Annotated in this window: 40 protein-coding genes (2 of these 40 cut by a window edge); 15 read left to right on the top strand and 25 right to left on the bottom strand. The window is 45.4% G+C overall.

The genetic code is table 11. From position 1 onward, the window contains the following. The 3 genes from MHB71_RS25940 to MHB71_RS25930 form a co-directional block, all read left to right on the top strand. On the top strand, positions 1-319 hold the final stretch of the coding sequence (locus MHB71_RS25940; RefSeq protein WP_340028047.1) for a leucine-rich repeat domain-containing protein. 1,199 nt of this gene lie to the left of the window's left edge; only the last 319 of its 1,518 coding nucleotides appear in the window; the start codon falls outside the window, past its left edge; the stop codon is at positions 317-319. A 310-nt stretch (positions 320-629) separates the two neighbouring features. Beyond that, on the top strand, positions 630-1,970 hold the full coding sequence (locus tag MHB71_RS25935) for a glycoside hydrolase family 30 protein (RefSeq protein WP_340028046.1): 1,341 nt from the start codon (positions 630-632) through the stop codon (positions 1,968-1,970). A 310-nt stretch (positions 1,971-2,280) separates the two neighbouring features. Next, the gene (locus MHB71_RS25930) at positions 2,281-3,441 is read left to right on the top strand and encodes an MFS transporter (protein ID WP_282319850.1); all 1,161 of its coding nucleotides are present in this window, start codon (positions 2,281-2,283) and stop codon (positions 3,439-3,441) included. Positions 3,442-3,578: 137 nt separating this feature from the next. Here MHB71_RS25930 and MHB71_RS25925 read toward each other — a convergent pair whose 3' ends face one another. Continuing rightward, the gene (locus tag MHB71_RS25925) at positions 3,579-4,541 is read right to left on the bottom strand and encodes an endo-1,4-beta-xylanase (RefSeq protein ID WP_100526707.1); all 963 of its coding nucleotides are present in this window, start codon (positions 4,539-4,541) and stop codon (positions 3,579-3,581) included. A gap of 260 nt (positions 4,542-4,801) precedes the next feature. Here MHB71_RS25925 and MHB71_RS25920 point away from each other — a divergent pair, with 260 nt between their 5' ends. Beyond that, positions 4,802-7,096: a 5'-nucleotidase C-terminal domain-containing protein gene (locus MHB71_RS25920; RefSeq protein WP_340028045.1), complete on the top strand. Its 2,295-nt coding sequence runs from the start codon at positions 4,802-4,804 to the stop codon at positions 7,094-7,096. Between the two features lie 144 nt (positions 7,097-7,240). Here MHB71_RS25920 and MHB71_RS25915 read toward each other — a convergent pair whose 3' ends face one another. After that, entirely contained in the window at positions 7,241-7,930 is a 690-nt protein-coding gene (locus tag MHB71_RS25915) for a hypothetical protein (RefSeq protein ID WP_340028044.1), read from the bottom strand. 342 nt (positions 7,931-8,272) lie between these two features. Here MHB71_RS25915 and MHB71_RS25910 point away from each other — a divergent pair, with 342 nt between their 5' ends. The 5 genes from MHB71_RS25910 to MHB71_RS25890 all read left to right on the top strand — a co-directional run bounded on the left by MHB71_RS25910 (position 8,273) and on the right by MHB71_RS25890 (position 16,180). Then, positions 8,273-8,629, top strand: coding sequence for a hypothetical protein (locus tag MHB71_RS25910; RefSeq protein WP_340028043.1), 357 nt, complete (start codon positions 8,273-8,275; stop codon positions 8,627-8,629). A 224-nt stretch (positions 8,630-8,853) separates the two neighbouring features. Then, a complete protein-coding gene (locus MHB71_RS25905) occupies positions 8,854-10,299 on the top strand; it encodes a DEAD/DEAH box helicase (RefSeq protein ID WP_036671776.1) in 1,446 nt (481 codons plus the stop codon). Positions 10,300-10,545: 246 nt separating this feature from the next. After that, positions 10,546-11,325 (top strand): SUMF1/EgtB/PvdO family nonheme iron enzyme, encoded by a 780-nt coding sequence (locus MHB71_RS25900; protein ID WP_340028042.1) that lies wholly within the window; start codon positions 10,546-10,548, stop codon positions 11,323-11,325. A 289-nt stretch (positions 11,326-11,614) separates the two neighbouring features. Continuing rightward, complete coding sequence (locus MHB71_RS25895; RefSeq protein WP_340028041.1) at positions 11,615-14,716, top strand: AAA domain-containing protein; 3,102 nt, start codon at positions 11,615-11,617, stop codon at positions 14,714-14,716. 216 nt (positions 14,717-14,932) lie between these two features. Continuing rightward, positions 14,933-16,180: a TerD family protein gene (locus MHB71_RS25890; RefSeq protein ID WP_340028040.1), complete on the top strand. Its 1,248-nt coding sequence runs from the start codon at positions 14,933-14,935 to the stop codon at positions 16,178-16,180. Between the two features lie 145 nt (positions 16,181-16,325). Here the strand turns inward: MHB71_RS25890 and MHB71_RS25885 are convergent, their stop codons facing one another. Next, the gene (locus MHB71_RS25885; protein WP_340028039.1) at positions 16,326-17,738 is read right to left on the bottom strand and encodes a DKNYY domain-containing protein; all 1,413 of its coding nucleotides are present in this window, start codon (positions 17,736-17,738) and stop codon (positions 16,326-16,328) included. 245 nt (positions 17,739-17,983) lie between these two features. Here MHB71_RS25885 and MHB71_RS25880 point away from each other — a divergent pair, with 245 nt between their 5' ends. After that, the gene (locus MHB71_RS25880) at positions 17,984-19,852 is read left to right on the top strand and encodes an AbfB domain-containing protein (protein ID WP_340028038.1); all 1,869 of its coding nucleotides are present in this window, start codon (positions 17,984-17,986) and stop codon (positions 19,850-19,852) included. Positions 19,853-19,988: 136 nt separating this feature from the next. Here MHB71_RS25880 and MHB71_RS25875 read toward each other — a convergent pair whose 3' ends face one another. Continuing rightward, the gene (locus tag MHB71_RS25875) at positions 19,989-20,597 is read right to left on the bottom strand and encodes a flavin reductase family protein (RefSeq protein ID WP_340028037.1); all 609 of its coding nucleotides are present in this window, start codon (positions 20,595-20,597) and stop codon (positions 19,989-19,991) included. A 153-nt stretch (positions 20,598-20,750) separates the two neighbouring features. Here MHB71_RS25875 and MHB71_RS25870 point away from each other — a divergent pair, with 153 nt between their 5' ends. Further along, positions 20,751-21,104 carry a helix-turn-helix domain-containing protein gene (locus MHB71_RS25870; RefSeq protein WP_340028036.1) on the top strand — a complete coding sequence of 118 codons (354 nt, stop codon included), beginning with the start codon at positions 20,751-20,753 and terminating at the stop codon, positions 21,102-21,104. 315 nt (positions 21,105-21,419) lie between these two features. Here the strand turns inward: MHB71_RS25870 and MHB71_RS25865 are convergent, their stop codons facing one another. From MHB71_RS25865 to MHB71_RS25845, 5 genes are all read right to left on the bottom strand, one after another. After that, positions 21,420-28,028, bottom strand: coding sequence for an InlB B-repeat-containing protein (locus tag MHB71_RS25865; protein ID WP_340028035.1), 6,609 nt, complete (start codon positions 28,026-28,028; stop codon positions 21,420-21,422). Between the two features lie 458 nt (positions 28,029-28,486). After that, entirely contained in the window at positions 28,487-29,296 is an 810-nt protein-coding gene (minD, locus tag MHB71_RS25860) for a septum site-determining protein MinD (RefSeq protein ID WP_340028034.1), read from the bottom strand. 409 nt (positions 29,297-29,705) lie between these two features. After that, on the bottom strand, positions 29,706-30,404 hold the full coding sequence (locus MHB71_RS25855) for a response regulator transcription factor (protein ID WP_036671783.1): 699 nt from the start codon (positions 30,402-30,404) through the stop codon (positions 29,706-29,708). A 4-nt stretch (positions 30,405-30,408) separates the two neighbouring features. Further along, the gene (locus MHB71_RS25850; RefSeq protein WP_338707374.1) at positions 30,409-32,550 is read right to left on the bottom strand and encodes an ATP-binding protein; all 2,142 of its coding nucleotides are present in this window, start codon (positions 32,548-32,550) and stop codon (positions 30,409-30,411) included. Positions 32,551-32,819: 269 nt separating this feature from the next. After that, a complete protein-coding gene (locus MHB71_RS25845; RefSeq protein WP_340028033.1) occupies positions 32,820-33,449 on the bottom strand; it encodes a hypothetical protein in 630 nt (209 codons plus the stop codon). A 231-nt stretch (positions 33,450-33,680) separates the two neighbouring features. On the opposite strand from MHB71_RS25845, the gene MHB71_RS25840 reads away from it, so the two are divergent. Beyond that, positions 33,681-34,541, top strand: coding sequence for a GNAT family N-acetyltransferase (locus MHB71_RS25840; RefSeq protein WP_340028032.1), 861 nt, complete (start codon positions 33,681-33,683; stop codon positions 34,539-34,541). 49 nt (positions 34,542-34,590) lie between these two features. On the opposite strand, the gene MHB71_RS25835 is transcribed toward MHB71_RS25840, so the two are convergent. From MHB71_RS25835 to MHB71_RS25820, 4 genes are all read right to left on the bottom strand, one after another. Continuing rightward, the gene (locus MHB71_RS25835) at positions 34,591-35,145 is read right to left on the bottom strand and encodes a hypothetical protein (RefSeq protein ID WP_340028031.1); all 555 of its coding nucleotides are present in this window, start codon (positions 35,143-35,145) and stop codon (positions 34,591-34,593) included. A gap of 185 nt (positions 35,146-35,330) precedes the next feature. After that, positions 35,331-35,600, bottom strand: coding sequence for a CD3324 family protein (locus MHB71_RS25830; protein WP_036611734.1), 270 nt, complete (start codon positions 35,598-35,600; stop codon positions 35,331-35,333). 270 nt (positions 35,601-35,870) lie between these two features. Beyond that, positions 35,871-36,797 (bottom strand): oxidoreductase, encoded by a 927-nt coding sequence (locus MHB71_RS25825; RefSeq protein WP_100526694.1) that lies wholly within the window; start codon positions 36,795-36,797, stop codon positions 35,871-35,873. A gap of 47 nt (positions 36,798-36,844) precedes the next feature. Further along, complete coding sequence (locus MHB71_RS25820) at positions 36,845-37,753, bottom strand: YafY family protein (RefSeq protein ID WP_340028030.1); 909 nt, start codon at positions 37,751-37,753, stop codon at positions 36,845-36,847. A gap of 69 nt (positions 37,754-37,822) precedes the next feature. On the opposite strand from MHB71_RS25820, the gene MHB71_RS25815 reads away from it, so the two are divergent. After that, on the top strand, positions 37,823-38,389 hold the full coding sequence (locus MHB71_RS25815; protein ID WP_036611741.1) for a dihydrofolate reductase family protein: 567 nt from the start codon (positions 37,823-37,825) through the stop codon (positions 38,387-38,389). Between the two features lie 140 nt (positions 38,390-38,529). Here the strand turns inward: MHB71_RS25815 and MHB71_RS25810 are convergent, their stop codons facing one another. The 6 genes from MHB71_RS25810 to MHB71_RS25785 form a co-directional block, all read right to left on the bottom strand. Continuing rightward, a complete protein-coding gene (locus tag MHB71_RS25810) occupies positions 38,530-39,654 on the bottom strand; it encodes an SGNH/GDSL hydrolase family protein (RefSeq protein ID WP_036611744.1) in 1,125 nt (374 codons plus the stop codon). A 64-nt stretch (positions 39,655-39,718) separates the two neighbouring features. Further along, positions 39,719-40,087 (bottom strand): DUF4180 domain-containing protein, encoded by a 369-nt coding sequence (locus MHB71_RS25805; RefSeq protein ID WP_036611747.1) that lies wholly within the window; start codon positions 40,085-40,087, stop codon positions 39,719-39,721. 67 nt (positions 40,088-40,154) lie between these two features. Next, positions 40,155-41,048 (bottom strand): response regulator, encoded by an 894-nt coding sequence (locus tag MHB71_RS25800; RefSeq protein WP_036611750.1) that lies wholly within the window; start codon positions 41,046-41,048, stop codon positions 40,155-40,157. Beyond that, complete coding sequence (locus MHB71_RS25795) at positions 41,020-42,339, bottom strand: ATP-binding protein (protein ID WP_340028029.1); 1,320 nt, start codon at positions 42,337-42,339, stop codon at positions 41,020-41,022. The genes MHB71_RS25800 and MHB71_RS25795 overlap by 29 nt, the downstream gene beginning before the upstream one ends. Positions 42,340-42,507: 168 nt before the next feature. After that, positions 42,508-45,645, bottom strand: a complete 3,138-nt coding sequence (locus MHB71_RS25790) for an ATP-binding protein (RefSeq protein ID WP_340028028.1) — start codon at positions 45,643-45,645, stop codon at positions 42,508-42,510. 3 nt (positions 45,646-45,648) lie between these two features. Beyond that, the gene (locus MHB71_RS25785) at positions 45,649-46,806 is read right to left on the bottom strand and encodes a response regulator (protein WP_340028027.1); all 1,158 of its coding nucleotides are present in this window, start codon (positions 46,804-46,806) and stop codon (positions 45,649-45,651) included. Between the two features lie 175 nt (positions 46,807-46,981). Here MHB71_RS25785 and MHB71_RS25780 point away from each other — a divergent pair, with 175 nt between their 5' ends. Beyond that, positions 46,982-47,479 carry a DinB family protein gene (locus tag MHB71_RS25780; RefSeq protein ID WP_340028026.1) on the top strand — a complete coding sequence of 166 codons (498 nt, stop codon included), beginning with the start codon at positions 46,982-46,984 and terminating at the stop codon, positions 47,477-47,479. Positions 47,480-47,727: 248 nt separating this feature from the next. Further along, complete coding sequence (locus MHB71_RS25775; RefSeq protein ID WP_340028025.1) at positions 47,728-48,798, top strand: SDR family oxidoreductase; 1,071 nt, start codon at positions 47,728-47,730, stop codon at positions 48,796-48,798. Positions 48,799-48,858: 60 nt separating this feature from the next. Here the strand turns inward: MHB71_RS25775 and MHB71_RS25770 are convergent, their stop codons facing one another. The 6 genes from MHB71_RS25770 to MHB71_RS25745 form a co-directional block, all read right to left on the bottom strand. Next, positions 48,859-49,233, bottom strand: a complete 375-nt coding sequence (locus MHB71_RS25770; RefSeq protein ID WP_036671801.1) for a helix-turn-helix domain-containing protein — start codon at positions 49,231-49,233, stop codon at positions 48,859-48,861. A 53-nt stretch (positions 49,234-49,286) separates the two neighbouring features. Beyond that, positions 49,287-50,237 (bottom strand): SMI1/KNR4 family protein, encoded by a 951-nt coding sequence (locus MHB71_RS25765; protein ID WP_340028024.1) that lies wholly within the window; start codon positions 50,235-50,237, stop codon positions 49,287-49,289. Positions 50,238-50,451: 214 nt separating this feature from the next. Next, positions 50,452-52,077 carry a rhamnogalacturonan lyase B N-terminal domain-containing protein gene (locus MHB71_RS25760; RefSeq protein ID WP_340028023.1) on the bottom strand — a complete coding sequence of 542 codons (1,626 nt, stop codon included), beginning with the start codon at positions 52,075-52,077 and terminating at the stop codon, positions 50,452-50,454. A gap of 352 nt (positions 52,078-52,429) precedes the next feature. Beyond that, positions 52,430-53,302, bottom strand: a complete 873-nt coding sequence (locus tag MHB71_RS25755; RefSeq protein ID WP_340028022.1) for an AraC family transcriptional regulator — start codon at positions 53,300-53,302, stop codon at positions 52,430-52,432. A 169-nt stretch (positions 53,303-53,471) separates the two neighbouring features. Next, on the bottom strand, positions 53,472-55,580 hold the full coding sequence (locus MHB71_RS25750; RefSeq protein WP_340028021.1) for a TerD family protein: 2,109 nt from the start codon (positions 55,578-55,580) through the stop codon (positions 53,472-53,474). Positions 55,581-55,919: 339 nt separating this feature from the next. Then, positions 55,920-57,671 carry the 3' end of an S-layer homology domain-containing protein gene (locus tag MHB71_RS25745; RefSeq protein ID WP_340028020.1) on the bottom strand. The gene runs 2,055 nt beyond the window's last position, so the window shows 1,752 of its 3,807 coding nt (coding positions 2,056-3,807); its start codon lies off the right edge, out of view — the gene reads right to left on this strand; the stop codon is at positions 55,920-55,922.

Below are 57,671 nucleotides of genomic sequence, written 5' to 3'. Positions count from 1 at the left end.
CGATGAAGGCCGGACCTATGTGCCTCTGCGTTTTGTCTCGGAGCAGTTAAACGCCCGTGTGAACTGGAACAGCGGTACGCGCGAAGCTGTGATCACACAGAATGATAAGACCATCCGCTGGAGCGTGGGTAACAAACAAGTTGTCGTGAATGATACACTTGCGATCAATGATGCTCCTCTTCTGATGAAAGATGGTAAAGCTTTTGTACCGGTTCGCTTCATCTCGGAGCAATTCAATACCTCTGTTGGTTACATCGGAAGCAGCAAAACGATTCTGATTTTTGAAAATAAACAGCTTGGTGAGAGTGTACAGCCTTAAGTTGTGTCTCACGTTCATTTGCAGCCATAAGAGAATATGAGAAACATAGCGCAAGTCCCCGTCTGAATAATCAGCGGGGATTTTGTTGTGTTATGACAGTTGTGTTAAGACATTGGATAATGGTATATGGACATCGCCGATCACAAGCAAATACAGCATACGATCTGTCTATGCGAATACGAACTCGTGATACTCCATCTTCGATTAGGGTAAATTTCACACGGTTTAGCATATCTTCTTTTGCCGTGGGAGTTGTTATACTGAACGTAATATATATGACAACTGAGGTTCAAGCGAGGAGGAAATTCACATGACATTCACGCTCACTGGTTATTCCACAACCCAAGACAGCCCGTGGAGAGAGCTATCTTTTGTGCCAACTAATGAAAGCGCTAACCTAAAACTCACGGGTGAACAGCACCAACTTGTGGAAGGGTTTGGCGGATGTTTCAACGAGCTTGGTTATATGGCTCTGTCCCATTTGAATGAGGAGCAGCGCCATGAGGTATTTCACTCTCTTTTCCATCCGGAGGGCGAGCACAAGTTTAACATCTGTCGCCTGCCGATCGGCGCAAGTGATTATGCAGAGCAGTGGTACAGCCACAACGAGGTAGACGGCGACGTGGCCATGGAACATTTTTCGATCAAACGTGATTTCAAATATCTGATTCCTTACATCAAGGAAGCTCTGACTTATAACCCGAACCTGCAATTCTTCGCCTCGCCATGGAGTCCGCCAACGTGGATGAAGTCGCCCAAAGCCTATAACTATGGGACACTGCGCTGGGAGAAAGATATTCTGGAGGCCTACGCCCTGTATTTCGTAAAGTTTGTACAGGCTTACCGTGACGCAGGCATTACGATCCATCAGGTGCATGTGCAGAACGAAGTGATTGCAGATCAGAAATTTCCTTCTTGCATGTGGACAGGCGAGCAGCTTCGTGAGTTTATCGGCGATTATCTGGGCCCGGCTTTTGACCAACACGGTCTGGATACGGAGATCTGGCTGGGAACGATCAACGCCCCTGATCCATGGGAGGAATTAATCAAGAAAAAAACAAATGACTTCGACGAGTACGCCGGGCTTGTCCTGAGTGACCCGAAGGCCTATTCCTATATCAAAGGTGTTGGATATCAATGGGCAGGCAAAAATGCGATTCAACGTACCTCGGCGAGTTATCCGGAGCTGCGTTATATGCAGACCGAGAACGAATGCGGTGATGGCAACAACTCATGGAACTATGCCAAGTATGTATATAATCTCTATCAGCACTACTTCAGCAACGGAGTGAACGCGTACATCTACTGGAACATGGTTCTGGAACCCAATGGCCGCAGCACATGGGGCTGGGAGCAGAACTCCATGATTACGATAGATCCAGACACGACGGAGGTTACTCGGAACCCGGAGTATTATGTGATGAAACACTTCGCGCATCATATTGTTCCTGGTGCTCGAAGAGTCGGCTTGTCTGGCGCGTGGAGCGGGAAATCCGTTGCTTTTCGCAACCCGGATAACAGTCTCGTGATTGTCATCAACAATCCATTCCAGGACCGTCGTGACCTGTATCTAACCCTTGAAGAAGGACAGACCCTTCACATTGATCTGGAAGCCGATTCATTCAACAGCATGGTTATTCAACCGAAATAACTAATCCAGCACATCGTTAAAAACGCGAACATCAATAGCGTCAGGCCCCAAGGATTCCCCGGCCGGCGCTATTTTTCATGGGCCATTCAATGCCTACTGTCACCATTATTGCTACTGTAGAACACAAACCGAAGACAACTTAAAGAAATGACGTTTCACCTTTTATATTTACAAATCTATAAATCTAGATATAATGTAATCCAGAGAACTTACTCTCATGTCCATCATATTAAAGGAGGCAAGGCAGGCTCATTTCAGCATAATATATCTACTTTTCTGTATATTTAAATTTAATGGAGGTACGCTTTACATGAAATCACAACAGGTCAATCCACTCCTTATCCTGATGCTGGCACTCGGGGTATTCGGAATTATTACAACAGAAATGGGAATCGTGGGGGTACTGCCTCAGGTTGCGCATAAATTCGGTATCTCGGCTGCACAGGCAGGTTGGCTGGTCAGTATATTTGCGCTGGTTGTAGCCATAGCAGGCCCTTTTCTCACCTTACTGGCATCCGGGATGAATCGCAAAATTATCCTTTTAGCCGCTGTGCTGATGTTTGCCATTTCAAACGTCGTCTATGCCTACGCCACAACATTTGATACCATGCTTATCTTCCGTATCATTCCCGCGTTATTCCATCCCGTCTTCTTTTCCGTAGCCCTGGTCACCAGTGCCCAACTTGTTCCGGCAGAGAAAAGCAGTCAGGCCGTCGCCAAAGTATTCACCGGAGTTACCGCGGGCTTTGCCTTTGGCGTGCCACTGACATCGTATCTTGCTGAACGCCTATCCCTCGAAATCGCCTTCCTGTTTGGAGCGATGGTCAGTGTGGTCGCTTTGATCGGCATATGGATCTGGCTACCCTCGATGCCCGTGAAGGAAAAGATGTCCTATGGCAAGCAGCTCGGTATTCTGCGCAAACCTGGATTATGGCTGAATGTTGCCGCAGTCATTTTTATATTCGCCGCCATGTTCTCCGTATACAGCTATTTCGCCGAGTATCTTGGACAGGTCACCCACATGAGCGGATCATGGATCAGTGTCATGCTGACCGTCTTTGGTGTCGTCATGATCATCGGAAATTTGGGGTTTGGACAGTTTCTGCGTAAGAGCGTGGTCCGCACTGTCCTCATGTTCCCCCTGCTGTATGTAGCAGCTTACGCACTCGTCTATTGGGCCGGTCCCCACTTCATGTGGATGGTTATTGTAGTCATCCTCTGGGCATCCGTGCATTCAGGAGGATTAATTGTAAGCCAAACCTGGTTAACCGCTGAAGCGCAGGACGCGCCTGAATTCGGCAACAGCTTGTATGTATCCTTTTCCAACCTCGGTATTACCCTGGGTACTGCTATCGGCGGATGGTTCATCGCGAACCTTGGAATACATCAACTGATCTGGAGCGGAATGATCTTTGCACTGATCGCTTTTGTATTGGTTTGGATTAAAATTAAATGTTTCCCTGCACCATAAATTGCCGAACACTGTTGAGAGAAAGCACTAACACAAATAGCGCCATGTTCCCATGCTTAACATGTGGAACAGGCGCTATTTGGTGTTATATGATTACCGGATTTACAAAGGATGCTCCGACTCGTCAATACGCACGCTTAAGGATTGTTCGCCAGGTAATTTCTCAGCCATTGCATAGCTGGACGTTCTGTACCGTTGCTATTAACCAGATGTGAACCATTTACCCACGTTTGCCCCTGATTGTAGCCCCACAGCGTCACACCTTTAACGGCAGAATGCTTCCAAAGTACAGGGAATTTTTGTTGATAACGCTGCAATTGTGTATTATCATCGCCCGTCATATCCAGCTCGGATACATAGATTGGTAGCCCCGTAGCCGCGAGCTTGTTCAGTACCGTGTTCATCGTGTTCACAGAGACGTTGTCCATATTGAAGTGATGCGCTTGAATACCAATACCATCAACTAGACCTCTGTTTTTCAAAAGGTTGATGATCTGAATATATTGATCTGCTTTAGCCGGATCTCCGATAATACCATATTCATTGATCAGCAATTTCGCGTTCGGGAAAGCTTGTCTCGCCTGCTGGAATGACCAGATTACCCAATCCCAGCCAGTGGCTCCATCTCCACCTATCGCGTTGCGATAAGAAGGCTTGGCATGCAACGGCTCATTGACGACATCCACATATGCTGCCTTGGAATAGCGCTGTCCTGCGGCTTTAATCCATTGTGTCACTTCAGCCTTCTGATCTGCGGCTGAGAGACTGTTAATCCAATTTGGCTGCTGACTTCCCCATACGAGAGTATGGAACTTGAAAGGGAATCCGTTGTTGTTAGCATAGTTGTATGCCATATCCGCCTGGCCCCAATTCATTACGTTGCGTGTGCCTTCAACAGCATCCCACTTGGTAGAGTTCTCCGGAGTTACCTGATTCCAATACGGGCTAAAATTCGAAGGAACCTGGTTGGCAATAATATTGCCCAGAAATTTGCTACCTTTCGCCAGACCAGCGCTCACACTACCAACCGCAACAGAAGCAGCGAGAATCCCTACCAATGCCAGTGAGCCGACTGTTTTGAACCACTTAGACTTAATCAATGATTTTCCTCCTTAGTATTCTTTTTTGTAAAGCGCTTACAAACATCATTTTACTGGATAATTTTGGTTTTTAACACCTGTCAAATTATAGTATTTTATTGTAAAAAAATAGATTTAAATGCTTTTTCTGAAGTTATTTATAGCTTCACTCACTTAAATCCAACATAACTCTTACATTGGAGTTTACATTCACCACATGTTTATCTAGTATGAAATGATACATATCTTTACACACACTAGATAACAAGGGAGATTACAACATGCGCAAAATTTCAACGAAACGTTTCGCCGGATGGCCTTTATCTTTCCTCTTATGTGCCTCCATTTTGTTCGCCCCGTTTGCTTCCACTCCGGTTCAGGCTGCTGAGGCAGACAAGGAGACCAAGATTACGTTGCTGGGTACATCGGATATACATGGTCGATTTATGCCGTGGGACTATGCTCTGGACGGTCCAAACCCAACCGGGAGCATGACACAGCTCTACACCATTGTGAAAAAAGTCCGTGCGGAGAATCCCAACACGATCCTGCTGGATGCAGGAGACATGATTCAGGATAACTCGGCTGAGTTGTTTAATGATCAACCTCAATCTCCCATGATGGTTGCAATGAACGAAATGAAATATGACGCATGGGTTATGGGTAACCATGAGTTTAACTTTGGACTGGACGTACTGGAGAAGATCTCTTCCCAATTCAATGGACAGCCTCTCGTGGGTAACATTTTCAAAGAAAACGGCGACCGCTACATGCCTGCCTATACGATTATCGAGAAAGACGGAATCAAAGTGGGTGTTATCGGAATGAACACACCTATGATTACCGAATTTGAAAAAGGCACGGATCACCTGGACGGCATCATCGTCAAAGATCCTGTGGAAGAGACCAAAAAGGCCATTGCTGAGCTGAAAGGCAAAGTCGATGTCATGGTTGGACTCATGCATATGGGATTGGATAACGAGAACGGAAATCCGGGCACCGGAGTGACGGATATCGCTAACGCCAACCCGGAGCTGGCTGCCATTTTTGCCGGACACATGCATACCTTGATTGAATCCCAAACGGTTAACGGCGTATTGATCTCCGAACCGAATAAATATGGCTCACATATTTCACGAATCGATCTGACATTTGAAAAAGACGGCGACAAAGTTGTGCTGAAAAGCAAAGAAGCTCAAGCACTCGCTGTAAAAGCAGCAGACGGAACATATGAAGTCTCCGATCCTGCGCTGGAAGAGACTTTGCACCCATTCCACGAGTTCGCTCGTGCCGATGCCAACATTGAAGTGGCTGAACTGAAAGGAACAAACCTGGTGCCTGCCGATGAAATTAAGGGTATCCCTGCGGTGCAGATCCAGGAAACACCTTTGTCTGATTTTTTCACCGAAGTGATGTTGCATTACAGTGATGCCGACGTGGTCGCGCACCAGATTGATAACGACAAAGCCAAGCTGGATGTAGGCCCGATTAAGAAAAAGGATATTGCATTCAACTACCAATACACCTTTGGTGAAGTGACCGTATATGAAGTAACCGGACGCGATCTAATGGATTATATGGAGTGGTCTGCGGGGTATTTCAACTCTACACGCCCGGGTGATGTGACCGTCAGCTTTGATCCGAAACGACGTGCTTCCAAATACAGCACCGATGATTTCTTCGGCGGCGTAACATATGAGATTGACCTGACCAAGCCATACGGTAGTCGGATTACAAATCTCAAGTACAGCAATGGATCAGTTGTCAAAGAAGATGATACGCTGAAGCTCGGTATGAATGCCTACCGGATGGAAGCGCTGATTGCCAAAGGTGGCGCCATGGAAGGGCGTAAGTTCAAGCAAGTCTGGTCCTCCAAGGATGCCTCGGCATTTGGTGAGATTCAAGGCACGATTCGCAACCTGTCCATCGCCTATCTGAAAGATGTCATGGAAGGTGTCTACGAACCGAAGATTCAACGCAACTGGAAAATCACCGGCGTAGACCTGACTGCACCGGAGCGTGCAGATGTGGTGGAGTTAATTAACGATGGCATTATGTCTGTGCCAACAACGGAAGATGGCAAGTACACCAACATTGCCTCCATTAACATTTTGGATGCGGTGACTCAAGAAGAGATTGATACACTATCTGCCAAAGCAGGTGTGAGTGCAGCACAATTCGCAGGCGTGAAAACCAAGGGAGCATTCTATCAACAGCTGAACAAGGCTCGCAAAGCAGTAGGTAGTGGTGAGGGAGCAACTACTCCTACACCTGAGAAGCCGACAACGCCAACAGTACCAAAACCAACACCAACTCCAGGCACGTCGAAACCTGGTAAACCATCCACACCAAGCACTGGTAAACCGGGAACTGTCATCAAAGGCAAACAAGCCAAGGTTACTGCGGCTTACCTGAACGTACGCGCTGGCGCTTCATCCAAAGCGAAGGTCGTTGCTGCGGTACCAAAGGGCACCCTGCTTGAGGTGATCAGTACAGACAAGTACGGCTGGGTAAAAGTGAAGCTGGATGGACGTGTAGCATTTGTATACGGAAAATACGTGAGTATTTTGAAATAAGTAAAATCGTTACGCACTACGCTTAACGAAAAAGAAAAAGGGCGATTCTCCCATGAATATCATGGTCAGGATCGCCCTTTGTTATGTTAAACGAATGGTTATGCGTATGGCCCTTCCTCTACTGCTCTAGGGGAATGAAGTCATCTAGCCTTGTGGTTGGTTCTTGATTTTATCCATAAAAGCGTCCAGCTGGATGCCATTCGTTTGTTCCATAAAATCACGCAATTCCTCCGATTCCCCCTCGTAGGCGGCAAGTACGTAGTCATCATCGACAATATAGTACGTGCCGTAGCGAGTGAATGAATATCCCCCCTGCTGTTCTCCGGTCGTCCCCTTTTTGACTACAGCGATAATCTTCATACCTGGTTTAAGTTCAGACTCCACACCTGCGAAGTCAGCGTTGTAAAATAAAAAAGTATCCTCGGGTACATCATCTCCTGTTACTACTTCATTTACCTTCACCTGATAAGAGATGAATTCAGGTTGGTAGGATGTGATTCCATTAGCCCTATCCTTATCAGCCACCTTTCGTTCAGGCGTACCGGGTTTAGTCGATAGCTCCACACGAAAACTCGGCAACACCTTCACGACCTCCGCCACAACGACCCCATCCCCAAACGCCATGACCTCATTGAAGCTAACTTCTCTCATGTTAATCGTCGCGGGCACGCCAGTGGATAGCGGATATTCCTTGCGGAGTTCAGTCATTCGATCAGAGGATAACCTGCTCCCTGCGGCATTAAACGATTCGTAAAAAGGGGACGAGCACCCGGATAGGCTGACCAGAGCCAGTACGATACTTAACAACCAACATGTCATCTTGACTCGCAGCATATCTTATCCCCCTTTTCCTGATAAAAAAATAAAACACAGGCATCCATGTCTGTGCAGTCCATTAAAATTTCGGTTGTACTCGCTCCGGCCGGGTAATACGTAGTGTATAAAAGTACCACTATTATAAAAATTCTTTCATGACTAGCGACATACGTGTAATATACGATTGATTATCCTATAGCTTTTTTACGGGTACCCATATGCTACCATATCCCATTTTTCAGTTCCAGCCTCAATGGAGTGATTTTTGTTCTTTATTCCATTGATATACAGGAACTTCGTCGCCTCAGGTAACGTCCATAGTTATAGATGTATTAAAAAGGATGAGAGGTGAGTAACCCAATGTCCATTTTACGAAGATTATCCTTATTACCAGTCATCTTGCTTCTGCTAACGCTCGGATGCGCAGAGAAATCCGAGGAACAAGGGAAAGAGAAGCCACATGTGCGAGGAATTATTACGGATTTTGAGGAAGAAAGAGGTCAGGTACTCATCGAGAATAAAGAAGATGGCGGTGTTGATTCTGGACCGATTTGGGTCTCGCTCAGCAAGGACGCCGAACTCATCATCGAAGAAGAGATTGTCACCGTCTCTTTGGATGAGACCCTCGTTGGTCGAAGTGCAGAAGTGTGGATCAATGGAGTTATTGCTCAATCTTACCCTCCCCAAACCAAGGCTGTGAAGATGGTCATTCATTAACACCAAGCAAAATACGCCGATACATTTCGTTTCACGTGGAACGTTATGATACACATACGAACAGCAACGGGTGGTTGCTCCCTCAAATCAGGAATTATGAAAACAATTTACACACTTGAAGCATTTACTCCGTTAGCCTGCCTGCATATAGAGTATAATGAAGAGGTATACGATAAATGTACGGTGCAATAATTGTACAAAAACTAACGCAAAAGAGGTAAACGATGAGCGAGCAACAATTTAAAGATTATGGACTTGGTGAAGAGATCGTAAAAGCACTGGACAGTCTGGGCTATGAGACACCAACCGAGGTACAGACCAAAGTTATTCCAGTAGCACTGGAGAATCAGGATCTTGTGGTCAAATCACAGACAGGCAGTGGTAAAACAGCCGCCTACGGCATTCCGCTCTGCGAGCTGGTGGATTGGAATGAGAATAAGCCACAGGCTTTGATTCTTACACCAACCCGGGAACTGGCTTTGCAGGTTAACGAAGATATTACGAATATCGGGCGCTTTAAGCGCATTAAAGCAACCGCACTATATGGACAGTCCCCTTTTCATATCCAAAAAGCAGAGTTAAAACAAAGAACACACGTGGCTGTTGGTACACCAGGTCGGGTACTGGATCATATCGAACGCGGCACGCTGCCACTCGAACGGATTGCCTATCTCGTCATTGACGAGGCGGATGAGATGTTGAATATGGGCTTTATTGAGACAGTACAGTCCATCATTCAGAAACTGCCGCAGGAGCGCGTAACGATGTTGTTCTCCGCTACGTTCCCTGAAGATGTAGCCAAGCTGTCACGCAAATACATGAACAAACCGGTGGAGATTGAGATCAAGGCAAGTGGACTGACAACAGCCACGATTGAACATGCTGTGATTAACATACCAGAGGTGAACAAAACCGCACTGCTTCAAGACTTGTTCATTGTGGAAAATCCGGATAGCTGCATTGTGTTCTGCCGTACGCAGGAGAATGTGGACAAACTGTTCCGTGTCATGGCTGACCTTGACTACCCAGCAGATCGTATCCATGGTGGTATGGAGCAGGATGAGCGGATCGAAGTGATGAACGCATTCAGACGTGGACAATTCCGTTATCTGATCGCGACGGATGTAGCCGCACGTGGTATCGATATCACGAATATTACCCATGTCATCAACTACGATATTCCTTTGGAAAAAGAGGGATATGTTCACCGTACAGGCCGTACGGGGCGCGCAGGCAAAACAGGTAAAGCCATTACGTTGATTACACCGAAAGATGGCAGACGTCTGGCGGAGATTGAATCCTATATTGGATTCGAAATCCCTGTTGTGAAAGCACCTTCTGAAGAAGCTGTAGATCGCCGCAGAGAAGATTTTGAAAAACGATTGAAGATCGTTCCTGAACGTAAAAAGGACAAGCGTGAACAGCTGAACCAACAGATCATGAAGCTGAACTTCAACGGAGGCAAGAAGAAGAAACTTCGTGCCGTTGACTTTGTAGGTACCATCGCCAAGCTTGAAGGGGTTACAGCAGACGATATCGGGATCATTACGATTCAGGATAATGTGACGGATGTAGAGATCCTGAACGGCAAAGGCCCTCTCGTACTGGAGCTCATGCAAAACATAACGATCAAAAAGATGCAGCTTAAGGTTCGCAAAGGTCATAAATAGTTTGAGAAATAGGATCGAATAGATAGGGTACAATTTAGTATATTTTTTAAAATTGCTCCTCTTTTTATGTCAATCAAACTTATGTCTCCATGCCTTCCTAAACGCTCTAAACAAGACAAGCAGACCTGCTAACATGATGTTATGACAGGTCTGCTTGTGAATCGTTGTTATTGGATTGTGTATTTATTTCCATAAAGAATCATTCGAGTTCACATATCAACCGATACAGTGAACAGGGGGCTTCATATGACAATCGAAAAGTACGGAAATAACAGAGAACGATTTATAAATGATTTAATGAATTTGATGGTACCAATAGAAGGTGGGACCGTTGAATTACGCGATTATATTAATACGAATAAATGGCTGAGTTCTAATTATACATTATCAAACCCTGGAAGAGAAAGTGATAGAAAGGTTATTACTTGGACTGAAACGATTGAACCTTTCTATGTAATGAAGTATCCGGTAACACACCAGTTGTATCATTTTGTCATGCATCATGAAGAAGTAGTAGAAGTAGAACCGAATACGAATAGTCTGCCAATTACGGAAGTTTCTTGGGTAGATTCGCTTATCTTTTGTAACGAATTGTCCAGAATACATGGCAGGACTGAATGCTACTTAATCACAGGTGAAAGTCAGAACACTATATATAACCAAAAAGCGAATGGCTTTCGATTATTATCAGACGCAGAATGGCAGTATGCGTGTAAAGCGGGAACCAAGGGATATCGGTATGAAAGTATCGATAAGATTGCATGGCATCAAGAAAACGCTAATGGATCAGTTCAACAAGTCGGAAAACTGCTTCCTAATCCATGGGGGCTTTACGATATGATCGGAAACGTTTGGGAGTGGTGCTGGGATTTGTATGATGCTAAACGATATGGGGACTATAGAGTCTTCCGGGGAGGCAGTTGGGCTGAAGTTGAGAACAACTGTGGTTCTACGAGTAGAAGGAAAAGCATGCCCGATTTCAAGATAGATGACCTTGGCTTTAGAATAGCACTTACAAAACCATGAGAACACGCGTTGAGCATGAAGTGAATTGAAATGGACTCGATTCGACCTTCATTTGACTGACATCGTATGCCTTTACGTTTTCTTCGATTTTAACTTCTATTCCCGTTGCTTTACCACAGAATTGCTCTGAACCGTATTACAAGTAGGGCAAAATGACTGACGGCGGAAAGTCCATGGTATTATTAGAAGAAGCCAAATCGTATATGAATGATTGGTACATTAGTGTAATGAAGCTCTCTAAGGTTGAAGAGCTTTTCTTTTTGTCTTCAGATGATAATGGGGGGAGAACATGAATAAAAAGAAAGATATTTTAAATGCTTGGATTACGATAGAGCAGCTATCCGAAGGATCTATTAAGAAAGAAAAACCGCTAAAGCTCTTACATACCATGGAAGAAGACTGGAATACGTTTTTTTCAGACTTTTTAATTAAACAAAAAAAACAACAAAATGTAGAAGATAAGATCTATAAAAATTCGGGTTTAGTATTATATTTTGATATTTTCGAATTTGAAGAGGTTGTTGAAATATTGAGGGAGAAGCACAAGATCGAAAAAACCCACGAAGAAGTTAGTAAATCTGACAAATTCACCTTCGCTATATATTTTGATAACCAATTAGAATTTATAGCAGACAAATTATTCTTTACCATGAGCGGTTATATCCGCCAATATGGTGATTTACCAGAAGATTTTTCGAAATTTGAAAACTCATTTAGAGAAGATTTGAACAGTAAATTTGAAGATGGATTTAACAGTGCCATTTCTGAACTTTTGCAAAAGTATAATGTTTCCACTAATAATTTTCGCTATGCATTTGTGAAAAACTTAGATAATGGAGAAGTAAATTTACATTCGTTTTTTATTGAAGATCTGAATAAAGCCAAGGTAATCACTACTAAAAATTTAGATCGTTATTTTAATGGTTTTTCGGGATTCAGGCAGAATTTAGATGGAAATAAAAAGTCAATTCATTTTAACTCACAAATTTTTGAGACAAACAGTTTACAACCTAAATATTACCCGTTAGGACGTTTTCCAAGTAACCCTGCTTTTGCACTCTCATTCATGCAACAGGTTGCGGTGAATCTAGCATTACACGATAAAAATGAGATTCGTAGTGTCAATGGTCCTCCAGGAACAGGGAAAACAACTCTGTTAAAAGATATTTTCGCTGATTTGGTGGTTCAACAGGCAGTGGAAATGGTGCAACTTTCTGATAAAACGATAAAAAGAAGTTTGGTTTATTGGCAAAGTGCTAAAATTGGTATTTTACCATCCTCCATTTCAGATAAAAATATTGTTGTTGCAAGTTCAAACAATGGGGCAGTCCAAAACATTGTTAAGGAGTTACCAAAGAAAGAAACGATTGCTGACGATTTTCAAAAGCAATTGGATGAAGCAGATTATTTCAAAGATATATCTAATTCTAAACTAACCGGTGAAGGTTTCGGAAAAAATCGTGAGATTAAAAGGGAAACTTTAGACGAGGAGAATTGGGGTGTATTCTCGTTAGAGGGTGGCGCGTCAACAAATGTGAACAAGTTACTTTTAAGCATAGAAGCAATTGAGAAAGATCTAGAAGATAATTATCAATCCAGTACAGGTGAAGGTGTATATCAAGAATTCTCCCGTCTCTATAAGGAATTGAAAATTGAAAGAGAAAAAATGCAGGATTATAGCGAGAAAATACATTCACTTCAAAAATTAAAAACTAAGCATACCAAGCAAAATATTGCTTTTGAACAAGAAGAAAAAAAGAAACGAACAAGTTTAATCACACAAGAAGCAGAAGCGACGCGTGAATTTGAAAGACTGAGACAAGAAAGTTTAAATCTTCAAGATGATTTATCGAATGCTTCTATTGAGATAGAAAACCTAATCGATCCACAAGCTCAAGCTAAAAGAAATTATGATGTAGTCACTTCACAAAAACCAAGTCCTTTGTGGTTTCATAAAATATTTAATCGACCCAAAGTTGAGCGGTACTTCAAAAATCTGAATGATGCGAATGATCATTTAAATGATCTAGCTAAACAAAAAACGAAATGGTTGAATGAGCGCATCCGACTCGAAAATAGGTTAAAAGAAACTGCTACAAAAAGTAAGCATATTCAAAAACAAACCCGGGACACAAAAGCAGACTTCGAACGTTGGATGACTACTCAATATAACGCTTTAGGAAAATTGGCACAAGAAATTGCAGTACTGGAAAACCTCAAATCTCAAAGTGGCATTAAGGAACTAGATTTTTCACTATCCTATGATGAACTTCAAAAGTCTAACCCATGGTTTACAATACAATTTCGTAAATTACAATCAGAGTTGTTTATTTCAGCTTTAAAAGTTAGAAAGCAATTTCTGTATGAAAACAGAAAGAGTTTGAAGGCCGCGAGGATTATCTGGAGCAAACCGTCTGAATACATTGGAAAAGAGAACGGACTTCAGTTAATTTCGGAATCATGGCAATGGTTGAATTTGGCTATCCCTGTTATCAGCACGACTTTTGCTAGTTTTGGGAGAATGTTTAAAAATCTTAATGAAAACTCAATAGGCAATCTATTCATAGACGAGGCTGGTCAAGCACTACCTCAAGCTAGTGTTGGCGCAATCTATAGAAGCAAAAAGGTTATGGTGGTCGGCGATCCATCACAAATACAACCAGTAATGACGTTAGATTCAAATGTGCTGACCTTGATCGGAAGAATTTACAAAGTTGATGAAAAATTTGTCTCTGCTGATGCTTCTACTCAAACCATTGTAGATGCCACAAGTCAGTATGGTTTTCAAAAAAATGAGGATGAATGGATTGGTATACCTCTTTGGGTGCACAGACGTTCGGACTATCCGATGTTTACGATCTCAAATAAAATATCGTATGACGATTTGATGGTACAAGGTAAATCAGAAGATGAGTCACAAGGTAAATCACGGTGGTATGACTCAACGGGGAAAGCAAATGATAAATTTGTTAAAGAACAAGCTGATTTACTGAAAAGTCTAATTGATAAACGTTTGCAAGAAGACCCGAATTTAGCGGATGAAATTTATGTTATCACCCCATTTAGCAATGTGGCTAATAAACTTGTACAAGTATTAGATGGAATTAACTTCACAAAACGAGAAAATGGAAAAACAACGAACATTGGAACTGTTCATACTTTTCAAGGGAAAGAGGCCAAGATTGTCTACTTTGTTCTTGGGGCTGACTCTGATAGCAGTGGGGCGGCAAGATGGGCTGTCTCTGTTCCAAATATGATGAATGTTGCAGCTACACGAGCAAAAAAAGAATTTTATATTATTGGCGATAAGAAATTGTATGCCTCCCTCGGTAGTGAAGTAGCAAATAAAACGATTTCAATTATTGACGACTATAACAATGTTGTGGTCTGAAATGATCCTACGCTGTACCAAAAGTGACAGTATTTTTGTGGAACAGGGGTTTCCTTGAGTTACTTTCTATGAAAATGCCTGTTACCGTAGATAATATAACTTCAAAGCGGGCAGAGTACCTCACTCTGCCTAATAATTATTGAGTATGTATTGATTTAATGGCACTATTAAAGAGTCTATTTATATTAAGAACTGTTATAGAATGGAGTGGTTTAAATGAATCAGTTTCTTCAAATGGGAGCAAACACAACCCTGAGTGCTGCAAAAGGTAGCGTTATAATTAGCCATGAAATTTCTAATTTGATAGATATTTCTTTAACAGCATTCCTTTTAACGGATTCGGATAGAGTACAAGGTGATAGTGGAATCATATTTTATAATCAACCTACAACTTCATCAGGTGTAGCTACCCTCATGCCATCTGAGCTAGTAGGCAATACAAAAGTACATAAAATCAATTTTGATATGAGTAAAGTTCCTGAAGGTATTACCAAAATAGCTATAACCCTTACAGAGGATAACAGCACTGGATTTTCAAATGTAAAGAATTTAACAGCAGAGATCGATAGCGGAAAGACGATTATTCAGTTAACCCCATCCAGTTTCACCAATGAAAATGGAATTGTCGTATTGGAATTATATTTAAGGAATGGTCAGACAAAAGCAAAAGCAATCTGGCGTGGATTTGATTCCGGGCTTGAAGGGTTATGTAAACTTTACGGTGTTGAGGTTGAAGCGGATGAGCAGAACAAACTTTCCGAACCCCAGACTACTCAAAATTCAATAACAACAGAACCTGATCCAACTGTAACAGTTCCTGAAAATAAGAATAGTAAACAAACCGTATCGTCGATAAACCTCGAAAAGGTAAAGGGAAATATCAATCTGGTTAAAGGGCAGAAATCCGTTATCATTGATAAAACACCGGAAATTACAGCGACTGTATCTTGGCAGACTGGGACAGATTATGATATATACGCTTTAGTCTACACAAAGAATGGTGAGCAGATCGATGTAGCAATGTTTGGAGCGGCAGGAACCCCACCCCTCAAAAGTTATGGTAAAGGGATAGTTGAACATATGGGTGATGTTGGAAGAAGCAGCCAATCAACGAAGACAGAAGTTATTAAATTAAGGTTAAACGATGATATTCTTGCAGTTGTTCCTGTGGTTTATTCAGCTCAGTCCAATGGATCAGGCTCATTCTACAGATACAAGGTGTCCATGAGTATAGATAATCTGAATGGAACCTCCGTTACGATATCCGCTAAGAATGCAAATAATAACGATCGGATTTATACCTGTGTGCCCGGAATTCTTCATAATACACCAGATGGAGTAATTATTAGCCCACTGGAGCTTTACAGTAAACCGGATTCAGAGTTTAGACCTAAGCTCAAGATGGGATCTTCAAAGATGGTAGAAGTTGAAATGGATAAAGGCCCCCTAAATAATTATAAATAGTTTATCTGGAGATACAGATTAGTAACAGTAGACTCACCCTAAAATGAAGACAGCCGCAGTTTATGACTTGAAGTAAAGTCTTAGACCGCGGCTGTTTTAGGTACTGAAAACCAGTCTTTTTGAACACGCAATCTTACCGTTCGATTCACCTCTTCTTTTTCCGCACTGTACCGCCTTCCACCGTATACCGAAATAGCGCATCTTCGGCGCCCCCGATATCATCCGTAACCATAAACGTCGCTGCATCTCCCGACTTATAAACCCCACCCGTCACAAAGCTGAACACCACACGGTCGTCTTTGCCCCAATATTGATTCAGCATGACAAATGTACTTCCGTTGATACCTTTTACCGTACGGTTGCCATTGGCATTATACAGACCCTTCTGGTCCATTGCCCAACTCTGGGGATCAGCATCGAATAGATGTGTAAAGCTGGCTCGATCGATATGTTTATTCGGTTTACCCCATAGATACACACGATTGGCATCCACCGCCCAACTGCCGGAAGGCGTTATTAACTCAAACATCGCTGCATCTGCCCCCTTGATGATCTGAAGCACATCGTCAGGATGACCGAAGGGCTGACTTGTCCGAATAACCTCGGCACGATACACATGTTGCTGATCCTTGGAAAGTCCAAGATGCTCCGTCCCGGCAAACGCTACAAATTGCCGAGCATCTGCCTCGTCGACACGGTAACCGTTGTAATACACGTGTTTGCCATCACGACCAAAAGGCCCACCTAGCGGCTGGAACGTATCCGGGTCTGCTCCTTTTACAGTACGCCACTGAAAATAAACACGTTCCCGGTCCCGTGCAAACTGCTCGTCCAGCGGTTCAAAGGTAGACCTGTCCGCTCCACGAACAAGGTTAAGCACGCCCTTCGCTTCTCGACGATACGTACCGCCCCATTCTGTTCTATAAAAAATGGACGCCGCCGTCTCATACCAGTTCCCTGTAATCTGCGTATGGCCCTCTGCACTGTGGGCATAATGCACATGCCACCAGCCATGTACGTCGGGATGATGTGCCTGTAGCCATGTCCTCACCTCATCCTTTTCCCCATTCGCATAACGAAGAGAGCTGGACAGATGGAACAGATGGTCCTTGTCGGTGCAATAGTCGTGATGAGCAATCACAGAGTTCGTATCAATATCCTCAAATAGATGAAAATGCTGGCTGCTCTTCACATATAGATAACGTTGATCCTGAGCAAAGTAGGGCGTATCCGGCAACAGCCGGAAGCTGTTCGGATCGGAGTCAGGCACGGCCTGATCTTCCAGATAGACGTACTGAGAGTCGCAACAGTAATCTTCATCGATCACACGAAAAGCTTCCGCATCCTTGCTGAACAAACTAGCCTTGTTCTTGCAGGCATTGAACCACCATATTCCCTGACGATCACGCAGATAAGCGAAGGTCAACCATCCCTTTTGATATGTAGAGATGACTTCAAAATCCTGAGCGGTAATGCCTCCCTTAATCGGAGTGCTGGTTCCATCTTCTTCATTTTGCAATATCACTTGAAGGTCTTCATCTACAATAAACTTGTTCATGACGGTCCACCCTCCAACTATGATGTGAATTCAGTCTAGCTTTATTTTAACGTGTGTACCTGGTTCTCTCTACATCATCGTACTTGATATTTAGGAACATTTCCTCCGCTCTCACCGCTCAGCCACGATGAAATGAAGGTTTGTTCAGCAATGGATGGATTGTTCACTTGAAAAAGAGTCTAGCCGAACTACAATATAAATGAAAGCGCTACATTTAATCTGATATCTTTCGGGAGGTGTATGTAATGGGTAACAGGAAAGCCGTCTGGTTTCTGGTCTTTGCACTCACGTTCACCCTGTTTGGACTTCATCCTCAACGAACAAGCGCAGCAAGTGTCACGATAACCAACGGTACCGACTGGCTCGATACCGCAGGCAACCCCATCCATGCGAACAGCGGCAACATTCTGCAGGTAGGCTCGACGTATTATCTGTACGGTGAACATGCAGTGGGTGGCAGGTTCGACAGCGTGAACGTCTACACCTCCACCGATCTGAAGAACTGGACTTTCAGCAACGCCATCCTGACGAAAGATTCCGCAACCGAGCTGGCCTCCAGTAAGATCGAACGCCCCAAAGTCATCTATAACGCCTCCACCAATCAGTATGTGCTCTGGGCACACTATGAGAACGGTACAGACTACAACCTCGGGCGTGTAGCGGTCGCAACAAGCAATACCCCGAATGGCAAATTCACCTATGAGGGCAGCTTCCGCCCGCTGAATTATGAATCCCGTGACATGACCGTCTTTGTTGATACAGATGGCACAGGTTATCTGGTTACTGCTTCACGCAAAAATGGCGGTGCCAATGATACGATGGCTATTTTTAAAATGAATGCAAGTTACACCGGAATACAGTCCTTCGAGGGCTGGCTGTTCGAGAACGCCTACCGTGAAGCACCTGCTGTTGTGAAAAAAGGAAACCGTTACTACCTCTTCACCTCTCAAGCCGCTGGCTGGTATCCGAATCAGGGCGCTTATGCTACAGCAACTTCCATGACGGGTCCATGGGCTGCGCTTACGCCATATGGCAATCCATCTGCCTTCGGTTCGCAGATTCACGATATTGCCACGATTACAGGCAGCAACACCACATCCTTCATCTACATGGCGGATCGCTGGAATCCGATGAACCTCGGAGAGCACAAACATATCTGGCTGCCACTAACCTTGAATGATTCGAACGGAACAGCATCACTGGAATGGTATACCACATGGAATATTGATGCAGTAACAGGTGTAGTAACACTGCCTGCTCTCGTCAATCATGCACAAGGCAAAACAGCTACCGCCAGCTCCACAGCCTCCGGTTCGTCTGCATCCAACGTCAATGATGGCAACTACCAGACTTCATGGGTGGCTTCCTCCAATAGCTGGCCTGCCTGGTGGCAGGTGGACTTCGGCGCACCAAAGACGATCACCGAGATCGACACGTCCTGGTTTATGTATAAAGGTTCCGAAGGGTACTACAAATACAAAATTGAAATTAGCAACGATGGAGTCAATTACTCCACCTTGGATCGCACCAACAATCTGACCTATGGCTTTACAACAGATGCTGTGCATTTCACAGCCCGTTATGTACGGATTAATATGGTGAACGCGGTCTTGTGGAATAATCCGGGTAACTGGTACACCCCAACCCTGCACGAGGTCAAAATGTTGGGTCCTGCAACACCGGAAGCCACAGGTTACAGTCGGTTCAGTTCACACAACGTTCCGGATCGATACATCCGTCATGCCAATTACACGGCTCGCGTGGATGCCAACGTCTCCCCTGTTCTGGATTCCCAGTTCCGCGTCGTACCGGGTCTTGCCAGCTCCACGGGAATATCACTGGAGTCCATCAACTTCCCGGGTTACTTTTTGAAGCGCAATACCAGCAACAAAATTGTACTTGAAGCATATGCGGACACTGCAGCCTATAAGGGAGATGCTACGTTCCTAAGCAGCCCTGGTTGGGCTGACAGCACCAAAGTATCCCTTCAATCGTACAGTCAGCCCGGATATTACATCCGGCATTATGATTATGTTTTGCAGTTGGATGCTGTAAATGCAGCCAGCAGCGCAACTGTGAAGAGTGATGCCACGTTTGGGCGAACCAATTTCTAAACACATAAATTGGAGATAAGATTAGCATCTACATCTCGGGTAGATTTTGGAGAAGGCCGTTTTTTCAGGAGTATTAACTGAAAAAACGGCTCTTTCTGTTTTACACCTTTTCAGATATACATTTCGTACCTCCCTCTCATACTGAAAATGCAGGTTTCATTAGGGCGTAATCTCCAGCCAGACTGGCTAGTGGCTGCCAGCTCTCAATTACTATTTTATAACGGCCAGCATACGCCTCTGCATCCACTCGTACATGCTCTACTTTTCCAAGGACCAGATGATCTGTACCCACTTGAATGACCTGATCCAGCGTAAGTTCAAAAGCAATCGGAGATTCCAGCACGGAAGGTACATTTACACGTATGCCCGCTCTGGGTGTAACGCCTGTCAGTTCAAACTCATCTTCTTCCGACGCTACATCTGCTGACGAACGCTGCATGGACGCTGCAAGTACAGCGGGAACTACATTGATCACAAACTCTCCCGTCTCTCGTATATTGACGAGTGTATCCTTCACTGTTCCTTCTCTCTCACCTACACCAGGCCCAATGGATAGGAGCAGCGTCGCCGGATTGCGTGAAGCAACGGTAAAAAAACTAAATGGAGCGAGGTTAAGCACACCCTCCATACTTCGCGTAGAAACCCAGGCAATAGGCCGTGGTACCACGGAACCGATCATCAATTTATACATTTCATCGATGGTGATATCACCTGTTGCAAACTCAAATACATTGTTTTTTTCCAATGACACTCGCTCCTTTTCCCCATTCCAACAGAAGCTCCTTCGGTTTACAAAGCCCCATGGTAAACATATAGTTGGTATAAGAATATACACTTGTTCACCACAAAAAAAGTACGCACTTTGAAGTGCGTACCTGCATAAAGGAGCTTATTCGTGATGGATAACCCGAGTAAAAACCCAGCGGAAACACTCACCCCATTCGACTACACCCTATCCATTATCGGCGGGAAGTGGAAGATGAAGATCATGTACCAACTCGCCTTTCATGGGGTCACACGCTACGGAGAACTCAAGAGGCGTGTACCCGGAATCACGTACAAGGTATTAACCTCTCAACTGAACGATTTGGAACGTCAAGGCGTGATAAAACGAGTTGAGTACGATCAAACCCCGCCGAAGGTGGAGTATTCGTTAACCCCACGAGGGAGAAGTCTTATGCCCATTCTGGAAGAAATCTGCAAGTGGGGTGTGCATCATGTGCCGGAGACACAAACGCTGCATGAAATATAGTGAATTGGGTTGATAAGTGCGAAGGGCTTCATCCAGAACAATGCTTCCCAAGCAGGATTTCCACCTGCTAAACTTCGCAACCTAAGCTTGGTCGCACCAAAGGTTGAGTTATTAATAAAAAAAGCAGGTATAGAAAAACAATTTGTTTTTCTTCACCTGCTTTTTTAGTGCCATATAAGACAGTCTTGTTTCACATTCTGTGTTACCAAAATTTTCTACAAAATTGGAACATACGATCTAATGACGAATGATTTGATTTGTCTATCGGGATATATCATGTATGATCCCAAAACTCGCATATCGTGGGCTTTGACATCACTGGTATTTCATAAAGTTCATGGGAATCGTTCTCTTTTGGTCTGCATACCAACCATCATATATATAGGAATCCATTACTGATTTAAAAGCTAGTGAAACAACACTGTCTTCCGCCACCGTCTTATCATCTGTTAAAAAATTCATGTCATTATTGATGGTCTCATTATTGTCGAGAGGCAGCCACTTTGCATACAACGGCAAAGTAGTAGAACTGATTCCCAAATCTGAAATCTTCAATTCAAAATCATATGCTGTAGTAAATATTTTATTTCTATACCAACCTTCGAACACAAATCCTGGTTTCACTGGAGGTTCAGGTACTTTGACTTTATCTATACCTCCAAGGATCTGGGAAGCCACCGCTGAACCACCATTAGACTCGAAGTTCACCGTATAGGGACGTCCATAATATGCGTCTAACTCAAAGTTTCCTGTCACTGGCGTCTCGAAATTGTAAGCATCTGCCCAAGGCTTACCCTTTACGTACCACCAGTAGACTATCCATCCATCACTTCGTGGAGGAAAGGCCTCAGGTCTAGTAACCATATCGCCCTCTGCCACTGTCTGTCGGATCAATTCCTGTGATGAACTTAAAGATACTGTATATAAGACCTTCCATTTTGCATACAGCGTGATGTTCGTCGTCACCGGTGTTTCAAAATGATAAGCATTGGTCAAATCTTCATCGCTATACCAACCGATGAAGGTATAACCTTCTCGCTGTGGTGCGGCAGGTGCAGAAACCACTTCCCCTTCCAGCACCGGCTGCTGATCTGTCACCGCTGAACCATCCTTATGGTCGAAGATTACTGTGAAGACGGGTGTCCATTTCGCATACAACGTGAAATTTGTCGTTACCGGTGTCTCAAAATTATAGACACTGGTCAAACCTTCATCACTATACCAATTGCCGAATTTATAACCTGTCCGCTTCGGAGATGCAGGCACCGCAATTTTAGTATTATACTCCACTGTCCCGGCATTTACTGCTGAGCCGCCTTTACTATCAAATCTCACGGTGAACTCAGGCATCCACTTCGCATACAACGAAATCTCACTCGTCACCTGAGTCCTGAAATCGTAGAGTATCGTCAGATCACTGTCACTGTACCATCCTTTAAACACATAACCTGCGCGCGTTGGCCTTGAAGGCTCTTTAGCCGATTCTTGATGGTTAACGGACTGACCACTCAACTTCTTGCCGTCGCTTATGAAGCTTACCTCATAGTTATTCAGTATCCATGCCGTGTGTATCTCATAATTCCTCATTATTGGTGTTGTGAAATCAAATGCTTCATTCCGCTTCTCTTTATCTCTCCAGAACAAGAACGTATGATTTGGTTTTGTTAGTGGCTCAGGTGCCACTGCCACACCACCTTCAGTTACCAACTGATCGATTGGCTCAGTCTTTTGTTCATCAAAGAAGCGAACTCTATACTGCGTTTTTTGAGCAACTACCCATTTCACATACAAGGTGATATCACCCTTCACAATTTCGGTTGTGAAATTATATGCCTTTGTCAAATCTTTGTCGCTAAACCAACCTCCGAACACATATCCCTCACGCGTTGGTGGTTGAGGTGCCGCAGGTTTTGTTCCTTCGTAGACCGCCTGGTCGGATATCTCTGTCCCACCATTACTGTTGATGCTCATCGTATAACCACGCATCCACTTCGCATACAACGTAATGTTACTCGTCACTGACGTTGCAAAATTGTAGGTTTTTGTAAGATCACTGTCGCTGTACCAACCTCCGAACGCATGATCTTTCTTCGTTGGTGTTGCTGGTTCGATGGCAGTTTTTCCATAAGCTAATGTTTGATCAGGAACTTCTTCCACTCCACCATTACTGTTAAATTTGACAGTATGCTGGTCTATGTCCCACTGAGCGATATACTCGATATCTTGTGCAGGCATGGTTACCGCTGGGACAGATGACCACCCCTTGAATTCATGACCTGCCCAAGTTGGATTACCGAAATGTAATGAAGTCGTTGATCCGTATTGTACATCGATCTCCTTTGCAGGTGTATTCAGGTCATTGTAATCTATGGTCAACTTATACATATTACGCGTATAGTACACCCTTAGAACCGTTGTACCATCGCTCGCAATATCGGCATCTAACACAGTTCCCGGAAGAGCTGTATCTACCGTGAATCCTTCATAAGACCTGAGTGATTCTTTAGGCAGGATTGCCCTCGTATTGGTTATACCCCGATGCGTTTCTTCATCTACAACCGTATAGGTTGGATGCCCTATATTTTGCTGCAAGTATACGACTTTGTAAGGCGTATCATCCCTGACTGTCCAGTTTGCGGTATAGGTGGCGTTATCCGTTGGCATCGTATTTGGGACATTCGGTGACCAACCTGCAAACGTATATCCCGTTCTTGTCGGAACTGGAATTCGATTAACGATATTTTTATAAATTAGATCCGTTAGTTTACCCTCTGGTGCTCCCTCATAACCTAAATTAAAAGTTAATGTCCGACTTATCGGTTTGTAATAAATATTAACAACCGTCGAACCATCGCCCTTAATATAGATACCTTTTACTACAACTTCATTATAGCCACGATCCCTATATTTGTTAGAGGTTATACGAATCTCTGTATTTGTTGTTCCCGTCTGCGTTTCGGAATCCGTAAGCACAGATAATTTCTGTGAGTTTGCATCTATCAAATAATGATTGACTTTGTACGGTGTGTCTGTGTCCACAATCCAATGTGCATACAGTTTTGGAATACCTGTAGGCATCCGATTGGGAATGTCCACTTTTGTACCACCATAGGCAGAAGTATACCAGCCATCGAAAGTATATCCCGGATTTACTGGGACTTTGTTTTTCACTTGAATTGCTGCATTAAAGGCAGCAGTTACAATCTCAGATGGTTCTCCATTGCTTGGATCGAATTCGATCGTAAGATCACCATCCGCACTTTTAATCCAGTTCAGTGGGATCGTACGCTGAATCGGAGCTGACGTGAATGACATCGGCGCTCCCTTCCAAGTAATAACTAATTTAGCCGCACTCGATGGAATCGTCTTGTTTCTAACTTGTACCCCTTTTTTATCAAGCAAAAATCTGAAGTTATCACCGCTTAATTGAATATCAAATTGTGAACTATCATATGTTTCTTGCGTAGTTATACCTGTTTTCAAATCTAAAGTATCCATCTTGAAAAATGACTCTGGTAAATTGCGAGAGTCAGCATCTCCCCTGAAGAGCAACCCGAGCTCATCATCCTGTGGATAGGCGAAGTCGTAGACGTTCTTTTCTTCCCCTATCGTATACAGTGGCCACTCTTCATCGACCAGCTCTACGCCGCCGGAAAGCCCGCCATCACCTAATTGAGCGCCGAGTTCGACCTCCAAATAGATGCCAATCTCGACGAACAGGGCACCTAAAGACTGGGTGGACCGCACTCCGCTTATGTTTTTCATCTGGTAGTAGAAGTAGCCCCACAGATTCACATACACACCGGGTTCTACAGCAAGCCCGATACTATTCAACTTGACGCTTCCAATCCCCGCTTTGACCTCCATATGAATACCAGCTCGTAAACCGATCGTCCCCATTACATAGAAGGTAAATTGGTAATCTCCGTCTCCAGGCAAGCTGACCGTATTGCTCGAACCACTAAAACTCAATACGCGCAAGCTAACCGAGTAGCGCTTGGCCATCTTATAGTAGAAATCTGCTCCCACCGTCAGGTTCACTTGGGCGCTGACCACAAACTCCGCTTCAAATTTGACTTCCACAATACCTAAAGCCACGCGTACGCTCTTTTCAAAGAGCTCTTTCTTGATTAACGGAACCCACTCCGTGTCTTGCTCCAACATCTCTTGATACTTTTCCTTCAACGATTCCGCATCTACGGCAGTATCTTGCACACCCGCCATTACCGCTTTAATCTGTGTCGCAATGTCCTGAACCTTGCCCAACCTGCCAGCGTTCTTCTCGCCCACCCAGTCATTCAGTGCATCATTTAACTTATCGTGTTCAACGAGAGCTATCTCTGCCGTGATGTTCATCCCGGTATAGCTATAAGCATCCAGATTCGCCGTAATTACATAATCATCAATGCTGTACCAGTAAGGAATCCCCCACTTTTTCAGCCAGTGCCCTTTCATATCCCCATTGATACCGAGGTCCAGACTCATCTCCTGAACGAATGTACCCGTCATATGGATGACAAGATCGCTGTCTTCATTGATATTAACAACAATATCAGCACCCACTTGTAATGTAGCGCTTACGCCTGAGGTTCGGCCGTCAATATTCTTCAGCCTCGTGCCGAGTGAAGCAACAACGGTCAGCTTCTCCACACTTACCCGGCTCCCTTTACCGGACGCTAGGGAGGACTGAGCCTTGATCTCCTGAATTTCCTTTGTCTCCATGGCGATGTCAGACAGATAATCCGCGGCTTCATTGACGAATCCGCTGTCTCTCGCTTGCTGCTCAATTTGCTCTTCGAGCTGTGCAATCTGTTCTTCCGACAACAGATCGTCGCCGTCAATTGCTTGCTTCTGATAGATGTTGAAGACATTCTCAATATCTTCAATGGTGGCATCGGTATACGTAATGACGTCCATCTCCGCCTCAGGCGTAATCGACGTAATGCGTCCATAACCGGTTACCTTAGAACCTTCTTCGGCGAATTCACCTTCATAGAACCCGATAAAGTCTCCCACATCGACCGTGGTCAGTTGATCCAAACCAAAGGGCTCGTACAGGCCGTCGCTGTAGTTCATCGCGGTATGATCTACCGTGATGGAGTGGTTACTGGGATCTCCATCCGTATCTGCCTCTACGCTCACCGGTAGCACATCTGGCTTGAGCAACACTTGTTTGGCATCTGCGTGATCATAGGTATAGACACTTCCATCTACCGACGTGATCTGGACATAGGCCACATCACCATCGTCTTCACCAGTCGTTTCGACTGTGCGCAGTTTGGGACTAATTCCCTCATAGATGGCTACGGTATCACCAACTTGAATCACCGTGCCAGTGCTTCCGGTGTACTTGAACGTTCCACTACTCGCATTCACTTCGGCGAGTGCATTTTCGCCGCCTACCGTCGTAGTAACGACTGAAATCGCGGGCGAATCGACATCTGCTCCATTTATCACCATATCCGTGACATCCGTGAACGGAATGTAGATCATGTTCGGATTGAGCGGAACATTCATGACTTCTTGTTTAGCAACGCTAAATACATAAATACTTGTCGTCGCGTCTTGGCCTTGGAAGGACAAACTGTCATCCGTCAACGTAAGTTGATATGTGTTACCTTCAACGAACTTGCCATTTTCGGCTGCTGACGATACCGTGAAAACTCCGTTCCCGCCAGAGACGGTAACCCCTTCGAATTCGGGATTCGCCGTATCCACGAAGTTCATCCCCTCTTTGACCTGGGATTCCGTTAGACTGCCCGATGAATCCTGCACCTTAATGGTGAAGTTCGGCGCGACATCCAGTACCGAATAGCTTGGTACGCTCTGTACGGCACGATCTATGCTATCAGTATACTTCGCATACAACTTCGTATCCGCAGTCAAGGTAGTGCCACTTGCGAAGATGAGTGAAAGATCACTATCCACAAACCACCCTTGAAATATATATCCTTCTTTTGTTGGAGCAGGTAGATTATTTAGCACCTGGCCTTTTCGTACCGTCTGCGCAGCAACTGCCGTGCCTCCGTTGCTCTCAAACGTGAGCGTATACGCAGTGGAACCGGCGCCAGGGCTACTTTCGTTGTCTCCAGGCGTTCCGCCACCGCTATTACTGCCGGGTGACGGTGTTGGCGTTGATGTCACCGGCGATGTCGGTGTTGGTGTCACTGGCGATGTCGGTGTCACCGGCTTTTGATTCTGATTTTTCCACGCCTCTACAACCGCGTTGTTGCGCATGAAGAGAACCGCTGCTTCCGCGCGAGTCGCTTGCGCACGCGGATTGAAGTTCCCCTTTTCGTCCCCGGTGAACACACCGGCTTGCCACAGCTTGATGACCGCGTCAGCCGCCCAAGGCGATACATCCGAGAGATCGCCCGGCTCTGTCGTGACCGGATTCTCGGTCTGATAAGGGATCTGTTCGCTTTCGAAATACCGCAACGTCATCGTCGCCATTTGCTCCCGAGATACGGTAGCATCCGGCGAATATTTCCGATCCCCCGTGCCATCGGTAATTCCCTTCTTAACCGCCCATTCGACATATGGCGCATACCAGCTGCCCGCCTGTACATCGGCAAAGCTCGAAGTGGAGTACGCCCCCACATCGACTCCGGCCATCCGTCCAAGTGCCGTTACATACATGGCACGTGTCATTGTCCCCTTAGGAGAGAAGCTACTCGCGTTCGTTCCGCTGAATATGCCCTTCTCCTGCACATGGACGACTGCATCATAGAACCAGTCGGTGTGACTCACATCCTGGAATCCAGTGGATGTGATTACTTTTGTCTTCTGCATCGGCAGTTCAGCCGCTACTGCCGATTGCGCTGGTAATAGGGGCACGGCAGAAACTATTAAGCTGATCACCAGCATCCACATTAGGATCTGCCGGCTCACCTTCCATCCCTGTCTTACTTTCTTCACTTTCATTCATCCCTTCTATGTATAGATCAAACTAAGACCATCCAAAATTGGTTTCTAATCAAGCTAATCAACAAAGCCAGACTAATAGCGGATACCACTGACCCAGATCGGGATCATTGGTCTCCTGCAAGTCAGTTCGCTCGACACGCGGAGATCAAGCGAAAAAAATTTACAGATTGAATTCGTTCACCGACCTTTCTGATCAGTTGCAGTCGAATTGTGACACCGACACAGCAAATTATGTCGTTTTTTCTTCCGTATTTTATCATGCGAGATAGGGGCGCTTGTGAATTATAAAGAAAACTTTAAGTAAGCAACCACTCGCAAGTGAGAACATCAATGACATCAAAAAATAGCGGCGTAGGGAAGGTAACTCCCACACCACTATTTTTCATGAATTCTTAAGCTAGTCTGCAATCCATTCCAGATGATTCTCTTCTCAACGATTCATCTACCAGAAGCGACTATAACGAACTGTTCTTCCCCCAACGCAGTCTTGGAGGAAGTGAAAAAACACTAATATGCCTCTTGGGTTTCAATGAGATAAACGGCTCCTGCTGATTCTTCGCCACATTGTGGGCGATATGCCTGAAGCGCAGCCCGCTTTCGAACTCGGGATTAAGCGCAATCGGGATGCCCTTATGTACGGAACGTATAATTTCTACATCGGCATGGATCACGCCAATCACACCGATATTGAGAATATCGATCATATCCTGCATCTTTACCGTTGCCGAACGGGCTTCCTGTCCGTCGGCCATATTAATGATGAGCTGTGGCGGAGCCGGAATCATATCTTCTAATAATCCGATTACGCGATCCGCGTCCTGAAGCGATGTACGATGAGGTGTAGTAACGACAATAGCCTCATCTGCTGCCAAAGCCGCATTCCAGAATCCATTTTCAATGCCTGCCGGCGAATCGATCAGCACATAATCATAGCCCTGGGCTATTTGCTGTACAACCTCGCCAAAAACTTGCGGATCATCGTGATGCACCGCGTCGTTACTACAGGAGATAAAGGACAAGGTACTGATTCGCTTATCTTTGACGATCACTTGATGTAAAGCACATTGACCCGTCAGAAAATCAGAAATATGATACCTTACCCTATTACTCAAACCAAGCGGAATATCCAGATTTCTCAATCCAAAATCAGCGTCGATCAGGCAAACGCTGCTCCCCGATAAGGCAAGGGCAGTCCCGAGATTAGCCGTGACCGTTGTCTTGCCAACTCCACCTTTCCCTGATGTGATACATATAACTCGTGCCATCGGAGCCACTTCCTTCTCTTCAAGTACTAATGCGGGACAGCAAGACAACCATTTCTTCACGTATTATCGTTTGATCCGGCTTGAATGTAACGTCCTCGTAGCTAATAATCAGTTGCAATTTGATGAAATATGTCGTTATATCGACCACAGTGATTTTATCATGATGGATTATCCTACTTGAGAAATCTAAAGAAAACTTTAAATCCGTGCGTATTGGAACGTTTAATTTTTCGGAGAGATGGCACATCATTTTGACGAGGATGGAAAAGCGCAGACTGGTGTTGAGGGATTCAATATCTTGAGTCGATTACGAAGCTATTGGAAAGAACAAAAAATGGGCCAATAGCGTCAGGTACTGCTCCAACGCCATTTTCCCATTTATAATAGACTACCACCCTTACTGCTATATTCATGCTTGTGACGTACTGTTAGAAACCAGCATATATCCGCTACCCCGAACCGTAATGATTCGCTCGGGGTCGGCAGGGTCAGACTCAATTTTTTTGCGTAAATTACTGATATGTACAGCAACCGTTCTCGTATCCTCCAGACTTTCCATTCCCCAGATGATTTGAAACAACGTATCGACACTGACGACACGATTCACGTTTTGTGCCATATAGGACAGCAGACTGAATTCTTTTTTCGATAAAGAGATAGATGTACTTCCCATGTTGACGGACTGCGTGTAGAAATCCAGTGTCAAACCCGGTAACTCCAGCAGTTGTTCCCTTCTACCCGTCGACACTCTGCGAAGGTGAGCCTTGATCTTGGCCATGAGCACTCCCGGACTGAACGGCTTGGTCACATAATCGTCCCCGCCATAGGATAATGCGCTAATTTTTATTTCGTCTTCCTCTTGACTGCTCAGAAACACAATCGGCGCACTGGTGAGATTACGCGCATTCCTGCACCAGTCAATACCGTTTTCATTAGCCAGCAATATATCCAGTATAATTAAATCCGGCTCAAACGATGCAAGCAGCTCCATCGCTTCTGACCCGCTATGACTGCAGGTGGAGACAAATCCCTCCCTATCACAATACACCTGCACAATCTCGCATATATGAGGATCATCATCAACGATCATGATTTTGTGCGTGTCCATCTCATCACCCCTTTCCTTCAATCACCGTACAAGGAAACGTTACATAGAATGTCGCCCCCATCTTGCCGTCGCTCTCCGCTCGAACCATTCCTCCGTGCGCTTGTACGATTTCCCTGCAAATTGCCAGCCCCAGTCCACTGCCCTCTATGCCCATTCCCGGCCGATCATATCTGTAATTACGTTCGAAGATTTGCTCAAGCTGATCCGGAGGAATCCCCATTCCAGAATCCTGTATGCTAATGACTGCATGGGGAGCATGATTCACCACTTCCACAACTAGTGCAATACGCACCAGCCCCCCGCTGGAGGTGAACTTCATGGCATTTGACACTAGATTAAATAAAGCCTGCTCTATTCTTTTCGCATCCATCTCGACAACTGGCAAAATAGATCGTCTATCCTCGGCATCTCCGATATCCAGTATGAAGTCTAATCCTGCGTCGCGTACTACCAACTCATATTGTTCAAAAAAACCATGCAAGAAAGGAATCATCTGAACTGGCTCCATTCGGTACGAGACTTGTCCAGTCTCCAAATGAGACAAGAAGGACAACTCCTCGATCATACGGTTAATCCTTATCGTGTTCTCCCGGATGTACTTCAGATATTGTTCATTGCGTTCCGGCTTGACCCTGTCCTGTATAGCTTCTACATATCCAAGCATACTGGACAACGGCATACGCAGATCATGCGTAATATAAGCAAGTAGCTTCTTCCTCCCTTGCTCGGAGTGAAGCAGTCGGTCATACGAGGTTTGGAGATCATCATGCACTGTAGATAAGGCCTGTGTTCGCTCCTGAACGGTCTGTTCCAGATTCATATTCATTTCAATCAGCTTGTCATTAACGTACTGTAATTCACGTGTAATTCTCTCTTCGTTCGATGCCGTCCTCGTAGATCGCGAAGACAGCAGAATCAGCTGCGCGATCGTAAATATCAATAAGCCAAGCGGAGATGTATTTCCAACTAGCGACCATCCGTTAAAATACAAAAAATCGTTGACAACCGTGACCAAAGTAACCACCGACACCAGCAGGAAGATCAGCGCTCCCTCCATACGTCGCACAGCCGCCTGAACCAGCCCGATCATCAGATAAATCATATGTAGAACTACCATCACACCGATTACCAGCAAAAATTTTGTATATATAATTGCAGGGGTTACCACTACAAGGATACAGAATGCACCAGTTACGATCCGGGTGCCAAGGCGAAACCATCGCGACACATAATTCGGAAAAATACAATCAAAATACATGGTGATGATATAACCGCTGAGGCAAAGAATCAGATATTCGATCTTGAACTGCAATTCCCAAGGAAAATGAGGCAACCATTGTGTAAAGATAAGCTCGCCGTTGAACAAGGATCGAATACCAAGCAGTACAGTAAACAGGCCAAAATATAACGGAGCTTTATCCTTACGTCGCAACATAAACAACAGCAGATTATACAAACCGATCACTAGCAAACTTGCCGTGATGAACATATCCCTGGCAAGATTCAGATTGGTCTTGGTCGTTAGTACGTCACTGCCACCCAGCTCGATATCCTTGGTAATGCCGCCCCGATGATGTTGGAAGTTGGATACTTGCATGACCAGCTCTAACGTGTCGCTTTCAGGCTGAAAATACACCAGCTTTGTTTCCAATTGCGGGGTCATGCTGTGCTTGTCCTGACCAACCTCACCAACTTCTGCCAGCAGCTCGCCATTGACCCATAATTTGTACGCATTAAAAATGCTAGGCAGCCGCAGAGCAAGCATCTCATCGCGATCCTGCTCGCTTAGATGAACGACCAGTCCAAAGGTTGCATAGCCTGTACCGCTCAGCCGCTGACCTTCTAACGGGTAGCCCAGCCAGGAGCTTGGGATGTTAATCCAGTGGTCCTGATTTCCTTCCCTTGCCGAACGAACCCGCATATCCTCAGGCGACAGCAGTTCTTGCCAATAGAACGCCCACTTCCCTGTTAATTTTTGCGGATTCGTACTAAGTTGAGCCTGCGTTAAATCCAGAATACCTTCTTCACTTTGGAGCCTAGGAGAGTCCGGCGAAGAGAGGACGACATAGCCTGTAACCAAACCAATAACAGCAGCAATGATATACAACCAAACCTTACGAGAACCGACTCGGAGAATCTCCCTCATGATGAACCCAACCCCATTCTACAAGAGCGCAATAAGTAAGTTGATCATCCAAATAATATCATCAATACAGGAGAATGTACCCTGCAAATTTCTAGCAGGTGTCGATAGCTAACATCGCGATGATACCCTTTTGACGACGCGCGCTTAGCTGGGTGCGCCGCCACAAAAAAAGTACACACTTTGAAGTGCATACTGATATGAAGGATCTTATTCGCAATGAATAATTCGAGCACAATCTGTATGTGCCAGATTCACAGATGACTCATGCATTATAGTGAATTATTGATGATTTCTGTGAAGGGCTTCAGGTTGTACGTGTCATCCTGAATGCGCCATTCTCCCTGATCCTGCAAAAAGGTGATATCACCCGATAACGGAATGGACTTGAACTCTTTGCCATCCTTATCCGTAAATTTCAAATCGAGCGTGTATTCCACAAGAATCCAGTCACTCTTGCTATCTTTGATCTTGGTTTGTATATTTTCAGGATGCAGCAGAGCCTTCTCTTTGTCTGCTACACGTAAAGGAATCTTGTTAAATCGCGCATCTATATTGGATTCGAAATTCCTTTCTGTCAAAAATGGTCTGATTACTTCTGCTCTAGCCAGCAGACCCTCCACAGTTAACGTATCTTCATAGTCCTTATAATCAACAGTCAGTTCGGTTGTTTTATAATCCAGCGACATTTCGAGGGCCTGCTGCTCATCTATGGCTGACGCCTTCTGATTGCTCACAATACTCGGCTGATTCGTCGCTGGTGGAATGGTCTCTTTAACGTTCTCGGCTGACTCAGATGGGGTGCACCCCATTATCATGACAGATGAAAGAAACAACGTACTCATCACATAAGCTAACTTACGCGAGGTGATCAACTCCTTTCTCGTCAGTATTACTCTCAATTATCCCTTCAATAGGATATAATGTCCAGTTATTGGGCACATCTGAACAGACACCCAGTGAATAACATCCATTCGGTATCATGTTCATAATAGATTGTGTTATAGTCATCGGGAAGTGATTTGGAGGAGATAATAATGATGATCAAAATTACAACTGGACCAACTCTCGAAGGATAGCGCCTACGGGTCCAATAACTGCGTGTTTCCTTCAACAATGAAGGTGTGAAAGCTATGTCAACTTATCAAGTCGTTCCTATGATCTATGATTCCAAGGAACAGATTGATGCTATTATTTTACTCGAACAACAATGTAAACAGCTTGATTCCATTCATCTGAAAGCAGACCTTGACCATATTAGCAAAAAAGACGGAGACCATGCACTCCTCTGTTATCGCCACGGTGATTTGGTAGGACTCCTCAGTTGGTATCCATCCGACGGCGTAACCGGGAATATTAATGCCATCGTACACCCAGATTTTCGTCGCCAAGGTGTGTTCGGCAGCCTACTGAAAAGAGCCATCCTGGATATGAAACCACAAGGGATTAACCAACTCAGTTATCGCGTTCCTCAGGGCTTATCTCCGGGTGTTCATACTGCCCAATCCCTTGGAGCCATTTATGATCGTGCGGAGTACTCGATGCAACTTGTGAATGAGGTCCTTTCGGTTGTGGAGCCACCTGAACTAACGTTGTCTGTGGCAGAAGCCGAGGATATGGAGTTTATGGTCACTTGCTCCTCCCAAGCCTTTGGAGATTCGGAGGACTGGACACGCGAGTACTTTATGCAAACGAATGAACCCAGCCGAGTCATCTATATTGCATGGCAGAATCAACTGCCTGTTGGGCTGGTACGGGTCAACTCCATTAATGCAACAACCGCATTTATTCATAACTTCTGTATCTTGCCTGCTTATCAGGGACAGAAACTGGGGCGCACTGCGCTTAGCATCCTAGTTGATCTCCTAAGGAAACAAAGTTACACAGATATCCGCTTATCCGTTGTTACCGAGAACAAACGTGCTTTGAATCTGTACCGCAGTGTTGGTTTTGAAGTAAATTCTGAGTATCACTATTTCAACGGTAGTTTATAAAAGGCAGTAGAGAGAGATCGTTTTCCGCAAAGGGAGACGGTCTCTCTTTTTATATATTGGAGAATTGAAAAATCAATTTATAACCATCGAACGTTTGCCCGTACATCCCCCGATAGTTACCTTTAGTATAATTATCCACTGTTTTTCGCCAGAAAGATTGGCCAATCTTATTTTTCTCCGATGGATTGGTGAACAACTCCCAGTTTCCTCTAAACATGCCGAAGATCGTCGATGCCGCGTGTTCAGCAACACCTACACCTCGAAACGGCTGCATCAGAAAGAAATCATGTACAAAGAAATCCGTGCCTTGTGAGCAATATGGCGGAGTAACCACAAATGCAAAACCTGCCTGTATACCATCCACAATCATCAGGAACGGATAAAGACACTCCGGTTTTTCCCACCAAATATTCTGTACATCATACTGATCCTGTAACGTTTTGTAATCAGGACTTGGCTCAAAAATGCCATGTTCGTTCGGGGTATGCTCTCCACCCAGACCATAATGTCCGGATAGATCATGAAGGTATAGCGGGTACATATTTTTAATCACATACGCCTCGTCTTTATTCGTTAATTTCACTTCTATATTCATATTATTCATATTCACCAACCTTACCAGATGATTTAAGGAGTTATTTTCAAGAACTCTCAACGCATATCCTTGTACCGTCAAATGAATTGTACGCGTAATTAACAACCTCGAATATGTAAAAAAGCTTTAATAACCATTCTTTATTCTTACAGGAAAAAGCCACATTCGATTGCTCGAACATGGCTTCTATAGTTTCATCCCTTTTTGCAATACACAATTTTCTTGATGCTATCGATGGATAAACAGTATTGATCCGCAAGCTGATCGATGGTTGTTCCGGCAGCAAAAAGCTGGCGGATCTCGTCGTTCCGCTCCCGGACAATCCTTCTGCCACCCGAATTCTCGCCCCACTTCTTGTGGGCATCCTTGGGCCTCGGAATATAGATCAAGCCACCAGAGATATGACGCTGTATTTCTTTGAGTAATTCTTCCGGGAAGATTGTATCCGCATTAATATATTTCACGTTGCTCCACTCCTTAAAAGTTAAAATCTTTAAGGCAGCAGAGTCGTACAATGAACACATTGGATATGCACTACAATGATATGGCGGAAAAGAATTTCAAGCTCTATGCAAACAACCGCCGTTGTTCATCACATGGACTCTGCATAGAGCGGGTCGTTAAATTTATTATGAATCGAATCATGGTAGCCCCCCATTCAGTAATCTTATTCGTGCTGAAGAACTTTTAACTGTCTATACCATAATAAGGTTTACTTTCCCTAATGGCAAAATCTACACGTCGAATCTGTAATATACCCCTGTTAATTCTTCTGATACGCTCCATAGCTTGTTTGAAATGTTAGCGTCATATAATTTTTCGATGATCTTAGCGCTCTTGGGATAGCCCTTAGTGCCGCCCATACCGCTGGGAGCAATATACTCCCCTCCCGTGATCGTCGGATCTGCTGCAGCATATAAGGTAGGTAATGCCCCCATATGTGCCGGTTGACTAATGATTTTCAAAAGACTGCGCATGAATATATTGGTCTGTTTCCCCGAACCGAAGGAAAATAGATTGGTATGCGAAATTCCTGGATGAGCGGCGATACTCATGGAATCAATATGGGCGGAATTAAATTTATTCTGCAGCTCTCTCGCAAACATCAGATTGGCTAGCTTGCTTTGACTGTAGAACTTCATGGGATTATATCCTTTGGAGCCATCTAAATTATTAAAATCAATCGCACCATTATGAGCTGCCATACTACTTACAGTGACAACTCTCGATTTCGGAGTAGAGATCAATCGAGGCAATAGTAGACCCGTAAGCGCAAAATGGCCTAGATGATTACTACCAAACTGTAATTCAAATCCATCTTTCGTCAACTGGAATGGAGGGTTCATAATTCCTGCATTATTAACGAGAATGGACAAAGAATCGTATTGCTCAAGAAAAGCGGCTGCGAACTTACGGATACTAGCTAAATCGCTAAGGTCAAGCTGCATAACGATTACCTCTCCAGCTACATGCACAGACGACTTTATTTTATTAGCTGCCTTTTCACCTTTTTCCAGATTACGAACTGCAAGGATAACTTTTGCGCCTTTTTCAGCTAACGCTAATGCCGTTTCATACCCTAACCCGCCGTTCGAACCTGTCACAATCACTACTTTATCAGATACAGTTGGGATGATGTCTTTAGTCCAAACTTCGCTCATTTGTCTACACACCTTTCTTATCTCTTCCTTGATACCCTAATATCCTTTTATCCCCCACCATACTGACTTAAACTCCGTTCCAGCATCCCTCTAACCTGCTGTTGCAGTTCGAGCGGAGACACCACCTTCACTTCCGGCCCATAGGAGAGTAACTTTCGTGCTGTAAAAGAAAACTCTTCAGGCGGAATCAGTCCGCGCCACTCATGGCCTTCAACTGACTTGAACAACACATCTGACGCAGCAATCCTTGCTCCAAATTCCGTGAATCGCAGCACCACTTCTACGCTTGCTCTATCTTCTTTGGCAGCTAGCCATGCCTTTAGACTTGGAACAGATTTATCCACTGATTCCATAACAACCAACTGCTGCATGCGATCCACCCGATACAACAATACACGATCCTTCTTCCGGGCTGGCATGTACCAATGTCCCTGCTCATAGTAGATGCCATAGGGAAAGACCTGTACTTTTTTAGGACCACTGCGGGCATGATACATAAATTCGATTTCTCTCTTTTCTACCGCTGCACCCAATATCTCGGTTGTTAAAGGCTCGGAATGCCCACCAGGGTGTTGGACAAAGGTGATATGCTCTCTCATTCGCATAATGAGATCCTGTACATCTTTGGGCAAAGTAGAGAAGTATTGCTCAGCCAGATGCTCACGCATTGATCCATATGGAAAATCCGGTACTTGCTGTAGATATTCCAGCATCATAAACAGCCCTAATGCCTCCTGCTGTGTCAGTTGAAGGGGTGGCAAAATCCGATTGGGCAACACCCGGTATCCTCCGTTCACGCCAACTTCTGTGTACAAAGGGAAACCCAGCGCCTGCAATGCATCCAGATCTCGCTGGATCGTACGAATCGATACGTCGAACCGTTCTGCCAATTCCCGGGCAGTGAACTTTTGTCTGGAATCCATCAGGCGCATGATCGCCAATTTCCGATGATTCATGAATTCAACATCCTAACTACGTCAACTTTTGTCATAGTTAAAGTGTATCATACATTTTAGAAGGGAGCGATGAACATGTCTGATAACAAAACAATTTTGTACATTGCTATGAGTTTGGATGGATATATCGCAAGACTGGACGGTTCGGTCGATTGGTTATTTGATGTGGAGGGCGATGGTGGAGACAACGGGTATGCTGCATTTTATAAAACAATCGGTAGCGTTGTTATGGGACGTTATACGTATGAAGAGGTGCTCACACTTTCCGAAGAATTTCCCTATGCGGATCGCCCAACGTATGTGCTTTCCCGCTCGGAACAGCCGCCCGCTCCGCATGTACAGTTTACAACCGAGGAGGTAGATACGCTCATTCCCCGGTTAAAACAAACTTCTGATGGAGACGTGTGGATTGTGGGTGGCGGCATATTGGTTCAAGCTGTGTTAGCAAAAAAATTACTGGATGAGATTGAAATCGCCATCATTCCCAAAATTCTTGGTGAAGGCATCCCCTTATTCCCGACAGGCACTGTGCCAAGTCAATTTAAAATGCTCCGAACCCAGACGCTCGGACAGATCATTTCGATTCGTTATGAGGTACAGAACACCGGCACAGCGGATACACCCTCGAATATCTAGATGAGTAGAAAAGGGGAAAGACCATTCTTGTGATAAATGGACACCATAAAGTTAGACACCATCTAACCATTGGGCTACCCGTTCATGAAAGAGTGGTCTTTCCATTACCATGTATCAAGTATCAAGTATCAAGTATCAAGTTATCCTATCATTCCTCGTATATATTCCGCTAACACCTCTGCCGTCCTACGGTGAGATAACTCGCCTGGATGGGTGCGCGCACCTACCGTCTCTTCGGTTGTATCAGGAAGCTGGATGATTGAGACCTTACGATCTCCTGTCCCCTTTGTATACGCATCAACCGCGCGGTAGATGGCAGGCATCATGGGAAAACCAAGCATGCCATAAGCCCATACGAGTTGTGCATCCGGATTGTTTTTCCGAAGTTTGAACAGGAACTGCTCCACTGCTTTCTCAAAAGCGGTCAGATCCTCTTCATGATACGTACCATCTTCGTTCAAACGCTGCTTGTACACCTTGCCCGTGTCGGGGTCTTTCCACTCCGGTGACTGAAATGCACCCCCATCATTGCTGCCCAGGTTCACGACTACCACATCCGGCTGCCAGGAACTAAAATCATGCTGATCTCCTGCGCCTAGCGCTTCGTTACGCTCACCAGTAAGCAAGCCACAGACCTGTTCGTAATACTTGGGGATATTCCCCTTTGGATTATTATCCCAACTTGTCAGCACACCCCAGCCACTTTGCGAGATGACCCGATACTCCGCATTCAATGCCTCTGCTGTCATAAACGTATAATTATGTATGGCGCTGAACCACATCGGAATCCAATCTTCCTCCGCTTTCGCTCCAATCGCACCTTCGCCAGATGTAATACTGTCACCAATGAACTCGATCTTGTACGGTTTTTCCTGCACAGGCAGGAACGCTCCATCCGATTTCACCGCATGAATCTGCAAGGCACAACCCGGGTCACCACTCATCGCTTGAACATCTTTGACGATCCGTACATTCTTCACCACATCTGCGTTCATACCTCGGAATACACAGACCCAGTACCTTCCCGCCGTTAACATCTGTCTGCTCACCGAAACACCATTGATCAGAATGCTGATCCATGACTCATACATGTCATACTGCGACTCTACTTCAACCCATAGTTCGGAGCCCTGTACATTGAGTTCAACTGCACTCCCCGTCCAAAATAACGTCAACGGCGATCGCTCTCCAGTTGTTCTGCCATGCACTTTAAGATTTCCGATCTCAGGCAGAGCATATACCTTTAAATTCTCATTAGATATCACGGTGCAAACCTCCTACGTTTGGCTCAGATTATAAGCAGGCTCTCTACATGCCTCGGATGTACGCTTAACTGATATTATGCAACTTTTGAAGCGCTTCCTCTTTGTTTTTCAAAAAGAAAACATGCTTGCCATTGTTGCACTCATAGATGAAATCTCTCAGGCTCTTGCTGTTATGTCCTTCGAAATCTCCCACAATAGCAAGCTTAACATGATAGTTCACGTATTTCTGCAAAATCTCGCCTGCAAGCTTGGTTTTCAGTTCGAAGAACTCTTCCGTGATGTTCGATTTGTCGATAATGAGCTTATCGGCATCATCGCTATACCTTACCGAAGCCATCAAATCCAGTGCATCTTGAGCATTGTTGATGACGATGCCATCACTTTCAATAATGGCGACCTTGGAATTGCCTTGTTGATCAATAGTTATGTTCATTTCACTTTCTCCTCTTCTGGACATCGGCTTTTGGTTAAGAGATAACATATCTCAGTTATTCAGTTGTTCAATTATTCATCTTTTCAAGCGTCTCCATATAGAACACATGCAGGAACTTTTTGATATTAACCTTGCCTTTGTCGCCTGCCTGATCTTCTTCCATGGCTCTCATCTTCATTCGAACATCCTGGAAGTCGAAGTACAGGGGAGCATAATGCTCAAACTTGTGGTTGCTATAATCGTTGAGTCCAATCGAGGCCATGTTCGTTAACGCGGCAATTACCGTTCTGCGAATGCGCTGTTCCATCGCCTTGCTCTCTTTCTCGACGTCTTTGGGCGTGGACTTGTACGTCTGGGCCACCGCTTCATAGGACTCCTTCAGTGGCGGCCACTCCGCGACCTGCTTCTGATCAATCGCATACTCCATGAGCGCAATGATGTCCTTGCTACCACTTTCTCCGATGATCCCCAGATCCATTAAAATGCTTCTTGCCGCATCTCGCACCGTACGACCTTGGGCAGGGGCCGGCGCTTCCACCAGATTCAATCGAGCCATCGACTGCTTGATCTCCAGCACGTATCGTTCATACTTCCACTGGTCATTCACTTTGCTGAGCACATGCTCCACTTCCACCCGATTAATCGGTTTATGAATAAAGAATTCAATGCCGTTCTGGTAGGCCGCTCCTACCATCTCTTTGTTCTCCACCTGAGAGATCATGATGAATTTCCCGGTATAACCCCCGTGCTTCAGCTTCGCCACCGTCTCAATTCCGTCCTGATCCGGCATCAGCAGATCAATCAGCACCACATCTGGACGCAGATCCATGATCATGCGTGCTCCTTCTATGCCGCCCTCAGCCATGCCCGCAAGCTCGCCGATACCACAGGATTCAATGATATCATGCAGCATGCTCCGACTTACCACATCATCATCCACGATCATGATAGAAAGTGTCATCGACATCGGCCCCCTTGATCAGATTTATTTTGGGAATAGCTATAACAAATGTTGTCCCTGTCTCTCCCGGAGGCGCCGACTCTACCTTAATTTGTCCCGCCAACGACTGAACGATATCACGTACATGGGACAAGCCAATGCCCGTCGCAGCAATGCCAACTTCATTGAACTTTGTTGTATAGCCTGGTTCAAAAATAACATCCCGTTTGGCTTCAGGTACGCCTTTTCCAGTGTCCATCACGACGAAATGCACGTCATCTTCTTGCTCATATACATGAATTCGGACCGTCCCGACATGCTCAATCGCCTCTACCGCATTGGCAATCAAGTTATTCATTACCGTGAGAAGAGGAATGTAATACGGAGACTCACAATCATACTGTTGTTCAATATCGATCTCGACCTGCTTATGAAGCATTTCGCTATATTTTCGGTTTGCTTTGCTGGCAAAGTTCAGTACTTCAGATAGGCTCATGTTGACCGCTTTTTCATTATCATACAGCTTCAGCAGACCCGCTAGAATACGTTGTGAATCCTTCTTTACTTCATGAATCTGCTGAGCGATGCCCAGCGTGCGCTGACTATATTGGTTCAAGTCCTGCTCCCGGAGATCGCGATATAGATCATAGCTGTCTGCTGTAATGCCTTCGATCGTATTCATCGCTTTCTTCAGGTAAAAGACCTCGCCATACAGACCCGAGTTCACACTCAGCATCTGCTCCATCCGCTTCTCCTGCTCTGCATGTAAGAGCCTCATCTGCCTCACCGCAATGCTGTTATATAGCCCAATCACAAAGTAACTTCGCAGACCACCTACCACAAGAAGATACAACCATTCCTTCATATAAAAGATATTGGTCCCGCTTAACATTCCGCGAAAAAGCAGCTCAACAAGATTAGAGGAGAAATCGATACATGTGATTAACCCGCCGAGCAGAAGAGGCTGCATCTCATGGAATCGATGCTTGAATTTGCTAAGCCCATAGGCAAAGACCACATAATACACACCTGCCCCCAGATTGTCCCGCATGCTTTCCAGTATAGACACCGTCTGTACATGATTGATGAGATCTACCGACTGGAACAGCAAATTCGTGATACCTGTCAGGATTCCTGTCTTCACATAAGACAAGTGTGGCATGATCATCAGCAGAAATAAAAAGATGCTAACCCCCAGCCCGATTCGGAAGTAATCTTCCCGGAACGGATTTATCTTGAATTGCGCCCCTACCGCAGTGGTAAAGGCAATGGCCGTCATCTGCACATTCTCATTTTTGACCCAATTGCGCATCGATCTCTTCACCCACTATAACAACGTTTAGCGCCCAATGCCGGAACCCGCGCTTCTAATGTTAAATATACTAACATATGAAAGAAGCATTAGAAATAATTAAAATTAGGGAATGAACACGCAAGTAAAACAAAAAGGCCGGAAGTTTTCACTTCTGCGGCCTTTTCCTTATATTTCATCCGGAATATCAAATGATACCATCGTGCCCTCACCCGGCTCACTTACGATCGATAATCCCTGACCATACCGTTGCAGCAATCTGCGGTTTGTATTCACAATGCCTATTCCGCCTTTTCCACCTGGCGTAGCATGTAGCAGCTCTGCAACCTTCTCCGGTTCGATGCCTTTGCCATTATCCTTCACCTCAATACGGGTATAACCCTCATGACGAGTAATGGATAGGCATAACGTACCGCCTACATTGCGGCTTAATAGTCCGTGTCTGACGGCATTTTCAATCAAAGGCTGAATTGATAGCGGCGGGAGAAGCAACGGAAGGTCCGGCTCTACGTTTAATACCACCGACAATCGATCTTCAAATCGTGTTTTTTCAATAAAAAGATAGGCTTCAACGAGTTCCAGCTCATATGATAATTTCACCAGTTCCCCTGTGTTGAGATAGTTGAAGCTGATCCGTAAATAGGATGAAAAAGCATCGCCAAGCTTCCGCATATGCTCTGTATCAATATCACTTAAAACCATAAGTGAATTCAACGTATTAAACAGGAAGTGAGGCTGAATCTGAGCCTGTAAATAAGCGGCCTCCATGCGCAGGCGCTCTTGGATAGACTGATTTAGCATGGTCAATGCACGTATCCGATATTTCAGTTCCACCGCATCTACAGGCTTTGTGACATAATCATTGGCCCCCGATGCAAACCCTGTGTAGATATCTGGCGGCTGACTTCGTGCCGTCAACAGCAACACAGGAAGCTCAGACATCGAGAATTGTTCCCTCACCTTCTGGGTTAACTCATATCCGGACATATTGGGCATCATCACATCTGTAATGAGCAGATCCCACTGACGTGTGCCGAGCAATTCCATCGCTTCCTGACCCGAACCTGCTGTAGTTATATCATATGGTTCCGTCGAAAGAATGCTGACCAACACATCCAGATTCACCGGATCATCATCGACAGCCAGAATGGTAGCTCTCCCCTCTTTTAACAACGGAGCCATCTCTGCTGTCGCCAAGACTTCCACGTCCCCCATACCTTCGCGGGGTAACAGGAATCCACTAGGTGCATCTTCCATCATCTCGGCGGCCTGTTCCCATATCAGGGGAAGTTGTGACTGAGCCTGATCGGCGGCTTCATCCGCGAGTGGTAGATCGAAGCTGAATGCCGAGCCCTTTCCGAGTTCCGAGCGAACCGTAAGTGCCCCGCCGTGCAGTTCTACGAGCTCTTTGCAGATGTTCAGTCCAAGTCCGATGCCTTGTCCATCACTGATTCCATACGACCCTTGTTCATACGGGAGGAAAATACGCATCCGTGTATCCTCATCCATGCCAATGCCTGTATCCGTCACATGAATCAGAGCATGTCCTTCACGAATTTCGGCACTTACGGATATCGTTCCTTCCTCTGTATGTTTGAGCGCGTTATGCAGTAGATTATACAAAATCTGAACAAGCCTTTCTTCATCAGCCATGACCTGAGGGAACGATTCCGGAATCTCCATATGAAGGCGGACTGGTTTTCGTTCTGCCATGAACTGCAGCATGGCGATAACGCCAGGCACAACCGACTGTATGGAAAGAGGCCCCTGACGTAACACAATGCGGTGCTCCTTCAGCCGGACTACATCCAGTAGATCACCAAGGAGATGTGACATCCGTCGACCGATCGTAATCAGCAATTCCATATCCTCCAGGCTCCGTTCATCCAACCGGCTTTTCTCTCGGGTGATCACGTTGTGAGCGATGTTAATGATCCCGTGCAGCGGGGTCCGCAGTTCATGTGATGTATTCGCCAAGAATTGATCTTTAATTTTGTCGCCCTTCTGCAGTTCTGTGTTCAGCTTCATATTCTCCCTGACATTCCTGAAGTATTTCTTGAACCAATAGGCGGAGAAGCCGGTAATCGCAAAGATAATGTCAATGGGATAATAGACTGTTGTCACATCTTTGGCTGTCTCGACCACACTCCATATCAGGTTGGATATAATGCCTCCTGCAGTAAGCAGCAGAAAAACAATATCCCGGTCCGCCTGTTTCCTGAAGATCATCGTTCCGACGATGTATAGAAACCAGATCATGGATACAAGAAAGAACAGGTTAATAACGTTGTAATGGATCATGGCATAGGTAATATGAATGGGCACCACCACAATCACGGCCGTATAGATCAAGGTCATTACAACATGCCACTTTAGCCATGCCTTTCGTACATGAACCACCGTTAATCTCTGGAATAACAGAAGGATACAAGCATTTTGCAGTAACAATGAGATCAATCGAATTTTAATGCCCCAAGTATAATTAATTGGAAGCCATAACATCAATATATTGTCATGACCCATCGTAACCGTGATGCCAACAGATAAAGTTAATATGGCTCCAACCAGCAAGGAACGTTCCTGTCGATTAAATGCGTAAAGAATACAGGCATACATGCCGTGGAGGAGCAGAACCAGAAAGGTGAGCATCTGAAAACCAATGGAATACCAACGCGAAAAATCAACGGCTGCCTGTGAACCAAAGCGAACAGGTTTGCTAATTCCGCCCATATGCGGACTGTCGTAATTGGCTACACGGACCAATAGTTCAATGGAGGTTGTTCCTTCCTGATCATAGGTCGCTGTATATGAAGTGCTTCTGGGTATATATGTACTGCCATCCGCGGAGACCTCACCCATACCCCCGTCGTTGTGTCCATTCATCTCAACCTCGGATGAACTTCGGATTCCCTTGAACCAGAAAGTTACCGGCGTCTGAAGTGGATCTGTCAAAATGCGCAATCGATATGTTCCGTAACCGTACGAACTCTCTTGTTCCTGATTCTGTGCACTCCCCCAGTCTCCTGGGACCTGAACACTCTTCGCACCGCCATTCCTCTTCGCAATATCTTGTTGGGTCAGCAACTCATCCGGGTAAAGTTCCCATTCCCCATTCAAGTACATGACAGGGGACTGATCCAGATCCACATCTCTCAAATCAAGCACCCCGTTAACGGCGCGATGCTCATCTACTGTGTGGAATAGCTCAGACCATACCGAGCGCATGCCAATTAACACTCCAAAAATAATTAGCATGATGAACAAATATTTGTAACGGTCCATACGTTTCGTTTGAAGTAATTTCATTAATTATTTTTTCATGACTTTGGTTAAACCGAGCTTCCAGTCCTGATACCATTCGGTAATGTCCTCACTGATCGGTATCTCCAAATCTTGCTCCATTCTGGTGGTTAAGAGACGATACTGCTCCTCCACACCGAGATCGTTGTGCATTTCATCATATAACTTCATTAGCATAAAATAACTTTCTTCTTCATCCGGAAGCATATGCTGGATACGTTGTGTACTCTCGACCACTTTCTCCGCCAGCCCATGCTGCTGGTAATACAGACTTAGTTGTCTCATATGATACAGCCACAGATAGCGTAATCTTTCCCGCTCAGGTTCAGCCCACATGTATTCATAATTGCCAAGATAGGTACCCTTATATAGATGAAGCGCTTGCTCATAGGCATGAACGGTACTTGCGTCTACGACTTTCCATTGCCTGATTTCCCGTTCCCACTGCTCACTATCCAACTGAGCCTCACCCAATTCGAGTCGATAACCTGCCTCCAGGTGTCCACTCTGAATCGTGATCATATCCATATTGCAAGTTTTCAGGGTTTGGCGGACATGATACATTGCAGTGTAGAGTTGGTGTGTCGTCTTCTCTTCTTCCATTCCCGGCCACAGAAGCTCCAGCAGAACACTGCGATGGATGACCTGGTTCCGGTGGTGAAGCAAGTATGCAAACAGCTCCTGCGCCTTGCTTGTACGCCATTTGGCAACCTGAATATCCTTTCCCGGAAGCTTAAACTGAATCTGATTAAAACAGCAAATTAAAGGTACGTTTGTATCCTTTGACCGCTGCTCGCGTTTTACGCTCAGTTTCTCTCTTACGCGGCTCACCGTCTGCTTCAATCGATCCTTTTGGATGGGCTTCATCACATAGTCCAAAGCCTGTAATTCGAAAGCATGCACCGCATATTGATCGTAACTGGTCACAAATATAATTTCGGTGCCCGGTGTTGCCGCCTGAATCTGTCTTCCCAGATCCATACCATCCATCTCCGGCATATGAATATCCAGAAATACAACATCAGGACGGTGCTCCACAATACCCGCCACAGCCTCTGTTGGATTCATATATGTAGCGATAATTTCAATGCCGCTTACTTCTTTTTCTAGTGATTTTTGAAGGCCTATCAACGCTAGACGTTCGTCGTCAACCAATATCACTTTCACAGGAGCTTCCTCCTCGACCCTGAGGTCTTGAGATTTATTTTCACTATTATATCATAGGCATTTTAAGTATTGAGGGTACTTCGTTATCCATTTTTAATTTATAGCAATTTAATTGTATAATACTAAATAGAAGACAGGTTATCAGATCCGGTCTTGGAAGAGAGGAAGGTTCCATATGTCAGATGTTAATCAAAGCTTTGCGCAAGCCCTTGTCAAATCACTAGTGGGGGAACGCGGTCATATCCGCATCGCCCGTGCTCTACCCGATATCGATGTCACACTTGCTGCTCGTACGCACGATGCCATGCCATATACGATCTATCAGTTGGTGAAGCATATGCATTATTGGCAGCAATTCATGCTCGAACACTTGGAAGGACGCAAGCCACATCTCCCTGCTAACGTGAGTGAAAGCTGGCCTGAAGAGAAGGGTCCACAGGACGAAGCGACGTGGAAGGCAGATATTCAGGCATTCTTGGATGGAGTTGATCAAGCCGTAGCCATTGCAGAAACTGCACAATTAGATGATCCACTGCTCTATTTCCCGGGTGAAACTAAAGCAGGACTTCTGCGCAATATCGCATCCCATAACTCGTACCATCTAGGGGAGATTGTTCTGCTACGTCGCTTCTACGGCGCATGGCCGCCTCCAGGTGGCGGATATCCGGCGTAAACGATATCTACAACAGATCTATTGAACGAATATACAGACACACCGAAGCTGTGAAAGGACGATTGTTCCTTTTACAGCTTCTTGTGGTTATAGGCAAGTAACATCCAATGAAGTGCAAATTATAACGCTCATATCCTGTACTAGGCTCATATATTACTTCAAAGTACGTATATGACTTTGAGGTGCGTACTTCTCATCCTTCTTTTTCTGACCCACAATATGAACAGAAGAAGAGAGGAGCATGTCCATTGAAACCCGAACAATCCGTTACCCGTTACACCGCACTTGTCATTGGTGCTGGAGGCGTCATTGGAAGAAACCTTATTGATTATCTGATGACACTTCCGCAATGGAATGTGATTGGTGTATCTCGCCGCGGAGGGGAAGATGCCCCTAGGTTACGTTATATATCAGCTGATTTACTGAACGAAGCAGACACACAAGACAAACTGGGTCATTTAACGGCCGTTACGCATATTTTCTACGCCGCGTATCAGGATCGCCCAACTTGGGCCGAGTTGGTACAGCCCAACCTGGCGATGCTCGTCAATGTGGTGAATACCATCGAACCGATCGCTCCAAATCTCCGACATATTAGCCTAATGCAAGGTTATAAAGTGTACGGTGCACATCTGGGGCCATTCAAAACACCTGCCAAAGAAACGGACGCATTTCATATGCCCCCTGAATTCAATGTCGATCAGCAACAGTTTCTCGAGGATCGGCAACCCGGAAGCAGTTGGACCTGGTCAGCCCTGCGCCCGTCTGTTGTATGTGGATTTGCCCTGGGTAATCCAATGAACCTTGCCATGGTTATTGGCGTGTATGCTGCTATCTCCAAGGAACTTGGCTTGCCCCTTCGATTCCCTGGGAAACCAGGAGCATATCATTCGCTTCTTGAAATGACTGATGCGACATTGCTGGCTCATGCAACCGTATGGGCAGCAACCGAACCACGCTGTGCCAATCAGGCATTTAATATCACCAATGGCGATCTGTTTCGCTGGAACGAACTATGGCCCAAAATCGCTGCGTTTTTTGAATTGGAAACAGCACCTCCACTTCCCCTTTCACTTGCAACAGTGATGTCAGATAAAGAAGACCTTTGGAATTCCATGATTGAAAAGTATGGTTTGGTAAACACCCCTTATGATGATGTCTCTTCCTGGGCATTTGGTGACTTTGTCTTCTCATGGGATTACGATTTCTTTGCAGATGGTTCCAAAGCTCGACGCTTCGGATTCCATGATTTCATCGACACTGAGACTATGTTTACGGATATTTTCAGAAATCTGCGTGATCGCAAGATCCTTCCGTAAAGTAAATAAAATGCATAATAAGCCGATTCCTGAATTCCAGAATCGGCTTATATAAGTAGCTCAACGGTCAGTAGTAGTTGGCGGCTTAAACAGAATTTTTCCTCGATCACCATATACGTTCTCCACGTGTATATCGCCCCACCTACACATCAGATGAAGAATCTCTTTAAGACTCCATCCATACGCTGTTAACTCATACTCCACTTTAGGCGGAACCTGGTGATGGGAAATACGGACAATAACCCCCGCCTCCGTTAGTTCACCAAGTTGCTGAGTCAACACTTTCTGAGTGATCGCAGGGATCAGTTTCATCAGCTCACCATTACGTTTCTTGCCAAAGGTAAGATGGAATAGAATAACAGGCTTCCACTTCCCCCCGATTACTTCAAGAAAAGCTTCCACTGCGGTGTTATATACTTTGATCGGTTCCTCCATATCACCTTCTGTCTCCCTTCCACACAACAGTTTAAAGAATCCCTGTCGATTTTTTAGACTTCTGGAGTCATCAGCCCTTGGATAAACGTCTCAAAGTTCGGTGCCAGCGGAATGATCTCTTTGGGATTCTCCCTCTTCACATAAACGACCTCAGGTTCTCCATCATTACCGAATGAACGATAATCGAGCATGACAACCCCCGACTCCGAAGGAGATACCGCGATGACGACACCAATCTCCGGATAACCTTCACGTTCAATCAAATTCCAGCTGCCTTGAATACCCGCTAGTGTGGAAGGCTTCTCACGGCCAATGCCCAGTATACCTTCAATTTCAACATAATTCGTAGCTCCCGTATCTGTGTTCGCCACAGGGAAATAACGATTGTACGGAATACCACCGTTATGTAGCTTCATCATCTCAATGTAGGAAGCCGGCAGTCGGAACACCAATTGCTCCTCAACAGAATCAATGAGGCCATCACTTGGCGGATTGGACACATAGTGCTCCAGTGCCTGCTCACTATCGTTCCAGAATTCGCCGGATTCCGGTCTGGGAATCGCTTCAAAGGTCGCTACAACGTCAACGGGTACATGGAATTCTCCAACAGCCTCTGGATCCGTTTCAACTTCAGGTTCAGATTCGGACGGCTCCTCCATTTTGCTTCGAATCCATCCCAGAAACTCCAGCGTATCTTCATCCTCAGGGTCCAATTCATCCGCTCTTTCAAACGCCTGCAGCGCATGCGCATATTGCTCCAGATAATAATAAGCCAGTCCAATCCGATAATGCCAGAGTGGGTCACCTGTGCCCTCTTTAGCAACCGTCAGGAATTGTTCAACCGCTTCTTCATACTGTTCCAAGTTATTCAGCGCTCGTCCCAAATGGTTAACCAGCTCATAATCTCTTTCTTCCACAGGAATTGCCTGAATTGCATCTACAATTTCCTGAAATTCATCTTCTTCATGCCACTCTTGCAATTGAACCAACAGATCGTCTCTCATTCTCTTTTCCTCCCCGTTCATTCACTCATGATTACGTATTGAAAATTATACCACTATCCGGATCACCATCTCCAGCAAAGCAAAATCCTTAGGGATCTCATGAATCGATATCTTTTCATTTCCGATGACAAAGCTAAAAGAGGTAACCTGAACCTGGTTAAGAAAACCAGGCAGGCTACCTCCTATATTCCTTCCACTATATTGCATTCTTCATTCAATTCAGCAATTCAACACAATCGTAGACCCAGCCTGCACTTAACCAGTTACCCAAGTCACTTGAACCGCTGATTGGCGTAATCGTGATGGTATTGGAACCATTCACGAAGTAGGATGCTGGAACATTCCAGCTAAAGGTTGTGTTGTTCCCACGATACGTACCAATGGTGAAGCTACGAGAATTGGGCTGTGAAGATGCAGCAGGATTGGTTAAAGCATGTCCATTAACCGTTACACTCGGTCTGCCATTATTGTAAGCTGCGGTAATACCGATGTTGAGCGTATGAGAAGATGCCGCTTGAGATGCATTCAAATTAAACGTTATTGTGGTTGGAGAATTCTGACCACGGAACTGGATTGCCGGGAATCGATTGGTCGCGCTACCGGTGGCATAGGTGACAGGTCCCCAGCTTGGGTTGCGACTATCGGAAGGGTGACGGATCGGAATCGTCTGTCCATTCAGGAGCTCCCGTGGTGTACCATCCCAATTACCGATTCGCCAGATGTTAGAGGCTTTACTCGGGTCATTGTTGATCGTACGTGTATTCAGAGTCGTCGTTTGGCCTGCCGTGACATTAACCGTTTCCGTATATACGGCTAGTTCTCCCTTATAAGCTGTCATAGTGTACGTGCCCGGGATCATGCTGTATTTGGCGGCCGCCCCACTTGAAGACGTCCCCACCCAATACTGGGCATTGCTATTAGCGAACCCAATTGTGTAAGCATATCCTGTATCCATCCCGGAGAGGCCATTAAGCACTACGTTCCCCCGACTGGATACCCAACCCTGCAGATTCAGACCAGACATCCAGCTGAAATCGGGTACACTTGGCGCACCTCCCGTTGTAAAGATCAAAGCGTACGGCCCATGTAGACCCAGGCGCCAATTCTCCGTCTGTGCATGTCCCGAGTTCATATAGTTATATACTTCCGTCTCTGTTCCACTTTGGAACTGGATGTCGCGGAAGAATGGACCACCAGAGCTTTTTTCCCGATTGCCGTAGGCCATAAATACACCGACGCCATTCCCCGTAACTCCACGAACGGATAAATCTTTGGCCTGATCATTACCATAATATTTGGAGGCACTCTGACCGTTCGAAAAACCAAATACATCCTGGCTTTCAATCGCTCCAGTGTTACCTCGATTATTGGAATTCGCCGGAACACCTGTCAACACACTACCATTACCGCGGAAAATGTATCGCAGCTCCCCGATCGAAGGTTGAGCCGTGATATGCGTGGCCATGTATATGATATTCTCCCCACCACGTGAAGCATAATAGTGAGTTAGTGTGCTTGTGGATACCGTGATTAACACGGTTGATCCTGAAGGAGAGGTATTCCACGTCACATTGGCAGAGGAGCCCAAACCTGAGCCGATATGTGATCTTCTATTGCTGTTCAGCTCCGTACCGTTCATTTTGGCCGATATAATATCCCCATTGGTTTTGTTCACCACATAGACTAATCCTGATCCGGTGTTTACTTCAATTCTGGAGCCGTTATCGGTCACATTAATGGTTGCCGCGTGTCCAGTAGATGCAGGGTATACAACAGCTGTTGCGATCATAACGATGATTAAAAACAAACCAAGCGCCTTTCTCACTATACTTTTGGTCATGAGTAATTCCCTCCTTGGAACTCATTTAATAAAGCGCTTACATTATAATGTATAATAACTGACACTTCCGTCTCATATCGATATGTCTGCTATGTGAGCCTGTCCATAATCAATGGAATGTTATGTCTGCGTGCGTATAGAATAGAGTCATCACTTCATGTAAACCTGATCTCGCCACCCCCTTCTTAAATCACTCTTCTACATACAAGTATTCTTACAATTCCAATAAAATAATACCATTATATTACATAAATTTGCAATGAAAACGGCTCGAATATCCGATAGCAAATTCTGAAAACAAAAAACGCAGCTTCAAAAAGCTGCGCCCGCAGATACTAAGCTAGAGACAGTATCATCTCTTCCGAATAGGTATCCATATCTCACTTCTATATTGCTCTACAGTAACATCCTTGTGCTCATTCCATAACATTTCCGGGCCCTCACTCAGCTCATAGTCCGATGAAGGAAACCATTCCGCGTAGATCCGGCCCCACACCTCCTGAAGCGTGCCTGGAAACGGGCCAACGACAGTAAATACAGCCCACGTCGAAGCAGGAACTTCCAGCTGTTCCAGTCCTTCAGGCGTCTCTTTTGTCGTAGCTGCACCAATGTAATGATCCAGTTCTCCCTGTTCCGCCATCCGTCCCTCACTGAAATGGGCTGAAGCACTGATTAAGCCCAGAGGTTGGACGTTTGATGCCCCCTTGATCGAATCAATCAATTCCAGTGTAAGGCTCTGGTACATCGCCGCGATCTCCGGATTTACCCCGTTGAATACGATTGGCACCCTTTTACGAATACCCACGATTCGAAACGCCTCTTTATCTTCAATACGGTAGTTCATTTCGCTTCCTCCTTGAATGGTCAGTTGAAATGTCATCCGTGGGAAGGCTTTAAGGGATGGACCATGGTTACGCGCTTCGGAGGGCGTAGTGCCATGCATGCTTTGAAAAGCACGCGAGAAAGAATCCGGCGATGTATACCCGTACTTTAGTGCAATATCAATGATTTTGCTGTCACTGTGGCTTAACTCCATGGCTGCAAATGTCAAGCGGCGACGTCGAATATATTCCGAGAGTGTTACACCACTAAGAAAAGAGAACATGCGTGTAAAATGATACTCCGAGCAGCAGGCAATCCGGGAAATCTCCTTCATGTCCACGACATCCATCAGATGCTCCTCAATATAATTCAAGGCTTCATTTAACCGCCTCAGCGTATCCATATCATCCCTCCCACGTTAATTTAAGCTTAGCAAAGTCATTCTCTTTGCATCCGACATTACCTGCACCATTCTGTAGGCTCTTTGCATTTAAACCAGAAAAAAAGAGCAGCATCAGCTACTCTTTTCTAACTTTGATATTCACATATCACCAGTAGTCAAGTCAAACAGGTCAAACCAGATACTCCGCCATAATCTGCTCGATATCATAGGGTGTAATACCTTGATCGACCGAATAGATTGTATCCGCCTGATCTATTGTATCCACCAGTTCTCCTCTAGCTTTGGCGTGGAGCATGAACAAGTCGTGCAGATCGGGTTTGCGTAAATTCGTTAGTGCTTTACCCATCAGCACGATACCTTTCTGATTCCCCTCTACGTTATTGTAGTAGTCCGGATATCTGGTCAGCGCCAGGTCTGTCCAGATGACGGTGCGTTCAACCAGATCCATAATGACGGGGATCGCAATCTGCGTATCCGCGGTAATATCGATTTTGTTCGCTACGGTAGACGGTTCGAAAATCTCGCCAGACCCCGGCTTCTTCCGCATCATCCACCCTACAAAACATTCCGGCAGATCACAATACGGATGACTGGTGAACGAAAGCAGTGTTGCCACCACATATCGTCCACCATAAGCCACGATGGATGGAATATGCAGATCAATAAACTCACTTGCTCCGTTAGGTGCAGTCACGATATCTCCGCTATGGACAGCCTTATAGTTAGAGGATCGCAGATTCGTATAGGAAATATGCTCCACATAGTTCCAGTCCTTATCGTACATCACCGCAGACAAGTCAATGTCCACGCGCCCTGTAGACTTTCCGTCCACGTCCCCCTCTTTCCACCAGTTGAAGAAACGAATGGTATCACCCTCTGCCATCGGCACACGGCTTCCACGAACGATAGTATGCAGAGCCTTGCTCGCCGATCTCTGGGAAAAGGGCACCAGATAATCATGAAGCTGCGGATCGACATAAGTCTTCCCGAGCGGGGCAAGGGCAGCGAAGCGCTCTACCAATGCCTGTTCGCACAATTGCACGACATTCTGACACGTGGCTTCATCGATCTCTGTCAGCTCATTCGGAACAGCAAAAGCTTTGGCTACATTGCCTTTCGGGAAAAAGACACGCAGATCCTGCGGTTCATTACGGTGGGCAAAATGCTGTCTTACCTGCAATAACACCGGGGTAGATACTTGCTCCAGTACCTCACCAAATGCCAGCAGTACATACGCTTCATCTTCGGTCATCCGCAGCAAGTGATCCAGTCTTCTCGCGAATTCACCTGGACGCTTTGACAACAGATCGATCAGACTCCATACATTCCGATATTGGAAGGCAAGCTCCACACTTCCGTTGAAGGTCGAATAAGACTTATTATTACGCAAAATATCAAAGGCTTCTTCGCATCGTGGATACCGAAGCTTATATTCCGAAGGATGCAGAATTTCGCCAAGGCGAATCCAGCGATCTTTATATCGCAGCATATCCTCCGTCATGGAGCCACACTGCTCCAATAATCCGAGCAAAAGGCGTCTCTCGCGGCGTTTGAATTTCCGGAAGGGAGAAGCCGCAGCGAGGCTAACATCACCATCGGACCAGGCAACAGCCAGACGCAGGACATCACTTGCCGTTTTGAAATACGGACCGATCCGGTCGATGTTCGCTTTTTCATGCTTCAACAGCGAGGCGACCACAAAGCCCACATTTTCTTTGAACGGAATCTCAGTGGGTAATAGCGCATCCACGTCTTCCGGGTCTGCATGCTCCAATACCGTGTCGATATCGGCCTTGTCTGTTTCCGAGATGGAACCTTTTGCTTCAATGATCTGACGAATGAGTGTCTGGAATTCTTGCTGGTTTCCCAAACCAATGACTTTCAAGTCCGTCTTCTCCAGCAAAGGCGTTCTCTCCACCGATGGTTGATCCGGATAGACCACAGTCAGGTTGGTCAGATAATGAATAATCGCATTGAGATATAACTCGGCCTCATCCGCTTGCATCACCTGCATCGGGAATCCTGCATACATCGGTGTGTACTTCACATGTGCGCCGACCATGACTCTTAGATCAGCCACGAGTTGATGATACACTGTTTCAAATTGTTCCTTGGACAGCTGCCGCATCGCCTGCAGTAACTCATCCGAGAATGTGTATCCGAGTGCTTCGATATTTTTAAGGGCAGTCGCCAGGTGTGTATTAGGCAACCGTTGCTTCCCTTCGTTTGATTCGATAATGAGTTTGTTCGCTCTGCGCAAATAGATTGTATTGTTCATGATAAAAGAGTCCAGGAAAGCCACATCCCTATATAACGTGAAAGGTTAGGGTTAGAAGGAAGGAATGTGATAGCCTGGACGCCTCCTCTCTGAAATAAAATCTTCAGGAGAGCTGCGACCCTATGATCTCCAATGATTGTAGAAGGAAGGATCGCAATAGCCTGAAGGCCAGCGGTTCGAAGTTTGTCACCCGAACCTCTGGTGAACCCATCATCTCAGATTCCACGATCTGCCAACAGGGCGAAAGTATTACGACATGAATTTAAGAATATAGTGAAAATAGAAAAAAGCCTTTGCCGACCCCCAATGTCAGCAAAGGCTTTTCATTTTAGATTGTGTTTATTGATCAATCAAGTTTGTTACTTTCAACATTCTTGCAATCAATGCAGTGACCTCAGCACGGGTCATCGTAGTCTTCGGACTCAGCACCTCTGGCCCATTACCTTGGATGATTCCGGCTGCAATCAACTGGGCTACATCGTCTTTCGCCCAATTCGATACATCCGCTGCATCACTGTAACGTTCCAGTTCAGAGTTCATCTGATCCGGGCTGATTGCCGCGTCCGGTTCAATCAGACGGTAGGCACGAGCAACCATAGCAAATCCTTGCTCACGTGTGATCTCCTGATTACCGTTGAAGTTCCCATTATCGTAACCGCGAACGATACCGAATTCATTTGCAAGGGCTACCGCAGAGCGGAACCATGCGGAATCGTTAACGTCAGGGAATAGATTCTGTGGTGCATCCTGACGCATTAAGCCCAGTCCAAGCACAACAATCTCGGCAAACTCAGAACGAGTAACCTGACGGTTCGGTGAGAATGTGTTATCTCCGTTACCTTGCAGATCTAATCTCGCAGCGATGTTGTTCACATCAATTTTACCCCAATGGGATCTGGCATCTTCAAAATCCTGCGGGTTCCAGATAACCGAGTAACTTCCGCTGCTACGCAAGTCATTAATGAGTGCGTAGTAACGACTACTGATCTTAGTGACAACCGTTGGTACATGGAAGATGCTACCGTCCGGATTAATGATTACGCCTGTAGTAATCCGGTTCGGATCGATACCTTCCGGAAGTGCAATATACTTCGGTGCATAACCGTTCAGCTGGCCGGATCGCACGGTCTGTCCATCTTTCGTAAACGTCAGATCCAGATCAACCGGTGTGACAAGTAGCTCGTATCCTTGGGATGCGGCTCTTGTCTCGGCGCTGTCAATCAAAGCATCCGAGGAACGTGCGATATCAACATGGACATCAATATCATTCAACGCTGCATTACCAAGCTGTCTGGACACACCATTCACGTCCATTTTACCGCCAGGTACCGGATAGATTGCCAGCGGATTGCTAATGTTCAGTTTGGAACCTTGATTCACCAATTGTTTCAGTGTTTCCAGGGTTAAACCGTCCACCTTCATATCCCCATCATTCGGTGAATGAATGGCGAACTGCTGGCCTGTGCCTTGTGACATGGCAACATTCAGCTTGGCTGGATCAACTTGAACCAATGTTTCTTTGTTGTCAGATGGTTTGGATGTAGCAAATGGTTGATGGTTACCATCCCGAGTTGTTTCCAAATTATCCTTCACGGGTGCCGGAGTTGGCGTTGGTACTGGCGCAGGCGTAGGTGCTGGTGCTGGCGTGCTTCCACCGTTACCTCCCGTATTTCCACCGCCGCCATTGTTGCCTCCACCATTGTTACCATTGTCACTGGATGCTCTAGTCACGTTGATTTTATACGCCGTAACATTTCCAAGTGAATCGGTTACTCTAACAACGATCTTATTCCCACCGACTTGAAGCGGTAGATTCTCACTTACACTGCCACTTGAAACCTCGTTCCATTCTCCATCTCCAACAGCTATTTCAATCTTCGCAAGTGGATCAAGTGCCGTTGGCGTGAGCTGGAATTGATATACGCTATTCGGCACAGAGATGGTGTACGTGTCTTTCGCCGGATCAAAAGCCGGAGACAAGCTTCCCACGGAAGGGACCAGTGTTTGCAACGTAGACTCATCTGTACCAATTACTTTGGTAAGTCCCGTTCTAGCGTTAGTCAGATCCTGAAGTGCCTTGTCTACCTGCGC

Source organism: Paenibacillus sp. FSL H7-0940 (assembly GCF_037979415.1).
GTDB classification, from domain to species: domain Bacteria; phylum Bacillota; class Bacilli; order Paenibacillales; family Paenibacillaceae; genus Paenibacillus; species Paenibacillus amylolyticus.
The sequence above is the reverse complement of the archived record's forward strand: the minus strand, read 5'-3'. Positions and strand labels throughout refer to the sequence as shown.

Coding starts and splice junctions, on each gene's coding strand:
- minD (WP_340028034.1), bottom strand. CDS start 29,296: ATGGCACGAGTTATATGTATCACATCAGGGAAAGGTGGAGTTGGCAAG.
- MHB71_RS25900 (WP_340028042.1), top strand. CDS start 10,546: ATGACAATCGAAAAGTACGGAAATAACAGAGAACGATTTATAAATGAT.
- MHB71_RS25855 (WP_036671783.1), bottom strand. CDS start 30,404: ATGGACACGCACAAAATCATGATCGTTGATGATGATCCTCATATATGC.
- MHB71_RS25825 (WP_100526694.1), bottom strand. CDS start 36,797: ATGAGCGAAGTTTGGACTAAAGACATCATCCCAACTGTATCTGATAAA.
- MHB71_RS25780 (WP_340028026.1), top strand. CDS start 46,982: ATGTCAGATGTTAATCAAAGCTTTGCGCAAGCCCTTGTCAAATCACTA.
- MHB71_RS25815 (WP_036611741.1), top strand. CDS start 37,823: ATGAACATGTCTGATAACAAAACAATTTTGTACATTGCTATGAGTTTG.
- MHB71_RS25850 (WP_338707374.1), bottom strand. CDS start 32,550: ATGAGGGAGATTCTCCGAGTCGGTTCTCGTAAGGTTTGGTTGTATATC.
- MHB71_RS25930 (WP_282319850.1), top strand. CDS start 2,281: ATGAAATCACAACAGGTCAATCCACTCCTTATCCTGATGCTGGCACTC.
- MHB71_RS25750 (WP_340028021.1), bottom strand. CDS start 55,580: ATGAACAATACAATCTATTTGCGCAGAGCGAACAAACTCATTATCGAA.
- MHB71_RS25760 (WP_340028023.1), bottom strand. CDS start 52,077: ATGACCAAAAGTATAGTGAGAAAGGCGCTTGGTTTGTTTTTAATCATC.
- MHB71_RS25870 (WP_340028036.1), top strand. CDS start 20,751: ATGGATAACCCGAGTAAAAACCCAGCGGAAACACTCACCCCATTCGAC.
- MHB71_RS25755 (WP_340028022.1), bottom strand. CDS start 53,302: ATGGATACGCTGAGGCGGTTAAATGAAGCCTTGAATTATATTGAGGAG.
- MHB71_RS25915 (WP_340028044.1), bottom strand. CDS start 7,930: ATGCTGCGAGTCAAGATGACATGTTGGTTGTTAAGTATCGTACTGGCT.
- MHB71_RS25895 (WP_340028041.1), top strand. CDS start 11,615: ATGAATAAAAAGAAAGATATTTTAAATGCTTGGATTACGATAGAGCAG.
- MHB71_RS25885 (WP_340028039.1), bottom strand. CDS start 17,738: ATGAACAAGTTTATTGTAGATGAAGACCTTCAAGTGATATTGCAAAAT.
- MHB71_RS25795 (WP_340028029.1), bottom strand. CDS start 42,339: ATGCGCAATTGGGTCAAAAATGAGAATGTGCAGATGACGGCCATTGCC.
- MHB71_RS25820 (WP_340028030.1), bottom strand. CDS start 37,753: ATGAATCATCGGAAATTGGCGATCATGCGCCTGATGGATTCCAGACAA.
- MHB71_RS25805 (WP_036611747.1), bottom strand. CDS start 40,087: ATGAACATAACTATTGATCAACAAGGCAATTCCAAGGTCGCCATTATT.
- MHB71_RS25865 (WP_340028035.1), bottom strand. CDS start 28,028: ATGAAAGTGAAGAAAGTAAGACAGGGATGGAAGGTGAGCCGGCAGATC.
- MHB71_RS25800 (WP_036611750.1), bottom strand. CDS start 41,048: ATGACACTTTCTATCATGATCGTGGATGATGATGTGGTAAGTCGGAGC.
- MHB71_RS25790 (WP_340028028.1), bottom strand. CDS start 45,645: ATGAAATTACTTCAAACGAAACGTATGGACCGTTACAAATATTTGTTC.
- MHB71_RS25920 (WP_340028045.1), top strand. CDS start 4,802: ATGCGCAAAATTTCAACGAAACGTTTCGCCGGATGGCCTTTATCTTTC.
- MHB71_RS25880 (WP_340028038.1), top strand. CDS start 17,984: ATGGGTAACAGGAAAGCCGTCTGGTTTCTGGTCTTTGCACTCACGTTC.
- MHB71_RS25935 (WP_340028046.1), top strand. CDS start 630: ATGACATTCACGCTCACTGGTTATTCCACAACCCAAGACAGCCCGTGG.
- MHB71_RS25840 (WP_340028032.1), top strand. CDS start 33,681: ATGTCAACTTATCAAGTCGTTCCTATGATCTATGATTCCAAGGAACAG.
- MHB71_RS25890 (WP_340028040.1), top strand. CDS start 14,933: ATGAATCAGTTTCTTCAAATGGGAGCAAACACAACCCTGAGTGCTGCA.
- MHB71_RS25770 (WP_036671801.1), bottom strand. CDS start 49,233: ATGGAGGAACCGATCAAAGTATATAACACCGCAGTGGAAGCTTTTCTT.
- MHB71_RS25765 (WP_340028024.1), bottom strand. CDS start 50,237: ATGAGAGACGATCTGTTGGTTCAATTGCAAGAGTGGCATGAAGAAGAT.
- MHB71_RS25905 (WP_036671776.1), top strand. CDS start 8,854: ATGAGCGAGCAACAATTTAAAGATTATGGACTTGGTGAAGAGATCGTA.
- MHB71_RS25835 (WP_340028031.1), bottom strand. CDS start 35,145: ATGAATAATATGAATATAGAAGTGAAATTAACGAATAAAGACGAGGCG.
- MHB71_RS25910 (WP_340028043.1), top strand. CDS start 8,273: ATGTCCATTTTACGAAGATTATCCTTATTACCAGTCATCTTGCTTCTG.